This window comes from Thalassobellus sediminis (assembly GCF_044386045.1).
Lineage (GTDB): Bacteria > Bacteroidota > Bacteroidia > Flavobacteriales > Flavobacteriaceae > Thalassobellus > Thalassobellus sediminis.
Genome location: NZ_JBISCD010000040.1, coordinates 1,903,156 through 1,960,826, shown reverse-complemented (window position 1 = coordinate 1,960,826; position 57,671 = coordinate 1,903,156). Strand labels below are relative to the sequence as shown.

The following is a 57,671-nucleotide window of genomic DNA, read 5'->3' as shown; positions in this document are numbered from 1 at the left end:
CACCAACCGCTAAAAGCAATAAAAAGAATTTCCAATAACTTAAAGCTCTAAATAAAAACTTGTTTATATCGAAACCACTAGCAGTAGATTCTGAATCTTCAAATTCTTCAATCATAATATAAACTTAAAGATTTTTGGTTAAAAAGTAAGTAGAAACTAATACGGACAATATTGACGCTACAGTCGTTAAATTCTGAAAAGCTGTTTGTCCTGCTCCAATAGCTTTACGCTTTAAAGGCTTTACTAATATAATATCGTTAGGCTGAATAAAATAAAAAGGCGAATTCATGGCAGCAATATCTGTTAAATCTATGTGATGTATTTTTTGTCCATCAGGATACTGTCTAATAATTAAAACATCTGTTCTATCTCCTGTTTGGTTAATGTCACCGGCATTTGCTAAGGCTTCAATAATATTTACACGGTCTTGAAACAAAGTATAAACACCTGTACCCACTTCTCCAATTGTTGTATACCTTAACCCTGCTAATTTTACGGTTACAAAAATCTCTGCAGTTTCTTTAAAATACTGTTCTAATAATTCTTTCTTTACCTTTTCTTCAATTTCATCTATAGTAAACCCTAAAACATTAATTTCTCCTAAAATAGGGAATTTAATATTACCATGTAAATCTATTGTAAAACCATTAAAATACAAAGCTGACTGCCCTTGAGAAGCACTTCCTCCATTACTTTCTACTGGATTAAAAATAGAAGTTAACTCATTATCCAATGCTTTAACATTAATACTTAAAATATCATTTACCTGGACTCTATACGGTTTTGATAATTCTTTTAAAACTAACAAACTATCAGAAACAGTTCCTTTGTCTTGTAAATAAACAACATCTTTATTAGTTATACATGAAGAAAACAGGATACTAATTACCAAGCAAATAACTAAGAAAAACTTTTTTAACATAGAGAGATTTGATTTATCACAAATATAAGTTTTCGTCGTGAACAATAAAACTTATAGCTCTTTTTTTGGTTTTTTATCCGTTATTTGCAAAAAACATATCTCTTGAATTACTTAACAGTAGAAAACATATCAAAATCTTACGGAGAATTAACCCTTTTCGAAAACATTTCATTTAGTGTTCACAAAGACCAAAAAATTGCTTTTGTAGCCAAAAACGGCACTGGAAAAACATCCATTTTAAATATTCTTTCTGGTGATTACGAATCAGATTCTGGTAATGTAACTTACAGAAAAGATATTGTTGTTTCTGTCTTATCACAAGACCCAAAATTTGATAGTAATTTAACTATTGAAGAAACCATTTTTGCTAGCGACAATCCTATTTTAAAGGTTATTTCGAACTACGAAAAAGCACTTTTAAACCCCAATGATTCTGATGCCTATCAACAAGCATTTGAAGCCATGGAACAACATCATGCCTGGGATTTTGAAACACTTTACAAACAAATACTTTTTAAACTAAAACTCGAAGATTTAAATCTAAAAGTAGGCGTGCTTTCGGGCGGACAAAAAAAACGTCTCGCGCTAGCAAACGCATTAATAAACAAACCCGATTTACTAATTCTTGATGAACCAACAAACCATTTAGATTTAGAAATGATTGAATGGCTTGAAACTTTTTTTGCCAAAGAAAACATGACGCTTTTTATGGTAACACACGATCGCTACTTTTTAGAACGTGTTTGCAACGAAATTATAGAATTAGACGAAGGACAACTATACAACTACAAAGGGAACTACTCCTACTACCTCGAAAAACGAGAAGCAAGAATAGAATTAGAAGCAACAGAAGTAGGCAAAGCCAAACAACTTTTCAAGAAAGAGTTAACTTGGATGCGCCGTCAACCAAAAGCTAGAACTACAAAATCTAAATCTAGAATTAATGATTTTGCCGATATAAAACACCGAGCACACCAACGTAGAAACGACCATGAAGTTCAGTTAGAATTAAACATGGAACGCTTAGGTAGCAAAATTTTAGAATTCCATAAAGTATCAAAAGCTTTTAAAGATAAAACGATTCTCGATAATTTTAACTACATGTTTCAAAGAGGAGAACGTGTTGGTATTATTGGAAAAAATGGCACAGGAAAAACCACCTTTTTAAATATATTAACCGAAACCTCTAAGCCCGATTCAGGAAAAGTAATTAAGGGAGATACTGTAAAATATGGTTATTACACTCAAAACGGTATTACTATAAAGCCAGAGCAAAAAGTTATTGATGTTATAAAAGAATTTGGCGATTATATTCCCCTTAAAAAAGGCAAGCAAATTAGTGCGCAACAACTTTTAGAACGCTTTTTATTCAGTAGAAAAAAGCAATACGATTTTGTTGAAAAACTAAGTGGTGGCGAACGTAAACGTTTATATTTATGTACCGTTTTAATTCAGAACCCTAATTTTTTAATTTTAGATGAACCTACAAACGATTTAGATATTGTAACTCTAAATGTACTTGAAAGTTTCCTTTTAGATTTCCCTGGTTGTATTATAGTGGTATCTCACGACAGGTATTTTATGGATAAAGTAGTCGATCATCTATTGGTTTTTAAAGGTAATGGTGTTGTTGAAGATTTCCCTGGAAATTATACAGATTACAGAGTTTATGAAGATAGCCAGCCTGTAATTTCTAATACATCTACTGAAAACAAAAAAGATAAGAATGCTTGGAAAAAGAACAATGAAAACAAATTATCTTACAATGAAGAAAAGGAACTTAAAAATATTGAAAGCAAGCTAAAGTCTTTAACTTTTGATAAAAAAGAATTAGAAAACAAATTCAATAATCCAGATTTATCTCAAGACGACATCAATAAACTATCAGAAGCATTACAAGAAATTATTGATACCATGGATGCTAAAGAAGAACGCTGGTTTGAGTTATCATCTAAACTTGAGGAATGAAACAGTATGCAGTCTCAGTTTACAGTCAAAAAACATTATAAGTTCTAGTGAAATATTTTGTATCAAAAAACAATTTTGTAAAATGTTTTATCAAGCTACCCAATACATAAAGTTTCTTTTAAAATCTACCAATCAACATGGAGTTCACTCTCCTTTTGTTTATGATTTGGTTACTAAATGCTTTTATGATAAATCAAAATACAGTTCATATAAAGACATTCTAAACTACAAAAAAGAGCTTCTACAAAATAGTAGCAAAATAAAAGTAACCGATTTAGGAGCAGGCTCACAAGTCATGAAACAACAAGAGCGTACTGTTTCAACAATTGCAAAAAACGCTGGTACCACTAATAAACGAGCGAAACTTTTATACAGGGTTACTAATTACTTTAAACCAGAAAGCACATTAGAACTAGGAACTTCTTTAGGTATTGCAACACATGCCATAAGTTTAGGCAACACAAAAAACAATATTACAACTATTGAAGGCTGCCCAAATACTTCTAAATTTTCAAAAGAAAGTTTAAAAAAGCTTAAATTAAAAAATGTTAATCTCATTACAGGAGATTTTAATACCGAAATAAAGAAACTTAACTCTAATAAATACGACCTTATTTTCTTTGATGGCAACCATCAAAAAGAAGCAACTTTAAATTATTTCGAAATGCTTTTAGAAACAGCTCACAACGATTCTGTTTTTATTTTTGATGATATTTATTGGAGTAAAGACATGACTGAAGCTTGGGAAAGCATCAAAAAACACCCAAAAGCTACCGTTACCATTGATACTTTTTTCTGGGGATTTGTTTTTTTTAGAAAAGAACAGGTTAAGGAGGATTTTATTATTAGAGTTTAATTGTCATTCCAGCAAAGGCAGGAATCTGTTCATGTTTTCTATTATAAATTTCTGTTTCTGTAAGAATAACAAAAGCAATCTGAAATTGAGTGCAAAAACTTTTAATTTTCAACTTATAACTTTTAACTTCGTAACATGAAAATCTATACCAAAACAGGAGATAAAGGTACCACCGCATTATTTGGTGGCACACGGGTACCAAAGCATCATATTCGTATTGATAGTTATGGAACCGTTGATGAGCTAAACTCTCATTTAGGCTTAATTCGCGATCAAGATATCAATCCTCATTACAAAGACCTATTAATTCATATTCAAGACAGATTGTTTACTGTTGGCGCTATTCTGGCAACAGACCCTGAAAAAGCGATTTTAAAAAATGGAAAAGCACGTTTAAACATTCCTACTATTTCTAATGAAAACATAAAACGCTTAGAAGAAGAAATGGATACTATGAACGAAGCATTACCGCCTATGACTCATTTTGTGCTACCTGGAGGGCATCAAACGGTGTCATTCTGTCATATAGCACGTTGTGTATGCCGTAGAGCTGAACGTTTAACGTCTGCGCTTAGCGAGATTGAAACAATAGACCCGAATACTTTAAAGTATTTAAACCGTCTTTCTGACTACCTTTTTGTATTGGCACGAAAGTTGTCTTATGATTTACAAGCAAATGAAATTAAGTGGATTCCGGAGAAAGGATAAACTATTAAACTTTGACTTATAAATTGAACTCGTTTTGCGTTAGGGATTGCAACGGCATCCTTTTTAAAACTTGAATGAAACAAAAAATTGTAACTACTACTGATTTTGGCAGATTGCCATATCCTTCGTCATAACAATAACGTTTTAAAAAGATATAGTGGAAAGCCCGACCCGATAGGGAAACGCCCAAATAAATTAAGTTCTAAATTATTAACAAAGCAACTATAAATTTCAACTGTTTAGATAACAAAAGAGTACGTTCTTAAAATTAATGATTAAATAATTCATTTTTTTCTTGTGTGTTTAAACTAAAAATTTATTTTTGCAAAAAATTAAACACAAAGAAATGTATTGGACATTAGAATTAGCATCTTATTTAAGTGATGCACCTTGGCCGGCAACTAAAGACGAATTGATAGATTACGCAATTAGAACTGGCGCACCGTTAGAAGTGGTTGAAAATTTACAATCAATTGAAGATGAAGGTGATTCTTATGACTCTATTGAAGAAATCTGGTCTGATTATCCGACCGATGAGGATTATCTATGGAATGAAGATGAATATTAGTAAAGCATAAAGAATAGTTAAAAAGTCTCGAATTGAGGCTTTTTTTTTGTCCTAATCTTTAAACAAATGTATCTTTGGATGCATTGAAAAACAAAAAATTAAAACGAACACAACTAGGCTAACCCCTAGCTTAATATAAATATAAACACACATGAGTTTTTTAAATTCTGTCCTTAAAGTATTTGTTGGCGATAAATCGAAGCAAGATGTTAAAGCCATCACACCAATTGTTGAAAAAATAAAGGCTTTAGAGTCTTCCGTTAGCAGTTTATCTCACGACGAACTTAGAGCAAAAACAACCGAATTTAAAGCAACTATTGCAGAAGCTATTAAGCCTATAAACGACGAGATAGAAAGCCTTCTTAATGAAGCTGAAAACACAGAAGACATTGACAAACGTGAGGATATCTATGAAGCTGTTGACAAGCTTAAAGACGATGCTTATAATAAAACGGAAGACGTTTTAAACACTATTTTACCAGAAGCTTTTGCTGTTATTAAAGAAACAGCTAAACGTTTTACAAACAATACCTCTATTACGGTTACAGCAAATAATTACGACAGAGAATTATCTGGAGATAAAGATTATGTAACACTTGATGGCGATAATGCTACTTGGGCAAACTCTTGGGATGCTGCTGGAAAGCCTATTACTTGGGATATGGTACATTACGATGTACAGCTTATTGGTGGTATTGCCATGCATCAAGGTAAAATTGCCGAAATGCAAACGGGTGAAGGTAAAACATTAGTGGCTACATTACCTATGTATTTAAATGCATTATCTGGAAAAGGTGTACATTTAGTTACTGTGAATGATTACTTAGCAAAGCGTGATAGCGCGTGGATGGCTCCTCTTTTTCAATTTCATGGTTTAACTATAGATTGTATAGATTACCACAAACCTAATTCGCCTGAACGTATTGCGGCTTACAATGCCGATATTACTTACGGAACCAATAATGAGTTTGGTTTTGATTACTTACGTGATAACATGTCACATACTCCTGAAGAATTAGTACAACGTCCACATCATTTTGCCATTGTAGATGAGGTCGATTCTGTATTAGTTGATGATGCGCGTACGCCGTTAATTATTTCAGGTCCAATTCCTCGTGGCGAACACCATGAGTTTACAGAATTAAAACCTAAGGTAGACGATATTGTATCGGTACAACGAAAATATTTAACAGGTGTTTTAGCCGAGGCTAAAAAGCTTATTGCTGCTGGCGATACTAAAGAAGGTGGTTTTCAACTACTACGTGTGTACCGTGGTATTCCTAAAAACAAAGCCTTAATTAAGTTTTTAAGTGAAGAAGGCATCAAACAACTACTTCAAAAAACGGAGAACTTTTACATGCAAGACAACAACCGCGAAATGCCAAAGGTTGATGCAGAATTGTACTATGTAATTGAAGAAAAAAACAATCAAGTTGAATTAACCGATAAAGGGGTTGAATACATCTCTGGAAAGGACAACCCAGATTTTTTCATCTTACCAGAAATAGGCATTGAAGTTGCTAAAATTGAAGAGCAAGGGCTTTCTTCTGAAGATGAAGCGAACCTTAAAGAAGAATTATTTAAAGAGTTTGGTGTAAAATCTGAACGTATTCATACGCTTAATCAACTTTTAAAAGCATACGCTTTATTTGAAAAAGACACCCAATATGTGGTGATGGAAAATAAAGTAATGATTGTTGATGAGCAAACCGGTCGTATTATGGATGGTCGTCGTTATTCTGACGGATTACACCAAGCGATTGAAGCTAAAGAAAATGTAAAAATTGAAGATGCTACGCAAACTTTTGCAACGGTAACACTTCAAAATTACTTTAGAATGTACCGTAAACTATCTGGTATGACAGGTACTGCAGTTACAGAAGCTGGAGAATTCTGGGAAATCTACAAATTAGATGTTGTTGAAATTCCAACCAACCGCCCAATTGCTAGAGACGATAAAGAAGATTTAGTTTATAAAACAAAGCGTGAAAAGTACAACGCGGTTATTGATGATGTTACCAAACTATCGCAAGCGGGTCGCCCTGTTTTAATTGGGACAACATCGGTAGAAATAAGTGAATTACTTGGTAAAATGCTTAGCATTCGAAAAATACCACACAATGTATTAAATGCGAAGCAACATAAAAAAGAAGCCGAAATTGTAGATCAAGCAGGTAAATCTGGACAAGTTACTATTGCAACCAACATGGCAGGTCGTGGTACCGATATTAAATTAAGCGACGAAGTTAAGGCTGCTGGTGGTTTAGCCATTGTAGGTACGGAGCGTCATGATTCGCGTCGAGTAGACAGACAGTTACGTGGTCGTGCTGGTCGTCAAGGAGATCCAGGAAGTTCTCAATTTTACGTATCGTTAGAAGATAACCTGATGCGTTTATTTGGTAGCGAGCGTATTGCGAAAATGATGGATAAAATGGGACTTAAAGAAGGTGAGGTTATCCAACATTCAATGATTTCAAAATCTATTGAGCGTGCACAGAAAAAAGTAGAAGAGAATAACTTTGGTGTTCGTAAGCGTTTATTAGAATATGATGATGTTATGAATGCACAACGTGAGGTAGTTTACAAACGTCGTCGTCATGCATTACATGGTGAGCGTTTACGTGTAGATTTAGCGAATATGATTTTTGATACATCAGAAGGTATTGCTGAAACTAACAAAGGCGCTAACGATTATAAAAACTTTGAGTTTGAATTAATTCGTTATTTCTCAATGAGTTCACCAGTGTCAGAAGCTGAATTTGGTAAACTTTCTGCACAAGATATTACATCAAAAATATACAAAGGTGCTTTCGAGCATTATAGAGCAAAAATGGAACGCAATGCCGAAATTGCATTCCCTGTTATTAAAAATGTATACGAAACACAACGCGATAAGTTTAAACGCATTGTAGTACCTTTTACAGACGGTATTAAATCATTAAATGTGGTTACCGATCTTGAAAAAGCATACGAAACAAACGGTAAACAATTAATTACCGATTTCGAAAAAAATATTACACTTGCTATTATTGATGATGCTTGGAAAACCCATTTACGTAAAATGGACGAGTTGAAACAATCGGTACAATTGGCAGTACACGAACAAAAAGATCCTTTACTTATTTATAAGTTTGAAGCTTTCGAATTGTTTAAAGCTATGATAGACCAAGTAAATAAAGATGTTATTTCATTCTTATTTAAAGGTGAGTTACCGCAAGAAACGCAAAGTACCATACAAGAAGCTAAAGTACGTAAGCAAGAAAAACTGAATGTACAAAAAGACGAAATCCCTAATTTAGACGAACGCTCTGCACAAAATAGAGCAGCTGGAAACACGCAACGTCAACAAGAAGTAGTTGAAACTATTGTACGCGATAAACCAAAAATTGGTCGTAACGATCGTGTTACAATCAAACATGTTATGAATGGTGAAAACAAAACGGTTAAATACAAACAAGCAGAACCTTTAATCGCCAAAGGCGAATGGGTTTTGGTTGAAGAGTAACCTGGATTCCTGAGTATTCCGATATTTTATCGGGAGGAATCTTATAATACATTTTTAAAAACCTGATATAAACTATCAGGTTTTTTTGTGCCTAAAAAAAACTCAAACTTGACTTGGTCAGAAAAAATAGCTAAATTCGTTTAACGGATGCTATAAAACATTAAAACGATTTCATATAAACATAGTTGTATTTATTTATAAAACCAGTAAATTATGCCAACCAAAGGACAGATATTAGTAGATAAGTTTACAGGAGATACTTTCGAATTTATTGAAACTTCAGAAGATACAAATGGAGAAAGAGTTACAATAAAAGTGACTCTTTTTAGTAAAGGCCAAACAGTAGACGACCATATTCACATTCTGCAAGATGAATCATTTAAAGCGCTATCAGGTACAATGACCTATTTTATCGATGGAAAAGAATATCAACTAAACAAAGGAGAAGAAGTTACTTTACCTAAGAACAAAGCTCATAACCATTATAATACAAATGATCAACCGGCTGAATATATTCAGACGATCACACCAGGTATTGACATTGATTTGTTTATCGAGAATCTAATTGGCATGACAAATGATGGAAAGGTTAAAAATGGGAAATTTCCTTTTTTACAAGCAATGGTTACTGGAAAGTATTTAGAAAGCCCTTCTAGATTGGCATCAATTCCAATGGGTCTACAGAATTTTTTGATAAATACTTTAGGTCCATTAGCTAGGTTGTTCGGATATAGAGCGATATATAAAAAATACGTTGGTATTGAAAAATAACAAAATACAACAAAGCACAAAAAAATTATACCTAAATTTAATTATAAATCAAATGGGTTATGCATAATTAGTCACCCTGATTTTCCTGCGAAAAATACTCAGGTACAAATCGGCACTATTATTATAAATAAAGGTTAAACGAATCTTCATCACCTAACTTAAAAAACTAATTAAAAATAAATGCTTCTAATCAAATTTACGCTTTAACCTCTGGCAAAGAAACACCTTTTATAAGAATAACAATTCCCATAGCAAGTAACCAAACAACTTTTACATGGAATATAGGTTTGTAAATTTCGTAATTATCTGGAATAGCAAGAATAATCATCATAGCTACGAATCCTAATAGCGCAGTAAACCAACCTAACCATTTGCTAACTATATGCCATTTAACAAAAGCAAATCCTAATAACACTAAACCTACACCAGAAAAAATACGCCCAAAACGGATAAAGCAAGTTACATACTGATTAGTAAATAAAATATTATCTACAAACTCTTTAATTTCTGCAGTAGTTTTACCTGCTGTTTGCCCAACACCCCAAGCGCCATAATTATAAAAATACGCCGATGCAATTGCTAAGGTAAAAGTACCTACAACAAGCATTCCTGCACCTGGTAATATAACAACACGATAAGGTTTTCGGGCTGTAATGGATACTAATGCGAATGTTGCAATGGCCATCGTAACCCAACCAAAAATATGAATTCTATACATCCAAATCCAATACCAAACATCTTTACCAATAGCTGCAAAATCTGAAGCTACAATATACTCTCCAATATGATGTGGCGATAATGCCCATCCTAACCACAATAAGGCAGCTGCAAAAATAAAAGCCCAACCTGTAAACTTGGTTTCGAAATCTTTCTTAATGAATTCCATAATTAATTATTTTTAAGTTAGTTACAATTAGCAAGATATAAGGATTCGTTTTTTTTTCATGTAATAATTGTTACATAAAAAGAAATTAGAATTTGTAAATTGTACTACTTGTTATATAACTTATAATTTTAAACGGCTTGAAAAGAAGAGAATTTGTTAAAAGGGCAACACTAAGTTCATTTGCTACACTTATAGGCTCAGAACTTGTTTTTGGTTCAAAAATCCTTGATGGTTATACCCCTTTGGCATTACAAGACCCTGATCCTTTTAAAATGTTTAATAAACATCCAGACATGATTGTTCTAAACGACAAACCATGGAATATTGAAGCGCAAGCACATTTATTAGATGATAAAATCACACCTAATTCATGCATGTTTATTAGAAATAATGGGCTAGTTCCTGAGGCTATTGATGCTAAGTCATGGAAACTTACTATTGACGGTGAATCTGTTACTAAGATAACAGAATACACTCTTTCAGATTTAAAATCAAAATTCAAACACTACACGTATCAGTTAGCAATAGAATGTGGTGGTAATGGACGTAGCGAATTTAATCCGCCTGCAAAAGGAAACCAATGGACCGTTGGAGCAGTACATTGTGCTTCATGGACAGGTGTTCGATTACGCGATGTATTGGAAGATGCAGGTATGAAAAGTGATGCTGTTTATATTGGCTATCATGCTATAGATAAACATTTGAGTATGGATCCTAATAAAGAACCCATTTCTAGAGGCTGCCCTATGCAAAAAGCATTGCAAGATGAAACTATTTTAGCTTTTAAAATGAATGGAGAAGATATTCCTTTAGTACATGGTTATCCCTTACGCTTGGTTGCAGGTGGATGGCCTGCTTCTGTTTCTGGTAAATGGATTAATCGCATTAGTATTCGAAATAAAGTTCATGATGGTACAAAAATGATAGGAACAGCGTATAGAGTACCTTGTGAACCAGTTGCTCCTGGTGAAAAAGTAAAAGATGAAGATATGTGCATTATTGAGTCGATGCCAGTGAAATCATTAATTACCTATCCTAAAACGGGCGCTATTATTAATAAAGGGAAATCCTTAAATATTAGAGGGCATGCTTGGGCAGGCGAACTTGAAGTTTCTAAAATGGAATATTCTATAGATTATGGATCTACTTGGACAACATGCCCAGTTGAAAAGCCAGCTAACCGTTTAGCATGGCAACATTTTTCGGCTAAAGTAAGTTTTCCTAAAGTAGGTTATTATGAAGTTTGGGCTAGAGCAACAGATAGTAACAACGTTGCTCAACCTATGTTATTACCTGGATGGAATCCGAAAGGATATTTAAATAATGCGTGTCATAGAATTGCTGTAAAAGTTAAGTAATGACTAACGAAAAAGTATTCAAAGCCTTAATTCAAAAAGTGTATCGGTTATTGATACTTCTTTTAACGTTATTTGTAATAACAGGCGGAGGCTTACTTTATTATATGTCTAACCCATCGTTCTTTGATTTTAAATCGGAACCTGAAACTATAGTTGCAGTACCAATTGAAATTGACGAAGATCGTATTGAAAACGGTATTCATGTAAGAACAGGTTTGGTAGATGCAGATGGGTTAATGCTAGTTGTAAATAATTGCACTAATTGTCATTCGGCAAAATTGGTAACACAAAATAGAATGACAGCAGAAGGATGGAATACAACCATTAAATGGATGCAGGAAACACAAAACCTTTGGAATTTAGGAAGAAACCAAGACGTTATCGTTAATTATTTAGTAACCAATTACCCTCCAAAATCAATTGGCAGACGAGCGGTTTTAACAGATATAGACTGGTACGAATTAAACAATAAATAAAATTATATAATATTAAAATACAATTAAAATGGAAAAATATTTAGATGCATTTATTAATGCTTTTCAAGGAACTTTAAATTGGACATGGAAATCGATAATTTTTGAAGTGCCATGGACTTCAAACTATTTTTGGGGACTTATAGCCATTTCCCTATTTGTTTGGGTATTAGAAATTGCTTTTCCGTGGAGAAAAGAGCAATCTATTCTTAGACGCGATTTTTGGCTAGATGCGTTTTACATGTTCTTTAATTTCTTCATCTTTTCAATTGTAATTAGTGGTGTTTATAAGGTTTTAGGACTCGCTTTTGGAGAAATAAACATCACAGCTAAAAGCCTTGCTTTATTTGATATTTCTGAATGGGCACCTTGGTTACAATTATTTGTGTTTTTCATTATACTTGACTTTGTGCAATGGTTTACGCATGTATTATTACATAAATACCCTTTCCTATGGAAATTTCACAAAGTGCATCATAGTGTGAAAGAAATGGGGTTCGCAGCGCATCTAAGATACCACTGGATGGAAAACATTTTTTACAAACCACTAAAAACGTTTGGAGTTATGATTATTGGTGGTTTTGAACCTAATCAAGCTTTTATTATTCATTTCATTACCATAGCCATTGGTCATTTTAACCATTCAAACATTAAAATTACTTGGGGACCGTTAAAATATATTTTCAACAACCCAGTCATGCATTTATATCATCATGCTTATCTATTACCTAAAGGAAAATATGGTGTAAATTATGGCATAAGTTTAAGTCTTTGGGATTATATTTTTAAAACAAATTATATACCCGAAGATAGCGGCACTATAGAAATAGGGTTTAAAGGTGATGATAAATTTCCAACAGATTTTATTGGTCAGAATACCTACGGCTTTAAAAAAGGACAGCGGTAATAGCAATAGAAAACTTTAAGATTTTCTATTGAGCTACCTATAGAGCTGATTACTGCCTGCGCAGGAATAACAAGATTAGTTTACAACCTCGCCATAAAGGTCAAAGTCTTCTGCTTCAATAACTTTTATAGTCGCAAATTCACCTGTTTTTAAATAGGTTTTAGAAGCATCAATAAGCACTTCGTTATCTACATCTGGAGAATCGAATTCAGTACGACCTACAAAATAGTTCCCTTCTTTTCTGTCGATAACGACTTTAAAGGTTTCTCCTATTTTTTGCTGATTCAATTCCCAAGAAATTTGTGATTGAATTTCCATGATTTGATTAGCTCTGTCCATTTTCACTTCTTCTGGCACATCATCTTCTAAATTATAAGCATGGGTGTTTTCTTCATGAGAATACGTAAAACATCCTAAACGTTCAAAACGCATCTCTGTAACCCATTGCTTTAATTCTTGAAAATTCTCTTCTGTTTCTCCTGGATAACCTACAATTAGTGTGGTTCTAATAGTCATATTAGGAACCGATTCTCTAAACTGATGGATAAGCTTTGTCGTTTTCTCTTTATTCGTACCACGACGCATACTCTTTAAAACAGCATCAGAAATATGTTGTAACGGAATATCTAAATAGTTACAAATTTTAGGTTCGCGATTCATAACATCTAACACATCCAAAGGAAATCCTGTTGGGAACGCATAATGCAAACGAATCCACTCGATACCTTCTACTTTTACTAAAGCTTCTAGTAATTCGGCTAGATTACGTTTTTTATATAAATCGAGACCATAATAAGTTAAATCTTGAGCAATTAAAATAAGCTCTTTAACGCCATTGGCTGCTAATTTCTCAGCTTCTATAACTAAGTTCTCTATAGGTGTGCTTTTGTGTTTTCCTCTCATGATAGGAATAGCACAAAACGAACAAGGTCTATCACAACCTTCAGCAATTTTTAAATAGGCATAATTTTTTGGTGTGGTTGTTAAACGCTCACCTATTAACTCATGCTTATAATCGGCACCTAAAGCTTTTAATAAACCTGGTAACTCTGTAGTACCAAAATACTCATCTACATTTGGTATTTCTTTTACTAAATCTGGTTTATAACGCTCGCTTAAACAACCGGTAACAAAAACCTTGTCAACATCGCCATCTTGTTTTTTCTGAACATATTCTAAAATGGTATTAACGCTCTCTTCTTTAGCGTTATTAATAAACCCACAGGTATTAATAACCACAATATTGCCTTCGTCTTCATGAACCACATCTTTTCCGCTGGCTTTTAACTGCCCCATTAACACTTCGCTATCGTAAACATTTTTACTACAACCAAGGGTTACTACATTAATCTTGTTTTTCTTAAGAGTTTTTGTGCGCATACTTTCTATAAATCAGGGCGCAAAGATACATAATGATTGTGAACTAATGAATGTGATTAACGATTAACAAATAGGTTCTTAAATTATTAACTAAACCTTTTTTATATTTGAGAGTCCAAGATTGCAAAAACCTACATTATGAAACATTCATAACTAAATTTTCGATACCCAAGAAAATGATTAAATGAATGCTACATGTGTCCGGTAAAAAACAATAATTATAAACACATGAAACCACTTTATTTTTCAATATTAGCCATCTTTTTTGTTTTAGGTTGTTCTTCTGATAATAATGATGAACTAGAAATTCCTGTTACAGATGCATTATATTTCCCTCCTATTAATTCTGATACTTGGGAAACAAAATCTATAACAGATTTGGGCTGGAATGAAAATGCAAAACAACCTCTTTTAGATTATTTAGAAGAAAAAAACACCAAGAGCTTTATCATTTTACATGAAGGCAAAATTGTTTTAGAAAGCTATTTAAATGGTCATGATAAATCAAAATCTTGGTATTGGGCTAGCGCAGGAAAAACACTAACATCCACCGTTTCTGGAATAGCACAAGATGCAGGCATCATAAATATAAACAATAAAGTATCTGATTATTTAGGCACAGGTTGGACTAGTGCTCCAATAGCTAAAGAAAATCTAATTACTTGTAAAAACCTATTGTCTATGGATTCTGGACTAGATGATAGTTTAGGCGATGATGTATCTCCCAACGGATTACAATATGTAGCAGATGCAGGGACTAGATGGGCTTACCATAATGTATATGTAAAAATGCAAGATGTAATTGCTGCGGCTAGCAATCAAACATGGAACACCTATTTCAACACTAATTTAAAAGATAAAATTGGCATGTCTGGACTATGGTCTCAGTTAAACAACTTAAATGTTTATTGGAGTAATACACGTAGTATGGCACGTTTTGGCTTATTAATTTCTGCTAAAGGAAAATGGGAAGACAATCAAATTATTTCTGAAAGTTTTTTAAATGAAGCAACTAACACTTCTCAAAACATTAATCAATCGTATGGCTATTTATGGTGGTTAAACGGAAAGTCGAGTTATCATTTACCACAAAGTCAATTAGAATTTAATGTCGAACTCATACCAAACGCTCCTGATGACATGTATGCTGCTTTGGGTAAAAACGATCAAAAAATTTATATAGTGCCCAGTAAAAAATTAGTTGTTATTAGAATGGGAGAAGCTGCTGATGGCGACAATTTTGCTCTATCCAATTTTGATAATGATTTATGGGAAAAGATAAATGCTTTGGTTGATTAACATCAGGTTCCTACCTTCGAATATTACTTAAAAAACGAATCTACAAACTCAAATTTATTGAACACTTGTAAATCTTCAATGCCTTCACCTACTCCAATATATTTTACAGGAATTTTAAATTGATCTGAAATACCAATCACTACACCACCTTTTGCTGTTCCATCTAGCTTTGTAACAGCTAATGATGTCACTTCTGTAGCCGCTGTAAACTGCTTAGCTTGCTCAAAAGCATTTTGACCTGTTGAGCCATCTAAAACCAATAACACATCGTGTGGCGCATCGCCAACTACTTTTTGCATAACACGTTTAACTTTAGTTAACTCGTTCATTAAGTTTATCTTATTGTGTAAACGGCCAGCTGTATCTATAATAATAACATCGGCATCTTGATTTACTCCAGATTGTAGTGCATCAAAAGCTACAGAAGCCGGATCGCTTCCCATATCTTGTCTTACCATTGGTACATCTACGCGATCTGCCCAAACTTGTAATTGATCTATAGCTGCTGCTCTAAAAGTATCGGCTGCACCAAGTACTACTTTTAATCCTTGTTTTTTAAACTGATAAGCTAATTTTCCTATAGTGGTTGTTTTTCCAACACCATTTACACCTACTACCATTAATACATACGGCGTTTTAGATCCGTCTGCTTGTTTTGGTAAACTAGGAATGGTGTATTCTGTTTCTTCACCAGTATTGGTTTCACTCAACAAGCCAGCTATTTCTTCTCGAAGAATTTTATTTAATTCATCAGTACCCAAATATTTGTCTTTTGATACGCGTTCTTCTATACGCTCAATAACTTTAAGTGTTGTGTTTACACCAACATCACTAGATACTAGCACTTCTTCTAAGCTATCTAAAACATCATCGTCTACTTTAGATTTTCCTGCTACTGCTTTACTTAATTTACCGAAGAAGCTAGATTTAGTTTTTTCTAAACCTTTATCTAATGTTTCTTTTTTTTCTGAAGAAAATATTTTTTTAAAAAAACTCATTCTTAATTATAGATTGATTGTTATATGTAATCTAATTCTGCGTTAGGGATTGATGCGATATCTTTTTTTGTCTTTCTCAAAAAAGATTTAGCGGAAAGCCCGACCCTTGCGGTAACGCCTATATTATTATTGTCAATTTCCTTACCATATTTACAATACTGCTAATATGTCAGAGAAAACCATTCAAATATAAATATAAAAAAGCAGCTTTCTATACAGAAAGCTGCTTTTGAGTATCTTATAAAAACAAGTATTTACTTTTTAGCTATAAAGTCGTTTACTTGGTCTGGACTCATTATAGATTCAACAAACATGTAAGCTCCTGTTTTTGGAGACTTTACCATTTTTATTGCTTTTGTTAATCTTTTAGATCCTGTTTGTAATGATGCTACTGATTTCTTTGCCATGATCTATAATTATTTAATTTCTTTATGAACTGTCATACGTTTAAGAATTGGATTAAATTTTTTAATCTCCATTCTATCTGGCGTATTCTTTTTGTTTTTAGTAGTAATGTATCTTGAAGTTCCTGGTTGTCCAGACTCTTTATGCTCAGTACATTCTAATATTACTTGTATTCTGTTTCCTCTCTTTGCCATTTCTTTACTTATTTAAATGCAGATATTATTTTAAAAATCCTTTAGATTTTGCATCTTTAATCGCTGCAGAAATACCTATTTTGTTGATTGTTTTTAAAGCAGATGTAGAAACCTTTAAAGTTATCCAGCTGTCTTCTTCTGGAATATAAAAACGTTTCTTAACTAAATTCGCATTGAACTTGCGTTTAGTTCTGTTTAATGCATGAGACACGTTGTTTCCAACCATTGCCTTCTTTCCTGTAAGTTCACAAACTCTTGACATTATTTATAACTTTAAATTCTTGTTGCTTAAAATCGAGGTGCAAATATATAAAATCTTTATGTTCTGACAATCTAATTTTTGTCAATTTTTAAAAATTTCTTTTAATAACATTTCAAAGGCTTTATTTGCCCCTTTATTTATCACTTTTGTTCGATGATTACCAAGCATAAATTTTTCTGAATAAACACCTGCTTTTGTTGCAATTGCTATAAAAACTATACCAACTTCTTCGTCAGATTCTCCTTTTGTAGGTCCTGCATTTCCGGTAGTAGCAATTGCATAATCTGTTTTAAATAATTGCAAAACATGCTGCGCCATAGCCTCTGCAACTTCACCACTAACAACAGAATGTTCGCTAATAGCATCTTTTGAAACTCCTAAAACGTCAATTTTCGAATCGGTTGCATAACTCACTACGCTTCCTTTAAAATATGCAGATGCTCCAGAATTTGTTGTAAATCGTTCTGCTATTTTACCTCCTGTGCAGCTTTCTGCTGTTGCAACAGTTTTACCTATTTTAGTTAAATGTTTACCTATAATTGCTTCAATAGATCCATCTTCATCTTCAAATCCTAGAAATTCATCTTTAATAAAAGGAATAACTGCGTCTATTTCTTTTTGAACATCATCTTTAATTTTATGCTCATCGAAACCCTTTGCAGATAAACGCAGTCTCATATTACCTAAACTAGGTAAATAAGCTAGTTTTATATGCTTTGGTAAAGCATCTTCCCAATCCTCTATTCTTGCAGCTAAAGTGCTCTCTCCTAACCCATGAATTAATAGTGTTCTGTGTAATATATATGGACAACGAAATTTGTCAGTTAATTTAGGAATTACAGCATCATCAATTAACCCCTTCATTTCAAAAGGCACTCCGGGAAGTGAAATAAAAACAGTATCATTCTTTTCTAACCACATACCAGGAGCAGTACCTAGTTTATTCATTAAAACCTTAGATTTAGAGGGCACTAACGCTTGATCTTTATTTACTTGTAACAAGGTTTGTCGCACATATTGTTTCCAAATACTTTCTATATTATCTAATACAGAAGCATCTAAAACTAGAGTGTCATTAAAATATTCAGCTATTGTTTTTTTGGTAATATCGTCTTTGGTAGGACCTAATCCTCCTGTAATTATAATAACATCAACTCGACTTTCTGCATCTTTAAATGCATTTAATATATGTTGTTTATCGTCTTGTATAGATGTTATTTGATAAACCGAAATTCCTATTTTATTTAATTGCTTAGCTATATACGAAGAATTCGTATCAATAACCTGACCAATAAGAAGTTCGTCCCCTATGGTAATTATCTCTGCTAGCATTATAAATTAAAATCTGATCTCATTTCGGCTACTGCCATATCTACTTTAGATATAAAAACTTCTAATTGTTCTGTGATATCTATATCTGTTTTTGTAAACTTTCCCCAATCTTGAATTTCTATTAAAATATCAAGCACGCCTAATTCAAATAAATCGACAGTTGGCTTCATTTTATGAGCCGCTTGATATGCTTCTTGATAGTTCACATCAGCAACTGCTTTTTTCAATCGTTCTGCATCTTCTGGCACTTCTTCTAAAAACGCCTCAGCTAAAGTGGCAATAAAATCTTCATCGTTATCAGCTAATTCGCGTACTCTAAATAATTTGTAATGTTGTTCCATTTATTTTACTGTTATTGAAAACATTTCTTTGTCTTCTATAAATCCTTTTAGTTTATCATTTGCAATTACTCTCCCAACTCCTGCGGGTGTGCCTGTAAATATAATATCTCCAATCTTTAAAGTGAAATATTTTGATACATATTCTATTAATTCATCAATTTTCCATAACATATGGCTTGTATTTCCTTTTTGAACAAAAATATCGTTCTTTTTTAAAGAAAACTCAATAGCATCAATACCATCTATCTCACTAACTGGCAACCAATTACCAATTACAGCAGCCCCATCAAAAGATTTTGCTTTCTCCCATGGTAATCCTTTTGCTTTTAACTCACTTTGTAAATCGCGCGCCGTAAAGTCTATCCCTAAACCAATTTCATTATAATATTTATGAGCAAATTTTCTATCAATATGCTTCCCTACTCTATTTATTTTAACCAAAACCTCAACTTCATAATGCACATCATCAGAAAAATCTGGAATAAAAAAAGGCTGTTTTTTTAAAAGAATTGCTGTGTCTGGTTTTAAGAATACAACCGGATCATCTGGTTTTTCGTTTTCTAATTCTTTTATATGTTCTGCGTAATTTCTACCAATACAAATAAGTTTCATCTCTTGTAAATTTTAATTTGGGCGCTACCTTTATCCTGAATTTAGTTCAGGAACAGGTCAGGCTTTTCGTTACAAGTCCTCGCTCCCAAAAATGGTCACTGTGGGATTTCCTCTGCAATCCCTAACGCAAGTTCTAGTATGCAGTATTCTAACTTCGTGCTTCCGTCTTAATTTCTAACCCAATTTATTATTAAAGCTTCTCAGTTTAATAGCTGTAAGCACTTTTTTAGTATATAATGGAAAATCGGCATTTAATAACCACCCAAAATAACCAGGTTCTTTATCTAAAACTTCAGTTACTAATTTGCCTTTATGTTTTCCAAAAGAAAAACACTCTTCTCCATTTTTATTATAGGCTATAAAACCTGCGAAATCAGCAAATTGTTTTCTAGAGCTAAATTCAGCCAAAAACTTCGTGTCATTTTCTAAATCGTCGTACTTTTCTATTTGAGCTTTTAAAACCTCGTAAGTTGCATTCGTATCAGCTTCGGCTCCATGAGCGCCCTCTAATTCTTTATCGCAATAAAACCTATATGCAGCACTTAAAGTGCGCTGTTCCATTTTATGAAAAATTGTTTGTACATCTACAGCTAAACGATTTTTCATATCAAAATCTATATCTGCTCTCAGCATTTCTTCTGCTAAAAGCGGAATGTCAAATCTATTAGAATTAAAACCTCCTAAATCGGAATCTTTAATCATATTATATATATCTTTTGCAAGCGCTTTAAAAGTTGGCTCTTCAGCTACTTTTTCATTAGTAATACCATGAATTTCAACAACTTCTTTCGGGATTTCCATTTCCGGATTAACCAACCACGTTTTACTCTCTTTATTTCCATTTGGAAACACTTTGAGTATTGATATTTCAACGATTCTATCTTTTGAGATATTAATTCCTGTTGTTTCTAAATCGAAAAAACAAATAGGCTTGGTAAGATTTAACTGCATTTATATTCTTTTAAGAAGTGTAAAGATACTAAATTACTAAGGTGTAGAAAGCAAAAAACCAACCGTTTTATAGATTGGATTTTTATATATTTAATTAAAAAATTATATCTCTCTATTAATGTCCCAAGCTTCTAAATAATCTTTTACAGCTTTAACAAACATACCGCCTAACGCACCATTAACTACACGATGATCGTAAGAGTGTGATAAAAACATTTTATAGCGAATACCTATAAAATCGCCATCTGGTGTTTCAATAACTGCTGGCACTTTTCTAATAGCTCCTAAAGCTAAAATACCAACCTGTGGCTGATTAATAATTGGAGTCCCCATGATACTACCAAATGTTCCTACATTAGTAACAGTGTATGTGCCTCCTTGAACTTCATCAGGCTTTAATTGATTTAAACGTGCACGATTTGCTAAATCATTTACTTGCTTCGTCATACCAACCAAATTAAGCTGATCAGCATTTTTTATTACAGGCACAATTAAATTACCATCTGGTAAAGCTGCTGCCATACCTAAATTAATATTTTTCTTTTTAACAATAGTATCCCCTTGAAGCGAAATATTCATCATAGGATAATCGCGAAGCGCTTTAGCAATAGCTTCCATAAAAATTGGCGTGAAGGTTAAATTTTCACCTTCTCGCTTCATAAAAACATCTTTATTCTTCTTTCTCCAATTCCAAACGTTAGTAACATCGGCTTCAATAAAGCTTTGTACGTGAGCAGATGTTTGAACAGATTCAACCATATGATGTGCAACAAGTTTGCCCATTCTGGTCATTTCTATAATTTCATCTTCACCACTACTAACTACTACTGGTTTAGAAACCTCTTTTGGCTTTTCTACAACAGTTTTTTGAATTGCTTCTGGAGTTTCTACTTTTTGGATAACAGGCTTTTGATTCCCTCTATTTTTAATATAAGATAAAATATCATTTTTAGTAACACGTCCTTCTTTTCCTGTTCCTTTTATAGCATCCAATTCTTGTTGAGAAACACCTTCTTGTTTTGCTATGTTTTTTACTAAAGGAGAGTAAAAACGATTTTCACTAGAAACTACAGGAGCTAATGTTTCTTTTGCAATATTTATTGTTTGCTCTACAACTTCTACAACCGCTTTATGTACTTTTTCTTCTTCAACTACATTTTGAATATCAGAAACCTCATCAACGCCTTCTGTTTCAATAATAGCTAAAACCTGTCCTACTTGTACAACATCATCAATATTAAAAAACTTTTCTACTAAAACACCGTCAACTTCACTAGGAACCTCACTATCAACCTTATCCGTAGCTATTTCTAAAACAGCTTCATCTAATTCTATAGTATCTCCTATTTCTTTTAACCAAGATGTAATAGTTGCTTCTGCAACACTTTCACCCATTTTTGGTAATTTAAGCTCAAATTTTGCCATATAGATAAGGTAATCTTTGTTTTTTAATTTTATTTTGCAAAATTAACAAAAAAACATTGCTATCAATGTGTTTTATCTATGAAAACTCTTTTATTTCCCCTTTTCCAAATCCGTTATCACTACCTATAATAAAATTAGATCCATTAGGTAATATCTTATATGTTAATCCTTCATCTACATTATGCTTGCTTATCACATTAATTATCTCTCTATAAGTTAACACGTTAGCATCAAATATAATTTCAGAATTTGGCTTAACATATTTTATATCGGATTTTAAAATCAGTTTTTTAGAGAGGAAAGATTCTAATTTTTTATTTTCTTTATTAGAAATAAAAACATATTCGGAAATATTTTTAGTCTTAGCTTTTTTTATGTGTCTAAAAGTATGAGCTAACTCGATACCTAACCAAACAAACATATCAAATAGTATGTTTTTTTTAAAATGCTTCTTATAGAATATTTTCATAGCACCAAAAAAGCGACGTGCATAATAACGATCCTTTAATGTGCTTTCTCCTTTAAAATGAATAATCTTAGACTCACCAAAGTAATAGTTCTTATAACCTGTTTTTAAAACCTTAAAAGACAAGTCTATATCCTCCCCATACATAAAATAATCCTCGTCAAAACCTCCAACCTGATCGTAAACTTCCTTTTCAAGGAACATAAATGCACCTACCAAAATATCTACTGCTCCATTTTCGTTTTTAGATACATGATTTGCATAATACTTATTAGAAAAACCTAATATTTTTTTGAATGCGACATTTACTGTGGGTATGTTTCGTTTACTTTCTGGCAAAAACAAACCGCCTCCGTTTATCAACTTACAACCTATGACACCTAAATTATCTTTACTTTCTGAAAACTTCAATAATGCATCAAAAGTATCTTCTGCAACGACTGTATCCGGATTCAGAATACACAAATACTCTCCTTTTGCTTGTAAAACACCAATATTGTTCCCTTTTGAAAAACCTAAATTCTCTTTATTTTCAATAAGATTAACTTCTGGAAACAACTTTTTAACCATCTCACAACTAAAATCTTTAGAATTATTATCTACAACAATAATTTCTGCATCAATGTTTGAAATAGCTTTTTCAACACTTTTTAAACAAAGTTCTAAAAAGTGACAAACGTTATAATTTAAAATAATGACAGAGAGTTTCAAGAATACTAATATAATTTAGTTGGTGGTTTTGTGGTAGCTAAACGCTTTTTAAAATTAAATATTATATTCCTTCTAAAGTTTTAATGAAGATTCGAACGGAATTCTATTTAATATACTTCTTCCTAAAGTTATTTCATCGGCATATTCTAACTCATCGCCAACCGAGATCCCTCTAGCAATTGTTGATGTAAAAACTTTATAATCTTGAATTTGTTTATAAATATAAAAGTTTGTAGTATCTCCTTCCATAGTAGAACTTAATGCAAAAACCAACTCTTTAATTTTACCATCTCTAACTTTATTTATCAAAGATTCTATATTTAAATCATGAGGCCCTATACCATCCATAGGCGAAATTTTACCTCCTAATACATGATACAAACCTTTAAATGAACTTGTGTTTTCTATAGCCATTACGTCTCTAACATCTTCTACCACACAAATAATGTCTTCTTTTCTATTTGGGCTAGAACAAATTTCACAAAGCTCGGTATCGCTAATATTATGGCAAGATTTACAAAATTTCACATCATTACGCATTGTTTGCAGTGCTTCAGCCAAAGCAAGTGTTTGCTCTTTGGGTTGCCTAAGCATATGCAACACCAAACGCAATGCCGTACGTTTACCAATACCTGGTAATTGAGACATTTCGTTTACGGCACGCTCTAGTAATTTTGACGAAAATTCCATGGGTGCGAAATTAATATTTAGACTTGAATTTAACTAATTTAACAAACTCTTTTAAATAACAGCTCATGCGTTTGGATTTTGAAATTTAATATTTGTAATTTGAAAACTTGAAAAAATTGGTTTTATGACTGCAACACAAATTCTATTATTAATAGCGGCCTATTTTGTCGTTTTAATTTTAATATCCTATTTCACAGGAAAAGAAGATTCTAACGACGCTTTTTTTAAAGCAAACAAATCGGCACCATGGTATTTAGTTGCTTTTGGAATGATAGGCGCTTCATTATCTGGAGTTACATTTATATCGATTCCTGGCTGGGTAGAAGCATCACAATTTAGTTATATGCAAGTTGTATTTGGGTATTTAGCAGGGTATTTTGTTATCGCCTACGTATTACTCCCTATTTACTACAAACTTAATGTAACATCAATTTATCAATATTTAGAGCAACGCTTTGGTGTTGTGAGTTATAAAACTGGTGCTTTTTTCTTCTTTATATCTAGAGTTTTAGGCGCTTCGTTTAGGCTTTACTTGGTAGCCATTGTTTTGCAAAAATTTGTATTTGAAGCTTTTCATTTTCCATTTTGGGCAACAGTAACTATTTCTATTTTATTGATTTGGCTATACACTTATAAAGGAGGTATTAAAACCATTATATGGACCGATACGCTTCAAACCCTATTTATGTTAGTAGCTGTAATTATTGCCATCTTTTTAATTACAGACAAATTAGGTTGGAGTTTTTCTGAATTTTTAGCTTCAGATGAATTAAGCAAATACAATAAAACCTTTTTTACAGATTCTCTTTTAGCAAAAAATCACCTTATAAAATCATTTTTAGGAGGTATGTTTATTGCGATCTGTATGACTGGTTTAGACCAAGATATGATGCAAAAAAACCTTACATGTAAAACGCTTAAAGATGCCCAAAAGAACATGATATCTTTTAGCTTGGTTTTGGTTGTTGTAAATTTTATTTTCTTACTTCTAGGCGCACTTCTTTTTATTTATGCAAACCGCTTTAACATAGCTACACCATTACTTGATGGTAAAATAAAAACTGATTTATTATTTCCAGAAATAGCTCTTAATGGAGGTTTAAGTATTTCTTTAGCAGTCGTGTTTTTACTCGGGTTAATTGCTGCAGCTTACAGTAGTGCTGACAGTGCACTAACATCATTAACTACTTCTTTTTGCATCGACTTTTTAGGTATTGAAAAAATTGATAAATCAAAACAAAAAGGTTTACGAAAACGTGTTCATATTTTAATGAGTCTAATTCTCATAGTTGTTATTGTTGCCTTTAAATATATTTTAGACAGTAATGTTATTGATAATCTTTTAAAAGTTGCAGGTTATACCTATGGACCAATACTAGGTTTATTTGCGTTTGGAATATTTACAAAATTCAAAATTACTGACAAATATGCTTGGCTTATTACACTTATATCTGTAATATTTTCTTATATAATTGGAAAAATACCAGCAGAACAAATTGGAGGTTACGTTATTGGATACGAACTTTTAATTATTAATGGCCTAATAACATTTCTAGGCTTAATACTGATTCGTACCAAGTAAAACTAAAGTACAAGCAGCTTCAAAAACAATATTGTTTTCTTTTAAAATATTATAAAACTCAGGGTTTTCAGTTCCTGGGTTAAAAATAACACGCTTAGGTTTTAATGATACCACATAGTCATAATAATCTACTTGCCGCTTTGCATTAAGATACAAAGTAACAGTATCTATATTTTTATAAGGCACTAATTCAGTATCAATAGTTACACCTTCAACAGTCCCTTTTTTCATTCCAAAAGCAACAACATCAAAATTATTAGCAACTAATCTTTGTACTGCATAATTAGAATATCTATTGCTTTTTAATGATACTCCAAGCACCAATGTTTTTTTATTCATATGTATCCATTACTCACTATTAACTCGTAAAACAATATTAATCAATGTATTACAAACTCGTGATTTATTTTCAAACCCTTTATGATGTTAAAAAAATGTTAATATAAAAATTTAAAGTAACAGAATCAAATATTAAACGTCTATCCTATAATTAATCATCAATCAAAAAATAATCAATCAAAATGAAACAATTTATTATTATGTGTTGCATATTATTTGCAATATCTACAAATGCACACACAGATCCCGAAACAAATGCTGACAAAACTGGTTCTATTACAGGTAAAGTATTAGACGCTACATTAAAACAACCCTTACCTTATGTAAACGTTATTATTAAAAACACTACCGGAAACATTCTTACTGGTGGCATTACTTTAGAAGATGGTACTTTTGAAATTGAAAAAATAGCTGAAGGAAATATAACTTTAAGCATTCAATACATTGGATACAAATCTGTTGACAAGAATATTACAATAGGCAAAGGTAATTATAAAGTAAGCCTTGGTAATATTTATCTAGAAGAAGAAGCTGAAGGTTTAGATGCCGTTACTGTAATTGCCGAAACCTCAACAATTCAACAAAAAGTAGACAGAAAAGTTATTACTATTGGTAAAGACTTGGCGGCTACAGGTACAGCCTCAGAATTAATGATTGGCATACCATCTGTTAGTGTTGATGCCCAAACTGGAGATATAAGCTTACGCGGAAACCAAAATGTTCGTGTTATGGTAGATGGTAAATTATCAAACATTCCTACTGCACAATTATTAAAACAAATTCCATCTACAGCTATAAAATCTATAGAATTAATTACAAATCCTTCTGCAAAATACAACCCAGAAGGTATGAGTGGCCTTATTAATATTGTACTTCACAAAAACACCATGGTTGGTTTTAATGGAACGGTTAATATTAGTTTAACTCATGAAATAGAAGCCAAATTCAATAGTTCTTTAGATATGAATTATCGTAATGGGAAATTTAATTTTTATGGAAGTTATAGTAATAACATTTCTAAAAACAGAAATCATGGAAATATTTTTAGATCTGAAAATAACTCGGAGCAATTTTTAAAATTTTTAGATAAAAGAAATTCTAATCTATATAAAATTGGTGTAGACTATTATTTAAATGATAAAAACACCATTTCAGTTTTCACGACTCAAAATAATTCTGAAAATGGCACAACTGGTGTCACAGATGTTTTCTTTTATAACAATTTGTCTCTTAACCAAAATCAAATCTTTGCTGCAAAAAGCAAGAATAACTCATCTCAATATAATTTTGATTATAAGCATGATTTTACAAAAGATGGTCATAACATAGAATTAGAAGTAGATTATAATGTTTTTGAAGATGACAGACCTGTTGATTTTACATATAAATTTAAACCTGAAGATAATTATAAAGATTTTAATAATACCGACAGAAAAAGCACCACTGTAAACTTAGATTATGTTAACCCATTATCTGAAAATACAAAACTAGAATTAGGCTTACAAGCACGTTTATTTAATTCAGACATACTCTATTCATCTACTGGAGAAACCTTAAATAGTGAAGGTGTTTTAAGACCAACACCAAATACTAATTTTGATTACACTCGAGACATTTATTCTGCATACGCAACATATAGTAAAAAATTTGACAAATGGACCACACAAATAGGTGTGCGTGCTGAAAATGTGAAAGAAGATGCTTTTGCTTTATCATCTGAAGCGTCAAGTACTGAAAGTTTTAAAAATGATTACTTTGAAGTATATCCATCGGCATTTATAACATATTCTGCTTCAGATAAAAATTCTTATCAATTAAGTTATAGTCGTCGTGTAGATCGCCCTGGTATTGGTCAAGTAAATCCTATTAAAGAATGGAGTACGCCTTTAATTTCTCAATACGGCAACATCAATTTAACACCTCAATTCACCAATTCTATTGAAGTAAATTATACACGAACGCTTAATAATAGAAAAGGAACAGTAACTGGCGGTGTGTTCTACAGAATAATAAACGATGATATTAATAGAGCGCTTTTTATTGATAGAAGCGATGTTAATTCTGGTCGCATTATTTTAACAAATGACAATTTTGGCAATACTGATGCATATGGTTTTGAATTATCTTCAAATTACAGACCAACTAAATGGTGGAGTATCAACTCTAGTTTCGATTTGTTCTCTCAAGTTAGCAAAGGTATTGCTGAAAACTTAACAGCCCCTATTGAAACAGCAACCATAAACGATATTGAGACTAAAGTTACTGAAATAGATAATGTTGCATGGAATTTTAGAATGTTTAATAACTTTAAATTAAACAAAACGGTTTCCCTTACTGCATTTGGTTTTTATAGAGGAAAAAATAAATCCTTACAATTAGATAGAGAGCCTATGTACTTCGTTAATTTAGGAGCTAGAGTTGGATTTGCTCAAGGGAGAGGCACATTTAGCTTTAACTATAATGATATTTTTAACACTATGGAATTCGCATTTAACGGCTCCAAACCATTCCCTCAAACAGGTGCTTTTAATTGGGAAAGCAACACTTGGAATGTTGGTTTAAATTACAGATTTGGTGGCGGAAAATACAGTGCTAAAAAACGTAAAAAACGAGATAATAACACAAAATCTGGAGGCGGATTTATGTAAATCAGATTTTAATAACCAACATAATAGTTGATGGTTAGTGTTTATGTTTGGTTATTGAATAAGAAAACCCAAAGTTTTTGACTTTGGGTTTTTGCTTTTATATCAGTAAAACCACTAAAGCACCCAGTGTATTAAACTGAATAACAAATGTTTAATTTCAAACAATTGAATTAACAAAAAGAAAATGGCTATCTTGCGAATAACTTCCATAACAAATTTTATCTTTATTTGAATTAGTCACTCTAACAAAAGTTAATTTTACTATGGCAAGTTAAGTGATCCTTATAGAAAAAAATTAAAAGCAACATAACCCATGATTTAAAAACCATGGGTTTCTTTTTTACTATATTTTTTTACACATAACACAATAATTAATAATTTTGCACGTTATATATAAGTATACTATCTACAAAAACGATATAATTATTTAAGAGTTAGTCACCTTCAAAGTTTAAATTCGTAAAATATGGTATGTATTATTTAAAAGAACTCGGGATATTATATTTCGAGTTCTTTGCTTTTACAATGTTAAAATAAGTTAAACATTAAAATCTATGCAATATTAAACAGATTTACACGTAATATACTAAGATTCATTGCGCTAGTAATAGTGTTATTTGAAGGGTTGGTTAATAGCTAGAAAAACCAGAAACTTTAAAGTTTCTGGTTTTTTGTTTGTTAACTCGTTAAAAAATATATTTTACCTTAATTTAAGCCTATCACTTTAGCTGATAATGCGTTAGGGATTACAGTGAAAATCCTTTTACTTTTCGCAAAAGATTGTAGCGGAAAGCCCGACCATTATACTGAACTAAATTCAGGATAAAGGTAACGCCAAAAAAAATTAAGTTTCTATGCCCACTTAATTATTGCACTAGCCCAAGTAAAACCACTACCAAAAGCAGCTAACACTACGTTATCGCCTTCTTTTATTTTACCTTCCTCCCAAGCTTCGGTTAAAGCAATTATTACAGATGCCGCAGTTGTATTACCATACTTCATAATATTATTAAACACCTGATTGTCTTGCAATCCGAATTTTTTCTGAATAAATTGAGCGATACGCAAGTTGGCCTGATGCGGAATTAACATATCAATATCCTCTTTTTGTAAACCATTTTTCATTAGACCTTCCATAATCACTTCACTAAAACGCACCACCGCATGTTTAAACACAAAGGTTCCATCCATATATGGGAAGTATGACAAATCTTCTTCTTCAGACTCCATAATTTCGGGTACCCAATGCGCAATGCTAGGCGATTCAACAATTAATTTATCGGCATATTTACCTTCACTATGCAAATGCGTAGATAAAATACCTTTTGTATTATCTTCTTCTCTAGAAAGCACACAAGCCCCTGCTCCATCACCAAAAATAACGGTTACTCCACGTCCGCGAGTTGATTTATCCAATCCATTGCTATGATATTCTGCTCCTATAACCAAAATATTTTTATACATCCCCGTTTTTATAAACTGGTCTGCTACAGAAATGGCGTATACAAAACCCGAACACTGGTTTCTAACATCTAGAGCTCCAACGGTTTTCATGTCTAACAAATCCTGAATTTGCACACCACAACCAGGGAAATAATAATCAGGACTTAAGGTTGCAAATACAATAAAATCAATATCATCTTTAGTTAATCCTGAACGCTCAATGGCAATTCTAGCAGCCTTTGCTCCCATAGTAGCTGACGTATCATCAGTACCTTCTTTAATCCATCTACGTTCTTTTATTCCTGTACGTTCTTGAATCCATGTATCATTGGTATCCATCATTTTAGACAAATCGTCATTAGTCACCACATTCTCTGGAACGTATTTACCTAAACCTATTATTTTTGAATTATACATATCACTTCCTTTATTTAATAACAAAATACAAAATTAAAAGTTGAATTCCCAAAATCTTTGAATCAATTCAATTTAAAAGCGTGTCAGTTTGTCACATTTTACGAATTGGCATTTTTGTTGCCTTTCAATGTATAAGTAAATGAAAACTAAAAATTAATCAGATTCCTGCTTTCGCAGGAATGACAAATAAATTATTTATTATGGCAAAAGGAAGTATTAATGTATCGGTAGAAAATATTTTTCCGCTCATTAAAAAATTCTTGTATAGCGATCACGAAATATTTTTACGTGAACTTATTAGTAACGGTACAGATGCAACTTTAAAATTAAAACATCTTACTAGTATTGGAGAATCTAAAGCAGAATACGGTACTCCACAAATTGAGGTTAAAATTGATAAAGAAGGCAAAAAACTTCATATTATCGATCAAGGTTTAGGAATGACTGCAGACGAGGTTGAAAAATACATTAACCAAGTGGCGTTTTCTGGAGCTGAAGAGTTTTTAGATAAATATAAAGATTCTGCTAAAGATTCAGGTATTATTGGTCACTTTGGTTTAGGTTTCTATTCTGCATTTATGGTGGCGGAAAAAGTAGAACTTATCACCAAATCTCATAAAGACGAACCTGCAGCACATTGGACGTGCGACGGATCGCCAGAATTTACATTAGACGCTTCAGACAAAGCAGATAGAGGAACAGAAATTATTCTTCATATTGCTGAAGATTCAACTGAATTTTTAGAAGAATCTCGTATTGCTGAGTTACTTTCTAAGTATAACAAGTTTATGCCTGTGCCAATTAAATTTGGAACAAAAGAAGTAAACGATCCAGATTTTACACCTGCAACAACGACAGATAAAGACGGTAAAGAAACAACAGAACCACATAAACAAATTACGGTTGATAACATCATCAATAATCCGAATCCAGCTTGGACAAAACAACCAGCTGATTTAAAAGATGAAGATTATAGTGGTTTTTACCGTGAATTGTACCCAATGCAATTTGAGGAGCCTTTATTCAATATCCATTTAAATGTAGATTATCCTTTTAACCTTACAGGTATTTTATATTTCCCTAAAATGGGTCAGGATATGAACATGCAAAAGGATAAAATTCAACTGTATCAAAACCAAGTGTATGTAACTGACAATGTTGAAGGTATTGTTCCAGAATTTTTAACTATGCTTCGTGGTGTTATTGATTCGCCAGACATTCCGTTAAACGTTTCTCGTTCTTATTTACAAGCAGATGGTGCAGTAAAAAAGATTTCATCTTATATTACTCGTAAAGTTGCCGATAAATTAAAATCGTTATTCAATGCAAATCGTGAAGATTTTGAAGCTAAATGGAACGATATTAAAATCGTTATTGAATACGGGATGCTTTCTGAAGAAAAATTCTTTGATAAAGCTGATGCCTTTGCATTATACCCAACAGTTGATGACACATACTTTACTTATGAAGAATTATTCAATAAAATAAAAGCAAACCAAACAGATAAAGATGGTAAGCTTGTTATTTTATATGCTTCAAACAAAGATGAACAACACAGTTATATTGAAACGGCTAAAGCAAAAGGTTACGAGGTTTTATTATTAGATTCTCCTATTGTTTCTCACTTAATTCAGAAATTAGAAAGCTCTAAAGAAAACATTACGTTTGCACGTGTAGATGGCGATCATATCAATAATTTAATTAAGAAAGACGAAACAACCATTTCTAAATTAGATGAAGATCAAACTAAAGCTTTAGACGAATTATTGAAAGAAGTTATTCCTTCTGAAAAATTCACGGTACAATTAGAAGCTATGGATAGTAACGAATCGCCTTTTACAATTACACAACCAGAATTTATGCGTCGTATGAAAGAAATGCAAGCAACTGGTGGTGGCGGTATGAATATGTTTGGTAATATGCCAGAAATGTTCAACCTAGTAGTAAACACAAACTCTACGTTAGTGAGCGATATTTTAGCTACAGAAGCTAAGGAAGACAAAGAGCGTATAATTACTCAAAGTTTAGATTTAGCTCGTTTATCTCAAGGCTTATTAAAAGGTGAAGAATTAACAAACTTCATTAAACGTAGCTACGAAATGATTAAATAAGTTGACACGCTGAAATATTTCAGCATCCTTTATATATCAAAAACCACTTTGTAAAAACAAGGTGGTTTTTTTGTTTTAATTCCAACATGATTTTGGTAATAAATCGATAACATCGTTAAACGAAAAAGAAAAAAATTCTTCAATCGCTATTCACAAATCCGTTTAGACTACAACAACCATAGATTTAGATACACGACTCCTTTTGTTTTTAAAGACATTTGTATAAACAAAAAAAGACAGTACAATGAATACAAACAAAATTGCATTAGTTACAGGAGGAAGTCGAGGATTAGGTAAAGACATGGCCATTAAACTCGCAAAAAAAGGAATCGATGTTATCATCACTTACCTTTCTAACGAACAATTAGCAAATGAAGTCGTTGAAACGATACAAGAAAGCGGACAAAAAGCCAAAGCGCTTCAATTAGACGTTAGTAACACAAAAGGATTCGAAGCCTTTTTCAATCGCTTATCATCCTATCTTAACAACGAATACGGGAATCCAAATTTCGATTTTTTAATAAACAATGCAGGTACAGGAATTAACCAATCTATTGCAGACACCTCAGAAGAACAATTTGATTCCATGCTAAACATTCATTTTAAAGGTGTGTATTTCCTAACTCAAAAAGCGTTGCCGTTTATAAATAATCATGGTCGTATAATAAACGTATCATCCGGTTTAACGCGGTTTTCTTTCCCTGGCATGTCTACATATGCTTGTATGAAAGGTGCTATTGAAATATTTTCTCGATATTTGGCTAAAGAATTAGGATCTAGAAAAATCACATCTAATGTCGTTGCTCCTGGTGCTATTGCTACAGATTTTGGTGGCGGTATGAATAGAGACAACCAAGAAAAAAGACAAGTAATTTCTAACATAACAGCTTTAGGAGACGTAGGAGAAGCCGAAGATGTTGGTGGTGTGGTCGCTTTTCTTTGCACAGAAGAAGCACGTTGGGTAAACGGACAGCGCATTGAAATTTCTGGCGGTATGCTATTATAATAACAAATGAAAACCATGAAAAATAAGATTCGTAATATTGAAACTATTAGTGATTTTCATAAAGTACGGGGGCTATCCAGTCCCCTACACCCTTTGGTTAGTTTGGTGAATTATGGAAACACCAAAATAATCCCCGAATACTTGAACGAGCAATGGCATTTCAACTTTTACTCTATTGGAGTTAAACGAAATGTTGGCACCCTTAGATACGGTCAAAAAAAATATGATTATGATGAAGGACTTATGTCTTTCATTGCTCCTGGACAATTAGTAAGTATTGAACCTAATACAAAGGCCAATTTGAAACCTTCTGGCTGGATACTTCTTATTCACCCCGATTTTATATGGAATACCTCGCTTGCAAAAAACTTAAAACACTATGATTTCTTTGATTATGCCATAAACGAATCCTTATTCATGTCTAAAGCAGAAGAAGATGTTATTGAAGGTATTTTGCAAAATATTAAACAGGAAATTGAAAACAACATTGATAATTTTAGTCAGAATATAATCATTGCTCAAATTGAATTATTACTTAATTATGCAGAACGTTTTTATCAACGTCAATTTATTACCAGAAAAAAGAACAACCACGAAATTTTAGATCAACTCGAAAATACTTTAAACACCTATTTCAATAAAAACAACTTAATAGAAACCGGTTTACCATCGGTTCAGCAAGTTGCCGACACCTTAAATTTATCGCCTAATTATTTAAGCGGTTTACTTAAAAACTTAACCGGACAAAATACCCAACAACACATTCACGAAAAGCTCATTGAAAAAGCAAAAGAAAAACTATCTACCACCAATTTATCGGTAAGTGAAATTGCTTTCGAATTGGGTTTTGAACACTCACAATCATTTAGTAAATTATTTAAGTCGAAAACAAATACATCGCCATCAAAATTTCGAGCTTCTTTTAATTAATGAATCATAAAACAACAGCAAACACCATAAGATTAGCATAGGACTTCATCTTTTCAACTATCTTTGTACTCTATACAGCATTAATAATTTTGAAGAAAGACCTTTTACTCATAACACCACCGTTTACACAATTAAATACACCGTATCCGGGAACCACCTATTTAAAAGGTTTTTTAAACACCAAAAATATTGAATCGTTTCAAATGGATTTGGGTATTGAGGTAATTCTCAATTTATTTTCAAAAGAAACATTTTCAGCGCTTTTCGATTTAGCTTTCGATACCAATCAAATTAAAACAGAGAACGCACAAAGAATCTACACTTTAAAAGACAGTTACTTACAACCTTTAGATGATATCATAGCCTTTTTACAAGGTAAAAAATCAAGCTTCGCCAGACAGATTTGTTCCGATAATTTTCTACCGCAAGCCTCTCGTTTTGAACAATTAGACGATTTAGATTGGGCATTTGGTTCTATGGGTTTACAAGACAAGGCGAAACACTTGGCAACCTTATATCTTGAAGATTTATCCGATTTTATTATTGAATGTATCGACTCTAATTTTGGCTTTAGCCGCTATGCAGAACGTTTAGGTATGAGTGCCAATTCTTTTGATGAGTTATATGCGAATCTTCAAGAAGAGACGACCTATATAGACAACATAACCTTAAATATTTTAGACGACACACTAAAAACAGTACAACCAAAACTCGTTTGTTTTTCGGTACCGTTTCCTGGTAATTTATATAGCGCCTTTCGATGTGCACAACATATTAAAACCAACTACCCAAACATAAAAATTGCTATGGGTGGCGGGTTCCCGAATACGGAATTACGCTCTATTTCTGATGTGCGTGTTTTTGAGTTTTTCGATTTTATAACACTTGATGATGGCGAATTACCTATTGAATTACTGTACAACCATGTTTGTCACATTGAGGAGACTCGAAGTGAGTCTAGTCAATTCAAACGCACCTTTCTTATAGAAAACGGTAAAGTCGCTTATAAAAACAACAGCACAAAACCAGATTACAAACAAGCAAATGTTGGCACACCCGATTATTCCGATTTACTTTTAGTCCAATACATTTCGGTTATAGAAATTGCAAACCCCATGCACAGCCTTTGGAGTGATGGTAGATGGAACAAACTCACCATGGCACACGGTTGCTATTGGGGAAAATGTACCTTTTGCGATATTTCTTTAGACTACATAAAAATTTACGAGCCCATTGCTGCCAAACTCTTGGTAGACCGTATGGAGCAACTTATTCAACAAACCCAAGAAACCGGATTTCATTTTGTAGACGAAGCGGCGCCGCCTTCGTTAATGAAAGCACTGGCGCTTGAAATTATAAAACGAAAACTCACCGTAACCTGGTGGACGAACATTCGGTTTGAAAAAAACTTCACCCAAGATTTATGCTTACTACTAAAAGCATCGGGTTGTATTGCGGTTTCTGGCGGATTGGAAGTGGCTTCTGACCGCTTATTAAAGTTGATAGATAAAGGTGTTACCGTAGAGCAAGTGGCACAAGTAACTCGTAATTTTACCGAAGCCAATATTATGGTACACGCCTATTTAATGTATGGCTACCCAACACAAACGGTTAAAGAAACCATTGATAGTTTAGAAATGGTACGTCAGCTTTTTGAAGTGGGTGTTTTACAATCGGGGTTTTGGCATCAGTTTGCATTAACAGCGCACAGCCCTATTGGGTTAAAACCTGAAGATTACAATATCATACCGAATTACAAAGACATTAAATTCGCGAATAACGATATCGATTTTACAGACACCACAGGAATCGATCACAATAAATTTAGTTTTGGGTTAAAAAAATCACTTTTTAATTATATGCACGGTATTGGTTTCGATTTACCTCTACAAGATTGGTTCGATTTTAAAATTCCAGATACCAGTATTCATCAAGATTTTATTTATGATAGCCTAGAAACACCTGTTTCTTTTAAGATAAAACCAAACGCTAAAATAGTTTGGTTAGGTAACATGCCTTTAGTGAGCGAGTTTTCTAAAAAAAAGAAACAACTTTTAGAATTGACATTTCATAATACAAGTAATTCCTTTAGCATTTTAACCGATAAAGACAAAGGTAACTGGTTTTTAGACCATTTAGAAACATCGTTAAGTCCGTATAACGATACGCTCCAATCGTTTTCACTATTAAAAACAGATTTTGAAACACAGTTTAATGATTTTGAATTGTTTTGGTTTTCTAAACCTATGCTTGTTTTGAGGGAGAATGGGTTGTTGGTTTTGTAAGAAAAATTGATTTTGTAAAAATTTTCGACTATCTTCGTTTGACTTTAGACATGAAATATTTATGCTGAATCTGTTTCAATATTAAAACGATTTCATATCAATACCTTAAGCTATAATTATAAACGACATATTCTTAAATAAAAAAACAAATGAAGACATTATCTAAATTAAAACACATAATTATTTTAGCAATTATAACCCTAAGCTTTATTTCTTGCACCAAGCAAGAAGGTGGTTGCGAAACAGAAACAGTTTGTTTTGGGGATGGAAATTGTATTGAAAAACCCATACCTGGAACATGCTTCTAAGAAATCATAACTTAGTAAATGTTAGCTATTGGTATGCTAATTTCGTATAAATACAATTTAGATTTATTAAGACCAACCAAATAAAAACTACAAAAATCTTATCGATTTATCCAAAATGTTTTTTAATAATCATGATAACAACAATATTATTTAATAATGAAATATATTATGATTACACTAATTTTATTAAACAGACTAAACTCCAAAATGATTTTTGATTTTAACAAAGAAGCAGACATTAAAAATTGGAATGTTGTAGATGATGTTGTTATGGGAGGCTTATCGTCAAGTGAATTTAAACTGAACGCTGATGGTTTTGGTGTATTTAAAGGACAGGTTTCTTTAGAGAACAATGGTGGTTTCTCATCAGTTCAATATCAGTTTAAAAAAACTGAAGTAACAAAATACAGGTCTATGAAAATTAGACTGAAAGGTGATGGCAAGAATTATCAGTTTAGAATTAAGGATAAGACAAGTAACTATTATTCTTATATCACCACATTTTCAACTATCAATGAGTGGCAAACAGTAGAAATTGCTTTGAAAGATATGTATCCTTCATTTAGAGGAAGACGTCTTAATACACCTAATTTTTCACATGATTTTATTGAGCAAATTGTGTTTTTAATTGGTAATAAAAAAAATGAAAATTTTAAACTTATAATTGATAAAATTGAATTGATTTAAATACACACTATGTCATTCCGAGGCAAAAGGAATCGCATTAGTTGTCCATGTTATGTGATTTCTCCTTTTAGTCGAAATGACAAATACCTCGAAAATGTTCGCTACTGGAATTCGTTACAAACTAGCGCTAGCCTTAAAAACAAATAAACCTTAAATGATTAAAACAAAAACAGAAATACTATTTTTGTCTTAACAGAAAACTTAACATAAAAAATATAATGATTAACTCTACAAAAACATTAATTCAGTCTCTTTTAGTTTTAATAGTATTGACTTTATTTTCATGCTCTAATCATGAAAAGAAATCAGAAAAATTAAACACAAAAAAACCATACAAAATTTTAATTGAAGCTGAAGATATGATGTTATCTGAGGCTAAAATATATAGTGAAGCAGGAACAAGAGGAGATAAGGTAATAAAACTTTTATCGGAAGCGGCTATGGCTACCACCGAAATTACATTACCAAAGGGAAAATATGTAATGAATGCTTTTATGAAAACACAGGATGAAATGTCTGATGGTTTTTTCCTTATTGCTGATGGTAAAATAAAAAGAACCAACAATTACCGTTTCAACCAATGGTTGCATGGTATGAAATTTATAGTTTTTGACAGTGATGGCGTGAACCCAATAAAAATACAAATTGCTTCTTCATATGAGGGACAAATTTCAAAAGAATTTGGAATGTTTATTGACTACCTAGAAATTATAGATTTCTATAATTCGGCTGAAGCATTAGAACTTTGGATAAAGTAAAACCTTAAAAAAAATTCACTTTTTTCTGTAACTATATAGCAAACAAACCAATCTATATTTAGCTATAAAACGACCTCAGCAGATGATTGCGTTAACGATTGAACGGCCTGTTTGAGCTCCCCGACTTTTTCGGGAGGGAGCGAGTAGTGAAAGCGTGTTAAAACGCACAAAAAACAAAATATAGTTTATCTTTGCGTCACATAAATAATACATGGGTTTTACATTACTTTCATCACCATTACAAGGCTTTACAGATTTTAGGTTTCGTAATGCGTTCCATCATTATTTTGGGGGTATTGATACGTTTTATTCGCCCTATATTAGGCTTAATGGCAAGTTTAAAATTAAAGCGTCGTATGAAAACGATTTACTACCAGAAAACAATACCACATTAGAGGTTATTCCGCAAATTATTACCAACGATGCTGAGGAGTTTTTGTTTGTTGCTAAGTATGTGCAAAGCTTGGGTTATAAAGAATTAAATTGGAATTTAGGTTGCCCATATCCTATGGTTGCTAAGTCTGGCATGGGTTCGGGATTGATTTGTAATCCTGAAAAAATTAATACTATATTAGATCGCGCTCACAAGGAAACCGATATTTTGGTATCTATGAAAATGCGTATGGGTTATGAGAATGCTGAAGAAATATTAGAGGTCTTCCCTATTTTAGATGCATATCCGTTAAAAAACATTGCTATTCATGCCCGAATAGGAAAGCAATTGTACAAAGGCCCTGTAGATCTGGATGCTTTTGAGCGTTGTATTACCAGCACGAAACACAAATTATATTATAACGGAGACATTACAAGTGTAGAGGCTTTTAAAAGCATGCAGGCACGTTTCCCGAGTTTGGATCATTTTATGATTGGTCGCGGATTAATTGCCGACCCATTTCTACCTCAAATGATAAAAAACGACACGACAGAATACCCGAAAAACCGTTGGGATATTTTTGAGGAATTCCACAACACTATTTACACCCAATACGATGATTATCTTTCTGGACCAACACCTATTAAAATGAAAATGTTGGGCTTTTGGGAATTCTTTTCACAATCGTGTTCTAATCCTCAAAAGACTTATAAAGCTATAAAAAAGGCAACAAATCCGTTTAAATACAAACAGGCTGTTAGTACTATTCTGAATAATGAACGGAAATTAAATAACATGAGTTCAAAGTAAAAACAATTTACCTCTTTGAGCACATTCGAAAGACTCAACCTGATATCTAAATAAACCTTTCTTTATTAAAGATTAAAAAAATTTCAAACTAAAAAACACCCCTGACATATTTCGTCACAAAGGCGAATAAATTTGCATTCAAGTTTAACAATTAAATCAATTTAAAAAATGAAAAATGCAATCAACTGGTTTGAAATTCCAGTAAAAAATTACGAAAGAGCAAAAGGTTTTTACAACACCTTATTAAACATTGAAATTGCCGATCATCATATGCCAGATCAAAACATAAAATACGGCATGTTTCCTTATGATAATGACAGCAATGGTGTTGGTGGTGGACTTATTGAAGCCGAAGGTCAAACCCCTACAACCGATGGACCTACTCTGTATTTAAACGGTGGCGAAGATTTAAGCGTATCGTTAAGCAAAGTTGAAGCTGCTGGCGGTAAAATACTAATGCCAAAAACTGATATTGGAGAAAATGGTTTTATGGCCCAATTCACAGATACCGAAGGCAATAGAATAGCACTTCATTCTTGGATGTAATATAAAATACTATTAATCAAAAAAACGAATAGATAGCGAATTCAATGCGGTTCGCTATCTTTGTTTATATGTCGCAATTATCGAGACTCATATCTATACTTACCCTGTTAAAATCGAAACGACTTTTAACAGCTACAGAGCTTTCTGAAAAGTTTGACGTAAGTATCAGAACGATATATAGAGACATTAGAAAACTAGAAGAAGCAGGCGTACCCGTTACCACTATTGAAGGCAGAGGATATTCGCTTATGGAAGGTTACCAAGTAGCTCCTGTTCAGTTTACCGAAAAACAGGCTAATGCATTAATTACTGCTCAACATTTAGTTAATCAAACCAATGATGCCTCATTTGTTGAAGATTTCAAGGAGGCTTTAACTAAAATAAAGTCGGTTTTTAGAACGTCTATTCAAGAGAAAAGTGAATTACTAGATAGCAAAATTCACGTATTCAATAATAATTATGAAAATATTTCTAGCAATGCGCTTTCTGAAATTCAGTTAGCTATTACAAACTTCAATTATATAGAAATTAATTATCGTAAAGCAGACGCCCCAAATATTTCCTTTAGAAAAATAGAACCCTATGCCTTCTACTCTACCAATTACAAATGGATTCTTATGGCTTGGTGCCATTTACGAAACGAGTATCGCGCTTTTAGAATTGACAGAATACAGCATTATAAAATTTTACCAGACACATTTGAAGACAGAAAATTTAATCTTCAAACCTATTTTCAATCCTGTCCTTATGATGGTAAATAATATTATATTTGCTAGAAAAAAACTTATGAAAAACATTTTAATCGTATTTGCTCTAATTTTAGTTACAGCTTGTAGTAAAGATAATGACATTCCTGAACCTATAGATTACACCGTCCAAAACGACGAAGACATTCAAGCTTATATAACTGCTAATAATTTAACTGCGGAAAAAAGCAGTACTGGATTATATTATGTTATTGATGAACAAGGATCTGGTGATCAACCAACATTTACAGATAACGTAACTGTAGCCTATAAAGGTTATTTTCTTGATGGAACTGTTTTTGATCAAAGTAATGAAGCAGGTATTTCATTTAATTTACAAGGTGTTATTTCTGGTTGGACCGAAGGTATTACCTATTTTAATGAAGGTGGTAGTGGTATTCTTTTAGTTCCTGCTCATTTAGGATATGGAAGCTATAACTATAATGGCATTCCTGGAGGCTCAGTTCTTATTTTTGAAGTTAATTTAGTTTCTGTTAATTAAAAAATAAATTTATAACTTATATACAAAACCACTTTGTGAAAACAGGGTGGTTTTTTGTTGCTATTCATTTTAAAATGGAAACATTGAACAAAAACTTTACGAAAAACTAGTTAATTATAGCATCTAGCCTTCTGTTTTAAATAGTAGAATTCTGTTGTAATATGAAGAGCTTCCTATTGATTTTAGATAAATTTAAATCACGTGTCTTTAATTAAAGAACATCTCTTTTTAAATTAAAAACATACAACCTAATAAACCGAAGAGTTATAGCGTACATTCACTAAAAATGAATATGTCTATAGAGCGCAGGGTGAAATTGGTTGAAGAGCTATTTAACAAGTTAGATTTAGAAATTTCAGAATTTCAAAATAACTCTCAATTACACTGCTTAACAGGTTGTGGCAACTGCTGTACCAACCCAACTATGGAAGCCTCGCCTTTAGAATTCTTACCATGGGCTTTTTATTTGTTTTTAAATGAACAAGCAGAAGACACGCTTAGAATACTAAACGCCAAAAAGTGAACCTATTTGCCATATTTACAGTCCGCTTAACTTAGTTGATAGTACTATGGGACGCTGTAACAATTACAAATACCGCGGACTTATATGTAGGCTTTTTGGCTATGCAGCTACTAACGACAAATATGGAAAACAACGTTTAGTAACCTGTAAAATCATTAAAGAAAACCAACCAAATTTATACCAAGACACCGAGGAAGCAATTAACAACGGGTTATATGTTCCTATGTTTACCAATTATTATATGCAATTATCTCAAATAGATTTTAATATGGGCAATGTTATCACACCTATAAATAAAGCATTAAAACTAGCAATTGAAGAAGTATTACAATATTACGCTTACAGACCGTTTCCAGGTGATTTAGAGAACATTGCTTAACTAAATCGTCCCATCAATAGAAATATTTTGTAACCTAAATGTTTGATTTGTCGTCCAACGAGCAAATAATATTTAGACATTACAAAAAATGAAAAAAGCAATTTATTTAAAGTACTTATTAATAGTAATTACTGTTTTATCTTTTAGTTCTCAACCTATAATCCATGCACAAACTTTAGAACATAAAATTGATAGTTTATTACAGAAAAAATATCCACCAAATACTCCTGGAGCAACCTTTTTAATTTCTAAAAAAGGAAACATCATTTATAAAAAAGCATTCGGTCTTTCAAATCTAGAATTGAATCTTCCAATGCATACAGAAAATGTCTTCGAAATAGGTTCTATGACAAAACAATTTACTGCAATATCAATTCTAATACTAGTAGAAAAAGGGAAACTTAATTTGAATGATGAAATAACAAAGTTTATTCCTGACTACCCTACAAATGGACACAAAATAACAGTACACCACTTATTAACTCATACTTCTGGAATAAAAAATTTCACAAGTACCAAGGGGTTAAATGCAATTTCAAAACAAGATTTAAAACCTTTAGAGTTAATAGACTTTTTTAAAAACGAACCTATTGATTTTATTCCGGGAGAAAAATTTAAATATAATAATTCAGGGTATATTATATTAGGTTATATCATTGAAAAAATTACAGGACACAGTTATAGTGATTTTATTGAGGAACAAATCTTTAAAAAATCAGGAATGACCTCTTCACAATATGCTAGTCATAGGAATGTAATTCAAAATAGAGCTTCAGGGTACCATAATAAAGGTGGCTATATTAATAATAGACAAATTAGTTATACTTTACCTTATGCCTCTGGTTCATTGATGTCTACGGTCAATGATATGTTTAAATGGCAAGAAGCATTAAAAAACAACCTTTTAATTAATAAAGAAACAACTAAAAAAGTATTTACGAATTATACATTGAATAATGGAGAATATATTAACTATGGTTATGGTTGGCATATTAAATCTATAAACAATAATAGAATTTTTGAACACGGTGGTTCTATTTTCGGATTCAAAGCCATGGGTGTTTATTTACCCGATTTAGACATTTATGTAATTGGATTAAATAATTGTGACTGCAACTCTCCAACCAAGATTACAAGAAAAATAGCCGAATTAGCTACGGAATATTAAAAAATAACGCCATGTAAAACTCGTTATACAAATGGTGAATGCTACGGCATTTTTCTCTGGTTAGTTTTCTTTTACTAAATTACATACTTAAACAAAAACATTAAACAAACCTTTGAAAATAACCTCTACCAACATAGCAAAACCAACCACTATTATTTGGAATAGAAAAGAAGTAACCACAGGTATTTACAAAACACCAACCACAGAACCTATATTTCTAGGAAAGAGCGATGTTGAAAACGATGAAGTTTCAGATAGAAAACATCATGGTGGTGAGTTTAAAGCCTGTTATTTGTTTTCAGAAAACCAATATAATTATTGGAAAAACTTGTATCCTAATTTAGATTGGAATTGGGGCATGTTTGGAGAAAACCTAACTATTGATTTGTTAGATGAAACGAAACTATATATTGGTGATATTTATAAAGTTGGTGATGCTTTAGTACAAGTTACACAACCTCGTGAACCTTGCTTTAAATTTGGCGTGAAGTTTGGGAATCAACAAGCTATTAAACAATTTATTGAACATGGTTTTTCGGGAACTTACGTTCGAGTTTTAGAAGAAGGTTTTGTAAAATCCGGCGACACCTTTAAACTCGTTAAACAAGCAAAAAACAGTATTACCACGTTTCAGTTTTTTAACTTACTCTTTTCAAAAGAAAAAAGTTCTGAATTAATTCTTTCAATTTTAAACAATGACGCATTACCACAAAGTAAAAGAGATAAATTAAAGTCTTATATAAAGTAGCTTGGGTTTGTTATATCTTTGCTGCAAATACCTTATAAATGTCATTTAAAGACTTACAATTAAACAGACCTATTTTAAGAGCCATTGCTGAAGCTGGATATGATAACCCAACATTGGTTCAAGAAAAAACAATTCCTTCGGTATTACATAAAAAAGATGTGATTGTTTCTGCCCAAACAGGCACAGGAAAAACAGCTGCTTTTGCACTTCCTATTTTGCAGTTATTGTTCGACAAACAAGACGCGTCTAAAAAAGGAAAAAAAATAAAAGCTTTAATTGTTAGTCCTACGCGCGAGTTAGCGGTTCAAATAAACGAGAATTTTATAAAATATAGCACCTATACAAATTTAAGAACTACAGTTGTTTTTGGTGGAACTGCTATAGAACCTCAAATAGATGTTTTAAAAAAAGGCGTTGATATTTTAATTGCAACCCCTGGTCGTTTGCTTGATTTACATAAGCAAGACATTATAAACCTCGATTATATTGAAACCTTGGTTTTAGATGAAGCCGATTTAATGTTAGACATGGGCTTTATAGACGATGTTAAAAAAATTGAGCGTTTATGCACCAACGAGAAGCAAATTTTATTGTTTTCGGCAACCATTCCTTTTAAAGTAGAACAATTAGCAAATACTATTTTAAACGATCCAGAACGTGTTGAAGTCGCACAAAATTCTTCTACAGCAAAAAACATTAATCAGGTATTGTATTATGTACCTAAACAGAACAAAATCGAATTATGTTTACACCTACTTCGAAATACGATAAAAGGTAGCATCCTTATTTTTAGACGCACTAAATATGGTGTTGAAAAACTAGAACAAACACTTATAAAAAACGGTTATAAAGTTGAAAGTTTACATGGAGATAAAAGTCAAAATTTAAGGCAAGAAGCTTTAAAGAATTTCAAAGTTAAAAATGTAAATATCTTAATAGCTACAGATGTTGCTGCACGTGGTATTGATATAAACGAATTAGATGCTGTTGTTAATTTCGATTTACCAAACGTACCAGAAACCTATGTACACAGAATAGGTAGAACAGGTCGTGCTGGAAGCTACGGTAATTCTTATTCTTTCTGTTCTGCAGATGAAAAAGCATATGTTACAAGCATACAACAACTCATCCAAATTCAATTAGATGTTATTGAAGATCATCCGTATCCTTTAGATCCAAAAGCTAAAAAGGAAATTCATAAAACACCTGGAAAAAGCAAACACAGAAAAGGACGTAAAAGCGAAGCCTCTAAAAAGAAAAAGAAACGTTGGTACTAGTTTAGATTAATAGAAAGTTAGGCTATTTAGCCTTTACATGCTTTATGATTCATAACGTTTATCAAAATAATTTTTAAGTAATGGTATTTGTATACAAAGCATCACTCCAAAAAGAACAATAGCGTACATAAATGTTTTAGGCATTCTATAACTTGTTAATGTATTTGTGATTTTATTATTAGAAAATATACTAAAGTCTATAGAACTAAAGATGCTTGATGATTCAGTTTCTACTCCAAGCATCAAATATAATGTAAGGGCTAAAATTAAAGCTATAATAAAACTCCAACCTGTTTTTGAAATTAAAGGTTTATATACTGTAGCACTGCTATTTAAAGCTTCAACTTGAGACATAACAGATGTAGTAAAATCAAAAGACGTACTTTCTAACCCCGTATCCTTCATTACTTTTTTAGTCAAATTTTCTAAATGCTTATCTGCCTCTTTCATAATATTCAATTATTTCTGGTTCTAATCGTTGTTTTAAAATAGACGCTAACTTTTTTCTACTTCTAAACAATTTCACTTTAATATTATTAGATGTAAGCCCCATAGTTATAGAAATCTCTTCTAACGATTGGTCTTCAAAATAATATAAAGTTAGTAAAAAACTATCATCACTTGGCAATAAAGCGATACAATCCTGAATAGCTTGCTCCCTCTCCTTATGCTCCAAATTATCTAAAGCATTATCGATAGTTTTTAATTGATGCTCAGTAAACTCATCAATAGCAACATCATTTAAATACTTTTTATTTTTTTTAATTCTATCTAAACTCGTTCGATAGGCAATTTTATAAACCCATGTTGAAAATTTAGAATCGCCTTTAAACTTATTTAATGATTTATATACCTTAATAAAAGTATCTTGAGATACTTCTTCTGCTTCCTCCCTATTCTTCAACATTCTTAAGGTTAACGTAAACACCAAGTCCTTATAACGTTCTACCAATACATTAAATGCATTAGTGTCTCCATTAATAATTAAGTTGATATAATGTTGGTCGTTAGTGGTCATTTTAAAAGTAAGACGTCTTTATTATATTTAAGGTTACATTAATATTGAAAAAAAATAATTAAAAAAAGTGTAACCAAAATAAAGAACCTATCGTCATAAGCTATGAACACATTAAAAATAATCAATTAAAACAAATAATTATGGGATCAGAATTAATTATCATACCAATAATATTTGGTGCAATTTTCGGAGTATTTTACTTACACTTCTCTACAAGAAATAAAGAACGACTAGCACTAATTGAAAAAGGTGCCGATGCTAGCATTTTTATAAAGGGAAAAACACATGCAGCTCCCATTTGGAAAGTATTTATTTTAAACCTGGCACTTTTGCTAATGAGTATAGGTGTTGGAATATTTATTGCTTCTATCCTTGATTATTTAGGTATTCAAGAAGATATCGCATACTCAGGATCTATTTTCTTAATGGCAGGTGTTGGCTTATTTATTGGTTTTCATATGACTAAAAACTTAGATAAAGAATAATTTCACCAATTAAAAAACAACAAAACCTGTTTTCTAATGGAGAACAGGTTTTGCTATTTTACAGGAAAGTCAAAATAAGTATTAGGAAAAGGCTCTCCATTTAAAGTAAAATGCCACCATTCTTTTAGGTAATTTCTAAAACCATATTTCAACATGATTTTTTGTAACAATTGCCTATTCGCCTTCTGATCATCTGTAATGTTATCATAATTAACCCAAGATGCTTCTCCAAAAAAATCATAAGCACTACCCATATCTATCTGTTCTCCTGTATTACCATCTACAATAGTTAAATCTACTGTACTACCTTTACTATGACCAGATCTACTAGCTATGTATTCTTCTTTAAAAAGATTCTCCTTTGCAACATCTGGATAAAAAAGAGACTTATTAATAGTATCATTTAAATCTTTTGCCCAACGTATAAAATGATTAACAGCTTGTTGCGGTCTATAACCATCATAAACTTTTAAACATAAATTATTATCCTGTAACTCTTCATGTACTTGCTTTAAAGCCATAGCCGTTTGCTTGGTTAAGATGAGTTTATTAGATTGATAACCCTCAATAACCTTACCTACAAAGTTATTTGATGTATTATACCTTAGTTCTACTTTCAAATCTGGTATAATATCCTCTACATAAACAAACCCATCAGGCAGTTGTCCAAACGAAACAAAGCAATAAAAAAACAATAAAGATGTAAAAAAGTAGCGCATAATGCTTATTAGTTTGTAAGCTAATTTAAATAAAATAGTTTTACGCAAAAATAAAGCATAAAAAAACCGAGTTCCCTCAAACTCGGTTTTCTTTCAATTTGCTTTTTTTTATTATGATTGTAGATTTAGGGTCTCTATACCAACAACATAATGCAAATATTAATTAATTAATCCATTGAACTAAAAAGTATGTTATTTAGCACACTCCAAATATATAACTTCCAAATCTTTTAAAACGATTAAAAACACTAAAAATCGATGAAATGCATGTTTTTTTAACATTTATCGATTAAAAACATCGTTTATCGACGATTTACAATATTGGAGTCAAATTGTTAGATAATAATTTTTATTTTATTTGACGCTTTAATAGTAAATTAAAATTACTGATTTTCAAGTTTTTAACAAAAAATCATACCTAAAATCGGGGAATGAACGATGAAATTGTATTTCTTAACGAAAAAAAACAACTTTTAAGTAGTCACTTTATAGTTTTACAAATAATAACCCCAATCAGTTTAAAATGAAAAAACACCTACTATTACTCAGTTTTCTTGCTATATCGTATTTAAGTAATGCACAATTATATACTTTTGGAGTTAAAGCTGGATTAAATCAAAGCAAAATTGGCTCATTGTATCAACGTCCGTATAGAGGAGAGCCAGGAATAAATCACCAAGCTAATAAAAATATTAGTCCGCAATTCGGAGCTTTCTTCAATGTGAAATTTGGAAAATTCTTTGTTCAACCTGAGCTAAACTATGTTAAATTAAAAAATAATTATGATTTACCTTTAAAAAAGTCCTATTGGAATACTTCAAAATTTGAAATCCCTGTAATTTTAGGTTTTGAGATATTCAAACCATTATCACTCTATTTTGGTCCAAATTTCAATTTCTATAATGAAACAACACTAGATGGTGTTCAAATAACCTCATTTAGTGATGGCGGCCCAGATTTAGAAAAGAATAATTTAAGTTTAAATTTTGGGATCAGAGCAGATTTTGGAAGGTTTGGATTAGACTTAAGATATGAATCAGGACAAAAAGCAACACAAGAGGAACTCTTAGACATTATATATTCTGAATATGGCACAAATTTAGCAGATTTAAAATCATATACACCTAGTATAGTAAGTCTAAGCTTATATATAAATCTTATAAGTACAGATGGAAGAAATATTAACACCTTTTTTTCTGATTTATTTAAGAATGACGACTGTTGGTGCTCGAAACAATAAATCCATATAACATATAATAAATCGTACAAAAATCATTTTATTACGATTGTTTTTAATTATTAAACTAGATTTTTTGTTTATAATATAGGATTCTTAATTAAACCGACAACTAATTAGCAATTAAAACAAATTTCTTTGAGTTATACAAATCTTTCTAAACTAAAACCAAAGTACTTGATGTTTTATATTAAGTAATCAAGTAAATCTTTACCACTAAAATTATTAATAGTGTTATAATTAGATTTGTAATTCAAATACAAAAAAAGACTGCCTTTTCAAACAGTCTTTTTTACTAACTAACCAACCAAAAATATGGATTACAATTCTTAAATTTAAAGTAACCACACAATAAACTTTTTTGTAGAATGTAACTAATATTACTATATCAATATTTGTGCCAAAACGAAATTTAATCTAGTTATGTGAGTTATTTAACAATAAATAATTAAATTATTTGCGACTAGTATTTAAAATATAAATGTGAGATATTTGCCTTAATTAAAACAAAAGATAGAAATGAAAAACGCTGTATTATTATTTATTGCTTGTATACTTATTTCATGTGGGGAGAAACAACATGACTTGACAGTAAAGGGACAAATAAAAGGATTAAAAAAAGGTACTATTTATTTAAAAAAAGTAAATGATTCAACATTAACAAATGTTGACTCATTAGCAATTAATGGTCATTCTGAATTTGAATTACATAGTGATTTAGAATCTCCTGAAGTATTCTTTTTATATCTTGATAAAAATAGCTCTGAAGACGATAGAATACGTTTTTTTGCAGATAAAGGTGTTACAGAAATAAACACAACATTAAAAAACTTTGCCTATGATGCTGAAATTAATGGATCTACCCAACAAAAAACACTTGAAGATTACGAAAAAATGATGTCTAGATTTAAAGAACAAAATCTAGAGTTAATTATTGCAAATTTTGAAGCTCAAAAAGAAAATAATAAATCTAAAATTGACAGCTTACAAAACATACAAAATAGCATGCAAAAAAGACAATATTTATTTACTGTGAATTTTGCTTTAAACCATAAAGACAGTGAAGTTGCTCCTTATTTGGCTCTAACTGAAATATATAATGCTAACATTAGTTTATTAGACACTATTAATACTTCTCTATCACAGAAAGTAAAAAACTCTATATACGGAAAGGAATTACAAGTTTTTATTGACGAAATAAAAGCATCTGAAAAATAATATTATTTTAATAAAAACATTCATCAAGTAAAAAGACCTTATTAAAAGATCTTTTTTTGCTCTATTATTAAGTAAAATAAACTGTTTGAATAATATTTTAAATTAAATTACTGAAACAGAATAATTTGCATAAAAAAGCCTCACAAAAGTGAGGTTTTTTTGAGCCGATGGAGGGACTCGAACCCACGACCTGCTGATTACAAATCAGCTGCTCTAGCCAGCTGAGCTACATCGGCGTTTTAACGGGTGCAAATATAATATCTAAAATGATATTAGCAAGCTTTCCGTTAAAAAATTATTATAGTTTATTGATTTTTTCTATTAACGCTGTTCCTTTAGCTTCTAACTCTTGATTAATAGCTTTAAAGTGCGCCTTTGCATTATCGTTTTTAGCATTTACTTTTGCAATTAGTTCATCAAAAGTAGCAATTGCTTCATCAATAATTGCCTCACTCTTTTTAGTATCTTTATCTGTATTTGCATATTCCCAAATATAAACTGCTTCTATAATATCTCCTAAAACATAATTGATATCTTTCTTTAGATCTCTAACATTTGCCATTTTTTACTGTTTTTAAATTTTCACAAAAGTACTTAATTAAATTATATGTTCTCTATTATAAAGAGAATTAAAACAAGTTTTGAATTATACATAAACTTCTAACAAAGTTGCTTTTTCTGAATATATATTGAAATCCTTAATAGCAGCCGGAAGCAAAATAGTTTCTCCGTTATTTATAGTTTCTGTAAATCCGTTAGCTGAAATTTCTACACTGCCTTCAACACAAATATATATAATAAAAGAATCGTGTGTATTTTCTTTTTTCAGTGTTTTAGATACTTGTAAATAATTAGTTGTAAAATAAGGACAACTCACCATTTCATTAGATTGGTTTTTAGTTTTATCATAAGCAACTCTAAAGTTATCTGGCATATCAAAATCGAAAGCATCAATAGCTAAATCGTTATGTAATTCACGCTCATTACCATTATCATCTACTCTATCCCAATCATAAACCCTATATGTTATATCGCTTGTCTGTTGTATTTCGGCAACCATAACACCTGCTCCAATGGCATGTACTCGTCCTACTTCAATAAAATATGTATCTCCTGTTTTTACTTCATCAAAGTTTAAAATTTGAGTAAGTGATTTTTCTTCAAGATGTTTTAAATATAAATCTGGAGTCATCTCTTGATTAAAACCAACTATCAAATTAGCGCCTTCATCTGCTTGTAATGTATACCACATTTCTGTTTTGCCAAATGAATTATGTCTTTTTGCAGCTAATTCATCATTAGGATGCAATTGGATAGATAAATCTTCTTTAGCATCTATAAACTTAATTAGAAGCGGAAATTTATTTTTGAATATTCTATAATTTTGAAGTCCAATTAATTCGGCTCCGAAATTTTTTAAAAGTTGTTTTAAAGATTGCCCTTTTAAACTTCCGTTAGAAACTATAGAGGTATCACCTTCAACATCACTAATTTCCCAACTTTCACCAATATTAGGTAAATCGCTATTTTTATTAAGTAATGTTTTTAATTTTTGACCTCCCCAAATTTTATCTTTTAAAATGGGAGTAAATTTAATTGGGTACAATGTATTTGACATATTATTTTCCTGAATAGGTTACATAATTACGAGGTGTCTCGTAAAGGGTTATTTCTAATTCTAAATGAGTTGCTAACTTAGATTTAAGTTTATTATATATTACAACTGCTATATTTTCTGCTGTTGGGTTTAACTCTTTAAATTCGGCTAATTCAACGTTTAAATTTTTATGATCGAAAGCTTCTTCAATTTCTTCTTTAATAATATTTTTTAAAACTTTCATATCAATTACATAGCCTGTTTCTTGGTCAATTTCACCAGTAACACTTACTATTAATTCGTAATTATGCCCATGATAATTGGGGTTATTACACAACCCAAAGATTTCTTCGTTCTTTTCAAAACTCCAATCTTTTCTATACAACCTATGGGCTGCATTAAAATGTGCTTTTCTACTAACAGTTACTATCATTTTGAAATATTTATATGTTCGTAGAATTTATCGAAAATAATTTTAAACCACTCAGTATATATTTCTGGATGATTTAAAATATCATTTTTTACAGCTTCAATTGACATCCATTTCCAACTAGCAACTTCATCTGTATTTATAACCGGATCATTATTATAATTCCCTAATAATACATGATCAAATTCATGCTCAGTTAAGCCATTATCAAAAGGTGCTTTATAAATAAATGATATTGATTCTTTTAAATCTACCACAAACCCCATTTCTTCTTGTAAACGACGTTTTCCTGCTTCAATGTTGCTCTCCCCATCTCTTTGATGACTGCAACAAGTATTTGTCCATAACAGCGGAGAATGATATTTATGTGATGCCCTTTGTTGAAGCATAAGTTCATTCTTATCATTAAAAACAAAAACAGAAAAAGCACGATGTAACAATGCTTTTTCATGAGCCTCCATCTTTGGCATTAAGCCAATTTGCTGATTTTTTTCGTTAACTAAAATTACTTTTTCTTCTTTCATAGCATAGCAAAAATACCAAGTATATTTTTAAAAATCATATTTCTATTCATAAATTTAAAATGGATATAGTAGGTTATCAATATTGAACTTATAAATATTATCTTTGCAACCCATTTGCACAAATATTTATGAGTTTTTTAAAAGAAATACAACGCAGACGTACCTTTGGTATTATATCGCATCCCGATGCAGGTAAAACAACTTTAACCGAAAAACTATTACTATTTGGAGGCGCCATACAAGAAGCTGGTGCTGTAAAAAGTAATAAGATAAAAAAGGGAGCTACCAGTGACTTTATGGAAATTGAACGTCAGCGTGGAATTTCGGTAGCTACTTCTGTTTTAGCATTTGAATATAACGGCATTAAAATTAATATTCTTGATACGCCTGGACATAAAGATTTTGCTGAAGATACTTTTAGAACACTTACTGCTGTTGACAGTGTTATTGTAGTTATTGACGTTGCAAAAGGTGTCGAGGAACAAACGGAAAAATTAGTTGAAGTTTGCCGTATGCGAAATATTCCTATGATAGTATTCATTAATAAAATGGATAGAGAAGGTAAAGATGCCTTTGATTTATTAGATGAAGTAGAACAAAAATTAGGCTTAAAAGTAACACCTTTAAGTTTCCCTATTGGAATGGGGTACGATTTTAAAGGTATTTATAATATTTGGGAAAAAAATGTGAATCTATTTAGTGGAGATAGTAGAAAAGATATAGAAGAAACTATTGAGATTTCAGATTTATCATCTCCAGAACTGGATACATTAATTGGTAATGAAGCTGCAAATATCTTAAGAGAAGAAATAGAACTTGTTGATGGCATTTACCCTCAATTTGATAAAGAAGCTTATTTAAACGGAAATTTACAACCTGTATTTTTTGGTTCAGCTTTAAACAATTTTGGAGTTAGGGAACTATTAGATTGTTTTGTTGATATTGCCCCCAAGCCAAGACCAAAACAAAGTGAAGAACGTTTAGTACAACCTGATGAATCTAAATTTAGTGGATTTGTATTTAAGATTCATGCCAATATGGATCCTAACCATAGAAACCGATTAGCTTTTGTTAAAATTGTTTCTGGTGAATTTAAACGCAATGCTCCTTATTTGCATGTAAGAAATAATAAAAAAGTAAAATTTTCTAGTCCGAATGCCTTTTTTGCTGAAAAGAAAGAGATTGTAGACATCTCCTACCCTGGTGATATTGTTGGTTTACAAGATACAGGAACTTTTAAAATTGGAGATACCTTGACAGAAGGAGAGGTATTAAATTACAAAGGTGTTCCTAGTTTCTCTCCAGAGCATTTTAGATATATTAATAATGCAGATCCTTTAAAATCTAAACAACTTTTTAAAGGGATTGACCAATTAATGGATGAAGGCGTTGCGCAATTATTTACATTAGAGCTTAACGGCAGAAAGGTTATTGGAACCGTTGGTGCACTTCAATATGAAGTTATTCAATACCGATTAGAACATGAATATGGCGCTAAGTGTACGTATGAAAATTTAAATGTGTTTAAAGCCTGTTGGGTAGATCCTGAAGATCCTAAAAATGACGAATACAAAGAATTTGTACGAGTAAAACAACGTTTTTTAGCTAAGGATAAACAAAACCAGTTAGTATTTTTAGCAGACTCTTCGTTCTCATTACAAATGACACAACAAAAATATCCGAGTATAAAATTCCATTATGTTTCGGAATTTGATTAATGAAGCTTAATTTATAAAAAAAGCCTTTGAAATTAATTTCAAAGGCTTTTTTTATGCTTGACCAGTTGGTCCAAAATTTAATGGAATTGGTGGTTGCTCATAATCTTTTATCTCACCATGAGCATTTTCAAATCTATTAACATTATCTGACAAAGCCTTTAACAAGCGTTTAGCATGCTGAGGCGTTAATATAATTCTAGATTTCACTTTACTTTTAGGAACTCCAGGCATTATGTTGACGAAATCTACTACAAACTCTGAAACAGAATGATTAATAATTGCTAGATTAGAGTAAGTCCCTTCTGCTACTTTTTCATCTAACTCAATATTTATTTGTCCTTGTTTTTGGTTTTCTTTTTGGTCTGCCATAATTTATCTTTTTAAATATAAAAGCCTTCAAGTTAATAAACATGAAGGCTTTTGTTTTAAAGATTCCCGCCTTCGCGGGAATACTTAATATTAATTATAATTTAATTCTTGCTTAACTTGCATCATTTCGTCAAACTCTTCTTTAGAGCCAACAATAATGTCTTTATAAGTTCGCATACCTGTACCTGCTGGAATTCTGTGACCAACAATTACATTTTCTTTCAAGCCTTCTAAAGAATCAACTTTACCTGCTACAGCTGCTTCATTAAGAACTTTAGTTGTCTCTTGGAATGATGCCGCAGAAATAAACGATTTTGTTTGAAGCGATGCTCTTGTAATACCTTGTAATATTGGCGTAGCAGTTGCTGGTTGTGCATCTCTAGCTACTACAAGTTGCTTATCTTCTCTTCTTAAAAGTGAATTTTCATCACGTAATTCTCGAGGAGAGATAATTTGACCTGCTTTAATATTTGCAGAATCACCAGAATCTTCAACAACTTTCATTCCGAAAATAGCATCATTTTCTAGTATGAAATCTGCTTTATGAGCTAATTGATCTTCTAAGAAAATAGTATCACCAGAATCAATAATACGTACTTTACGCATCATCTGTCTAACAACAACTTCAAAGTGCTTATCATTAATTTTCACACCCTGTAAACGGTATACTTCTTGTACTTCATTTACTAAGTATTGTTGTACTGCTGAAGGCCCTTTAATGTTTAAGATATCGTTTGGTGTAATAGAACCATCTGATAAAGGCATACCAGCTTTTACGAAATCATTTTCTTGTACAAGAATTTGACTTGATAACTTCACTAAGTATTTCTTAATATCTCCTGTTTTAGACTCTATAATAATCTCACGGTTACCTCTCTTGATTTTTCCAAAAGAAACAACACCATCAATAGCACTAACAACTGCTGGGTTTGAAGGATTACGAGCTTCGAATAATTCGGTAACACGAGGTAAACCACCTGTAATATCACCTGCTTTAGAAGACTTACGAGGTATTTTTACTAAAACTTTACCGATACTAACTTTCTCTCCATCATCAATCATTATGTGAGCTCCAACTGGTAAGTTGTATGAACGAATTGTTTCTCCTTTACCATCTTCAATATGAAGAGTTGGTATTAACTTTTTGTTTCTAGATTCAGAAATAACCTTTTCTTGGAAACCAGTTTGTTCGTCAATCTCAACTTGGTATGTTATACCTTGCTCGATGTTTTCATATTTTACTTTACCAGCAAATTCTGAAATAATAACACCGTTATATGGATCCCAAGAACAAACAACATCTCCTTTAACCAAATTATCACCGTTCTTAATAAGAATCGTTGATCCGTAAGGAATGTTATTAGTACTTAATGTAATACCTGTTTTCTTATCTATCAATTTAAGCTCAGATGTTCTAGAAATAACGATATCAACCTCATTACCTTCTCCATCTTCACCTTTAACTGTTTTTAAATCTTCAATTTCAGCTTTACCATCAAACTTAACAGCTAAATTATTTTCTTCTGAAATGTTACCTGCAATACCACCTACGTGGAAAGTACGAAGTGTTAACTGTGTTCCTGGTTCTCCAATAGATTGCGCAGCAACAACACCTACAGCTTCACCTCGTTGTACCATTTTATCGGTAGCAAGGTTACGTCCGTAACATTTAGCACAAATACCTTTTAAAGCTTCACAAGTTAATGCAGAACGTACTTCTAAACTATCTATTGGTGATGCTTCAATAGCTTTTGCTGTATCGTCTTCTATTAACTGACCAGCTGAAACTAACAACTCATCTGTTAATGGATCATATACATCATTTAAAGATACACGACCAACAATTCTTTCTTCAAGTGTTTCAACAACTTCATCGTTTTTCTTTAATGGCTCTACTTCTACACCTCTTAAAGTTCCACAATCTTCAGTATTAATAATAACATCTTGAGAAACATCTACTAAACGACGTGTTAAGTAACCTGCATCGGCAGTTTTAAGAGCCGTATCTGCAAGACCTTTACGCGCACCGTGTGTAGAAATAAAGTATTCTAAAATTGAAAGACCTTCTTTAAAGTTAGAAAGAATTGGATTTTCAATAATTGATCCTCCACCTGCAGTAGATTTTTTAGGTTTTGCCATTAATCCACGCATACCTGTAAGCTGACGAATCTGTTCTTTAGATCCACGAGCTCCAGAATCAAGCATCATAAACACCGAGTTAAATCCTTGTTGATCTTCACGAATACGTTTCATTGACAATTCAGTCAATTCAGCATTTGTAGAAGTCCAAATATCAATAACTTGGTTATAACGTTCGTTGTTGGTAATAAGTCCCATGTTATAGTTACCCATAATACCATCAACTAATCCATTGGCTTTATCAATCATTCCTTGCTTTTCTGGTGGAATGATAATATCTCCTAAACTGAATGATAATCCACCTTGGAATGCAAATTTAAATCCTAATGTTCTAATGGCATCAAGGAAATCTGCTGTTTCAGGAACAGATGTTACTTTTAGAATATTACCAATAATATCTCTTAAAGATTTTTTAGTAAGTACTTGATTGATATATCCAGCTGCTTGAGGTACGTGTTGATTAAATAACACTCTACCAACAGTAGTTTCAACAATCATTCTGTCTAACTTCCCTTCTTCATTAATATCAATAGTTCTTACTTTAATACCAGCATTTAAGTCAACTTTCTTCTCATTAAAAGCTATTTCAACTTCTTCAGGAGAATAAAAAGTTAAACCCTCTCCTAAAATTGGCACTTCTGGA

The 57,671-nt window shown here is 31.7% G+C and carries 58 protein-coding genes and 1 tRNA gene (2 of these 59 only partly in view); 32 read left to right on the top strand and 27 right to left on the bottom strand.

The genetic code is table 11. The annotated features are described in order from the left end of the window. Together ACH5TW_RS15160 and ACH5TW_RS15155 are read right to left on the bottom strand one after the other, a co-directional pair. Positions 1-115 carry the 5' end (the start) of a polysaccharide biosynthesis tyrosine autokinase gene (locus ACH5TW_RS15160; protein ID WP_439337343.1) on the bottom strand. It extends 2,348 nt beyond the left edge of the window, so only the first 115 of its 2,463 coding nucleotides appear in the window; the start codon lies at positions 113-115; the stop codon falls past the left edge of the window. Positions 116-124: 9 nt separating this feature from the next. Continuing rightward, on the bottom strand, positions 125-922 hold the full coding sequence (locus tag ACH5TW_RS15155) for a polysaccharide biosynthesis/export family protein (protein ID WP_439337342.1): 798 nt from the start codon (positions 920-922) through the stop codon (positions 125-127). A gap of 102 nt (positions 923-1,024) precedes the next feature. On the opposite strand from ACH5TW_RS15155, the gene ACH5TW_RS15150 reads away from it, so the two are divergent. From ACH5TW_RS15150 to ACH5TW_RS15125, 6 genes are all read left to right on the top strand, one after another. Continuing rightward, positions 1,025-2,890: an ABC-F family ATP-binding cassette domain-containing protein gene (locus ACH5TW_RS15150; RefSeq protein ID WP_439337341.1), complete on the top strand. Its 1,866-nt coding sequence runs from the start codon at positions 1,025-1,027 to the stop codon at positions 2,888-2,890. An 82-nt stretch (positions 2,891-2,972) separates the two neighbouring features. Further along, positions 2,973-3,746, top strand: a complete 774-nt coding sequence (locus tag ACH5TW_RS15145) for an O-methyltransferase (RefSeq protein ID WP_439337340.1) — start codon at positions 2,973-2,975, stop codon at positions 3,744-3,746. 135 nt (positions 3,747-3,881) lie between these two features. Further along, on the top strand, positions 3,882-4,454 hold the full coding sequence (locus ACH5TW_RS15140) for a cob(I)yrinic acid a,c-diamide adenosyltransferase (RefSeq protein ID WP_439337339.1): 573 nt from the start codon (positions 3,882-3,884) through the stop codon (positions 4,452-4,454). 346 nt (positions 4,455-4,800) lie between these two features. Then, the gene (locus ACH5TW_RS15135; RefSeq protein WP_019387375.1) at positions 4,801-5,022 is read left to right on the top strand and encodes a DUF2795 domain-containing protein; all 222 of its coding nucleotides are present in this window, start codon (positions 4,801-4,803) and stop codon (positions 5,020-5,022) included. Between the two features lie 151 nt (positions 5,023-5,173). Then, positions 5,174-8,527, top strand: a complete 3,354-nt coding sequence (gene secA, locus ACH5TW_RS15130) for a preprotein translocase subunit SecA (protein ID WP_439337338.1) — start codon at positions 5,174-5,176, stop codon at positions 8,525-8,527. Between the two features lie 213 nt (positions 8,528-8,740). Further along, on the top strand, positions 8,741-9,298 hold the full coding sequence (locus ACH5TW_RS15125; protein ID WP_439337337.1) for a cupin domain-containing protein: 558 nt from the start codon (positions 8,741-8,743) through the stop codon (positions 9,296-9,298). A gap of 196 nt (positions 9,299-9,494) precedes the next feature. On the opposite strand, the gene ACH5TW_RS15120 is transcribed toward ACH5TW_RS15125, so the two are convergent. Beyond that, a complete protein-coding gene (locus ACH5TW_RS15120; protein ID WP_439337336.1) occupies positions 9,495-10,184 on the bottom strand; it encodes a hypothetical protein in 690 nt (229 codons plus the stop codon). A gap of 137 nt (positions 10,185-10,321) precedes the next feature. On the opposite strand from ACH5TW_RS15120, the gene ACH5TW_RS15115 reads away from it, so the two are divergent. Genes ACH5TW_RS15115 through ACH5TW_RS15105 form a run of 3 tightly spaced genes read left to right on the top strand, consistent with a single transcriptional unit; the run spans position 10,322 to position 12,922 of the window. Continuing rightward, a complete protein-coding gene (locus ACH5TW_RS15115; RefSeq protein ID WP_439337335.1) occupies positions 10,322-11,542 on the top strand; it encodes a sulfite oxidase in 1,221 nt (406 codons plus the stop codon). Beyond that, positions 11,542-12,018, top strand: coding sequence for a monoheme cytochrome C (locus ACH5TW_RS15110; protein ID WP_439337334.1), 477 nt, complete (start codon positions 11,542-11,544; stop codon positions 12,016-12,018). The genes ACH5TW_RS15115 and ACH5TW_RS15110 overlap by 1 nt, the downstream gene beginning before the upstream one ends. Before the next feature lie 28 nt (positions 12,019-12,046). Then, the gene (locus ACH5TW_RS15105; protein WP_439337333.1) at positions 12,047-12,922 is read left to right on the top strand and encodes a sterol desaturase family protein; all 876 of its coding nucleotides are present in this window, start codon (positions 12,047-12,049) and stop codon (positions 12,920-12,922) included. 75 nt (positions 12,923-12,997) lie between these two features. Here ACH5TW_RS15105 and rimO read toward each other — a convergent pair whose 3' ends face one another. Continuing rightward, positions 12,998-14,302, bottom strand: coding sequence for a 30S ribosomal protein S12 methylthiotransferase RimO (rimO, locus tag ACH5TW_RS15100; RefSeq protein ID WP_439337332.1), 1,305 nt, complete (start codon positions 14,300-14,302; stop codon positions 12,998-13,000). Positions 14,303-14,530: 228 nt separating this feature from the next. Here rimO and ACH5TW_RS15095 point away from each other — a divergent pair, with 228 nt between their 5' ends. After that, positions 14,531-15,601 carry a serine hydrolase domain-containing protein gene (locus ACH5TW_RS15095; protein ID WP_439337331.1) on the top strand — a complete coding sequence of 357 codons (1,071 nt, stop codon included), beginning with the start codon at positions 14,531-14,533 and terminating at the stop codon, positions 15,599-15,601. 23 nt (positions 15,602-15,624) lie between these two features. Here the strand turns inward: ACH5TW_RS15095 and ftsY are convergent, their stop codons facing one another. The 11 genes from ftsY to recR all read right to left on the bottom strand — a co-directional run bounded on the left by ftsY (position 15,625) and on the right by recR (position 23,988). Next, positions 15,625-16,599, bottom strand: a complete 975-nt coding sequence (gene ftsY / locus ACH5TW_RS15090) for a signal recognition particle-docking protein FtsY (protein WP_439337330.1) — start codon at positions 16,597-16,599, stop codon at positions 15,625-15,627. 254 nt (positions 16,600-16,853) lie between these two features. Then, complete coding sequence (locus ACH5TW_RS15085; RefSeq protein ID WP_439337329.1) at positions 16,854-17,006, bottom strand: DUF4295 domain-containing protein; 153 nt, start codon at positions 17,004-17,006, stop codon at positions 16,854-16,856. Between the two features lie 9 nt (positions 17,007-17,015). After that, positions 17,016-17,198, bottom strand: a complete 183-nt coding sequence (gene rpmG, locus ACH5TW_RS15080; RefSeq protein ID WP_033959164.1) for a 50S ribosomal protein L33 — start codon at positions 17,196-17,198, stop codon at positions 17,016-17,018. 25 nt (positions 17,199-17,223) lie between these two features. Then, complete coding sequence (rpmB, locus tag ACH5TW_RS15075) at positions 17,224-17,460, bottom strand: 50S ribosomal protein L28 (protein WP_069829467.1); 237 nt, start codon at positions 17,458-17,460, stop codon at positions 17,224-17,226. Between the two features lie 81 nt (positions 17,461-17,541). Further along, on the bottom strand, positions 17,542-18,792 hold the full coding sequence (locus ACH5TW_RS15070) for a competence/damage-inducible protein A (protein WP_439337328.1): 1,251 nt from the start codon (positions 18,790-18,792) through the stop codon (positions 17,542-17,544). Further along, positions 18,792-19,133: an Hpt domain-containing protein gene (locus ACH5TW_RS15065; RefSeq protein ID WP_439337327.1), complete on the bottom strand. Its 342-nt coding sequence runs from the start codon at positions 19,131-19,133 to the stop codon at positions 18,792-18,794. Before ACH5TW_RS15065 ends, ACH5TW_RS15070 begins: the two co-directional genes overlap by 1 nt. Beyond that, complete coding sequence (locus ACH5TW_RS15060; RefSeq protein ID WP_439337326.1) at positions 19,134-19,745, bottom strand: fumarylacetoacetate hydrolase family protein; 612 nt, start codon at positions 19,743-19,745, stop codon at positions 19,134-19,136. Positions 19,746-19,919: 174 nt separating this feature from the next. Beyond that, entirely contained in the window at positions 19,920-20,696 is a 777-nt protein-coding gene (locus ACH5TW_RS15055; protein ID WP_439337325.1) for a 3'-5' exonuclease, read from the bottom strand. 102 nt (positions 20,697-20,798) lie between these two features. Next, a complete protein-coding gene (locus ACH5TW_RS15050) occupies positions 20,799-22,121 on the bottom strand; it encodes a dihydrolipoamide acetyltransferase family protein (protein ID WP_439337324.1) in 1,323 nt (440 codons plus the stop codon). A gap of 76 nt (positions 22,122-22,197) precedes the next feature. Continuing rightward, positions 22,198-23,298, bottom strand: a complete 1,101-nt coding sequence (locus ACH5TW_RS15045) for a glycosyltransferase family 2 protein (protein ID WP_439337323.1) — start codon at positions 23,296-23,298, stop codon at positions 22,198-22,200. 72 nt (positions 23,299-23,370) lie between these two features. Further along, a complete protein-coding gene (recR, locus tag ACH5TW_RS15040; RefSeq protein ID WP_439337322.1) occupies positions 23,371-23,988 on the bottom strand; it encodes a recombination mediator RecR in 618 nt (205 codons plus the stop codon). Between the two features lie 124 nt (positions 23,989-24,112). On the opposite strand from recR, the gene ACH5TW_RS15035 reads away from it, so the two are divergent. Continuing rightward, entirely contained in the window at positions 24,113-25,570 is a 1,458-nt protein-coding gene (locus ACH5TW_RS15035; RefSeq protein ID WP_439337321.1) for a sodium:solute symporter, read from the top strand. Here ACH5TW_RS15035 and ACH5TW_RS15030 read toward each other — a convergent pair. Then, positions 25,547-25,909, bottom strand: coding sequence for a CoA-binding protein (locus tag ACH5TW_RS15030; RefSeq protein WP_439337320.1), 363 nt, complete (start codon positions 25,907-25,909; stop codon positions 25,547-25,549). The genes ACH5TW_RS15035 and ACH5TW_RS15030 overlap by 24 nt on opposite strands. 182 nt (positions 25,910-26,091) lie before the next feature. On the opposite strand from ACH5TW_RS15030, the gene ACH5TW_RS15025 reads away from it, so the two are divergent. Beyond that, positions 26,092-28,557, top strand: a complete 2,466-nt coding sequence (locus ACH5TW_RS15025; RefSeq protein ID WP_439337319.1) for a TonB-dependent receptor — start codon at positions 26,092-26,094, stop codon at positions 28,555-28,557. An 852-nt stretch (positions 28,558-29,409) separates the two neighbouring features. Here the strand turns inward: ACH5TW_RS15025 and ACH5TW_RS15020 are convergent. Then, positions 29,410-30,417: a 3-oxoacyl-ACP synthase III family protein gene (locus tag ACH5TW_RS15020; protein WP_439337318.1), complete on the bottom strand. Its 1,008-nt coding sequence runs from the start codon at positions 30,415-30,417 to the stop codon at positions 29,410-29,412. A 200-nt stretch (positions 30,418-30,617) separates the two neighbouring features. Between ACH5TW_RS15020 and htpG the strand changes: the two genes are divergently transcribed. The 16 genes from htpG (at position 30,618) to ACH5TW_RS14940 (ending at position 45,574) form a co-directional block, all read left to right on the top strand. Then, on the top strand, positions 30,618-32,528 hold the full coding sequence (gene htpG / locus ACH5TW_RS15015; RefSeq protein WP_439337317.1) for a molecular chaperone HtpG: 1,911 nt from the start codon (positions 30,618-30,620) through the stop codon (positions 32,526-32,528). Between the two features lie 244 nt (positions 32,529-32,772). Then, positions 32,773-33,534 carry an SDR family NAD(P)-dependent oxidoreductase gene (locus ACH5TW_RS15010; RefSeq protein WP_439337316.1) on the top strand — a complete coding sequence of 254 codons (762 nt, stop codon included), beginning with the start codon at positions 32,773-32,775 and terminating at the stop codon, positions 33,532-33,534. Positions 33,535-33,549: 15 nt separating this feature from the next. Then, complete coding sequence (locus tag ACH5TW_RS15005) at positions 33,550-34,464, top strand: helix-turn-helix domain-containing protein (protein WP_439337315.1); 915 nt, start codon at positions 33,550-33,552, stop codon at positions 34,462-34,464. 89 nt (positions 34,465-34,553) lie between these two features. Beyond that, positions 34,554-36,749, top strand: coding sequence for a B12-binding domain-containing radical SAM protein (locus ACH5TW_RS15000; protein WP_439337314.1), 2,196 nt, complete (start codon positions 34,554-34,556; stop codon positions 36,747-36,749). Positions 36,750-36,898: 149 nt separating this feature from the next. Continuing rightward, a complete protein-coding gene (locus ACH5TW_RS14995; RefSeq protein ID WP_439337313.1) occupies positions 36,899-37,057 on the top strand; it encodes a hypothetical protein in 159 nt (52 codons plus the stop codon). Positions 37,058-37,225: 168 nt separating this feature from the next. Beyond that, the gene (locus ACH5TW_RS14990; RefSeq protein ID WP_439337312.1) at positions 37,226-37,744 is read left to right on the top strand and encodes a CIA30 family protein; all 519 of its coding nucleotides are present in this window, start codon (positions 37,226-37,228) and stop codon (positions 37,742-37,744) included. Positions 37,745-37,962: 218 nt separating this feature from the next. Then, entirely contained in the window at positions 37,963-38,502 is a 540-nt protein-coding gene (locus tag ACH5TW_RS14985; protein WP_439337311.1) for a hypothetical protein, read from the top strand. 211 nt (positions 38,503-38,713) lie between these two features. After that, positions 38,714-39,685, top strand: a complete 972-nt coding sequence (locus tag ACH5TW_RS14980; RefSeq protein WP_439337310.1) for a tRNA dihydrouridine synthase — start codon at positions 38,714-38,716, stop codon at positions 39,683-39,685. Positions 39,686-39,853: 168 nt separating this feature from the next. After that, positions 39,854-40,231, top strand: a complete 378-nt coding sequence (locus tag ACH5TW_RS14975; protein WP_439337309.1) for a VOC family protein — start codon at positions 39,854-39,856, stop codon at positions 40,229-40,231. Positions 40,232-40,299: 68 nt separating this feature from the next. After that, the gene (locus ACH5TW_RS14970; protein ID WP_439337308.1) at positions 40,300-40,992 is read left to right on the top strand and encodes a helix-turn-helix transcriptional regulator; all 693 of its coding nucleotides are present in this window, start codon (positions 40,300-40,302) and stop codon (positions 40,990-40,992) included. Between the two features lie 25 nt (positions 40,993-41,017). After that, the gene (locus ACH5TW_RS14965; protein ID WP_439337307.1) at positions 41,018-41,479 is read left to right on the top strand and encodes an FKBP-type peptidyl-prolyl cis-trans isomerase; all 462 of its coding nucleotides are present in this window, start codon (positions 41,018-41,020) and stop codon (positions 41,477-41,479) included. Between the two features lie 292 nt (positions 41,480-41,771). Next, positions 41,772-42,002 (top strand): hypothetical protein, encoded by a 231-nt coding sequence (locus tag ACH5TW_RS14960; protein WP_439337306.1) that lies wholly within the window; start codon positions 41,772-41,774, stop codon positions 42,000-42,002. Positions 42,003-42,048: 46 nt separating this feature from the next. Further along, complete coding sequence (locus ACH5TW_RS14955; protein ID WP_439337305.1) at positions 42,049-42,381, top strand: hypothetical protein; 333 nt, start codon at positions 42,049-42,051, stop codon at positions 42,379-42,381. 88 nt (positions 42,382-42,469) lie between these two features. Continuing rightward, positions 42,470-43,549, top strand: coding sequence for a serine hydrolase domain-containing protein (locus ACH5TW_RS14950; protein ID WP_439337304.1), 1,080 nt, complete (start codon positions 42,470-42,472; stop codon positions 43,547-43,549). Between the two features lie 112 nt (positions 43,550-43,661). Next, positions 43,662-44,297, top strand: coding sequence for an MOSC domain-containing protein (locus ACH5TW_RS14945; RefSeq protein WP_439337303.1), 636 nt, complete (start codon positions 43,662-43,664; stop codon positions 44,295-44,297). Between the two features lie 38 nt (positions 44,298-44,335). Then, entirely contained in the window at positions 44,336-45,574 is a 1,239-nt protein-coding gene (locus ACH5TW_RS14940; RefSeq protein WP_439337302.1) for a DEAD/DEAH box helicase, read from the top strand. Positions 45,575-45,616: 42 nt separating this feature from the next. Here the strand turns inward: ACH5TW_RS14940 and ACH5TW_RS14935 are convergent, their stop codons facing one another. After that, positions 45,617-46,024: a hypothetical protein gene (locus tag ACH5TW_RS14935; protein ID WP_439337301.1), complete on the bottom strand. Its 408-nt coding sequence runs from the start codon at positions 46,022-46,024 to the stop codon at positions 45,617-45,619. Next, on the bottom strand, positions 46,008-46,592 hold the full coding sequence (locus ACH5TW_RS14930; protein ID WP_439337300.1) for an RNA polymerase sigma factor: 585 nt from the start codon (positions 46,590-46,592) through the stop codon (positions 46,008-46,010). The genes ACH5TW_RS14935 and ACH5TW_RS14930 overlap by 17 nt, the downstream gene beginning before the upstream one ends. 140 nt (positions 46,593-46,732) lie before the next feature. Here ACH5TW_RS14930 and ACH5TW_RS14925 point away from each other — a divergent pair, with 140 nt between their 5' ends. Continuing rightward, a complete protein-coding gene (locus ACH5TW_RS14925) occupies positions 46,733-47,077 on the top strand; it encodes a DUF6249 domain-containing protein (RefSeq protein WP_439337299.1) in 345 nt (114 codons plus the stop codon). A 53-nt stretch (positions 47,078-47,130) separates the two neighbouring features. Here the strand turns inward: ACH5TW_RS14925 and ACH5TW_RS14920 are convergent, their stop codons facing one another. After that, positions 47,131-47,796 (bottom strand): M15 family metallopeptidase, encoded by a 666-nt coding sequence (locus ACH5TW_RS14920; protein WP_439337298.1) that lies wholly within the window; start codon positions 47,794-47,796, stop codon positions 47,131-47,133. Positions 47,797-48,319: 523 nt separating this feature from the next. On the opposite strand from ACH5TW_RS14920, the gene ACH5TW_RS14915 reads away from it, so the two are divergent. Next, positions 48,320-49,036: a porin family protein gene (locus tag ACH5TW_RS14915; protein WP_439337297.1), complete on the top strand. Its 717-nt coding sequence runs from the start codon at positions 48,320-48,322 to the stop codon at positions 49,034-49,036. A gap of 516 nt (positions 49,037-49,552) precedes the next feature. Beyond that, on the top strand, positions 49,553-50,251 hold the full coding sequence (locus ACH5TW_RS14910) for a DUF4369 domain-containing protein (protein WP_439337296.1): 699 nt from the start codon (positions 49,553-49,555) through the stop codon (positions 50,249-50,251). A gap of 162 nt (positions 50,252-50,413) precedes the next feature. Here ACH5TW_RS14910 and ACH5TW_RS14905 read toward each other — a convergent pair. The 5 genes from ACH5TW_RS14905 to idi form a co-directional block, all read right to left on the bottom strand. Continuing rightward, positions 50,414-50,487: transfer RNA gene (locus ACH5TW_RS14905), tRNA-Thr, on the bottom strand. Between the two features lie 62 nt (positions 50,488-50,549). Continuing rightward, entirely contained in the window at positions 50,550-50,813 is a 264-nt protein-coding gene (locus ACH5TW_RS14900) for a hypothetical protein (protein ID WP_439337295.1), read from the bottom strand. A gap of 84 nt (positions 50,814-50,897) precedes the next feature. After that, positions 50,898-51,869, bottom strand: a complete 972-nt coding sequence (locus ACH5TW_RS14895) for a type I phosphomannose isomerase catalytic subunit (protein ID WP_439337294.1) — start codon at positions 51,867-51,869, stop codon at positions 50,898-50,900. Between the two features lies 1 nt (position 51,870). Beyond that, positions 51,871-52,281, bottom strand: coding sequence for a 6-pyruvoyl trahydropterin synthase family protein (locus tag ACH5TW_RS14890; protein WP_439337293.1), 411 nt, complete (start codon positions 52,279-52,281; stop codon positions 51,871-51,873). Further along, positions 52,278-52,802, bottom strand: coding sequence for an isopentenyl-diphosphate Delta-isomerase (gene idi / locus ACH5TW_RS14885; RefSeq protein WP_439337292.1), 525 nt, complete (start codon positions 52,800-52,802; stop codon positions 52,278-52,280). The genes ACH5TW_RS14890 and idi overlap by 4 nt, the downstream gene beginning before the upstream one ends. A 128-nt stretch (positions 52,803-52,930) precedes the next feature. Here idi and ACH5TW_RS14880 point away from each other — a divergent pair, with 128 nt between their 5' ends. Next, a complete protein-coding gene (locus ACH5TW_RS14880; RefSeq protein WP_439337291.1) occupies positions 52,931-54,520 on the top strand; it encodes a peptide chain release factor 3 in 1,590 nt (529 codons plus the stop codon). Positions 54,521-54,571: 51 nt separating this feature from the next. On the opposite strand, the gene ACH5TW_RS14875 is transcribed toward ACH5TW_RS14880, so the two are convergent. Beyond that, positions 54,572-54,889 carry a DUF3467 domain-containing protein gene (locus ACH5TW_RS14875; protein ID WP_439337290.1) on the bottom strand — a complete coding sequence of 106 codons (318 nt, stop codon included), beginning with the start codon at positions 54,887-54,889 and terminating at the stop codon, positions 54,572-54,574. Positions 54,890-54,979: 90 nt separating this feature from the next. Further along, positions 54,980-57,671, bottom strand: the 3' portion of a protein-coding gene (gene rpoC / locus ACH5TW_RS14870) for a DNA-directed RNA polymerase subunit beta' (protein ID WP_439337289.1). Its footprint extends 1,610 nt past the window's final position; only the last 2,692 of its 4,302 coding nucleotides appear in the window; the start codon falls outside the window, past its right edge; it ends in the stop codon at positions 54,980-54,982.

Excerpts from the sequence above, each read along its gene's own strand:
- ACH5TW_RS15155 (WP_439337342.1), bottom strand. The coding sequence starts at position 922 with ATGTTAAAAAAGTTTTTCTTAGTTATTTGCTTGGTAATTAGTATCCTG.
- ACH5TW_RS15145 (WP_439337340.1), top strand. The coding sequence starts at position 2,973 with ATGTTTTATCAAGCTACCCAATACATAAAGTTTCTTTTAAAATCTACC.
- ACH5TW_RS15140 (WP_439337339.1), top strand. The coding sequence starts at position 3,882 with ATGAAAATCTATACCAAAACAGGAGATAAAGGTACCACCGCATTATTT.
- ACH5TW_RS15135 (WP_019387375.1), top strand. The coding sequence starts at position 4,801 with ATGTATTGGACATTAGAATTAGCATCTTATTTAAGTGATGCACCTTGG.
- secA (WP_439337338.1), top strand. The coding sequence starts at position 5,174 with ATGAGTTTTTTAAATTCTGTCCTTAAAGTATTTGTTGGCGATAAATCG.
- ACH5TW_RS15125 (WP_439337337.1), top strand. The coding sequence starts at position 8,741 with ATGCCAACCAAAGGACAGATATTAGTAGATAAGTTTACAGGAGATACT.
- ACH5TW_RS15120 (WP_439337336.1), bottom strand. The coding sequence starts at position 10,184 with ATGGAATTCATTAAGAAAGATTTCGAAACCAAGTTTACAGGTTGGGCT.
- ACH5TW_RS15110 (WP_439337334.1), top strand. The coding sequence starts at position 11,542 with ATGACTAACGAAAAAGTATTCAAAGCCTTAATTCAAAAAGTGTATCGG.
- ACH5TW_RS15105 (WP_439337333.1), top strand. The coding sequence starts at position 12,047 with ATGGAAAAATATTTAGATGCATTTATTAATGCTTTTCAAGGAACTTTA.
- rimO (WP_439337332.1), bottom strand. The coding sequence starts at position 14,302 with ATGCGCACAAAAACTCTTAAGAAAAACAAGATTAATGTAGTAACCCTT.
- ACH5TW_RS15095 (WP_439337331.1), top strand. The coding sequence starts at position 14,531 with ATGAAACCACTTTATTTTTCAATATTAGCCATCTTTTTTGTTTTAGGT.
- ftsY (WP_439337330.1), bottom strand. The coding sequence starts at position 16,599 with ATGAGTTTTTTTAAAAAAATATTTTCTTCAGAAAAAAAAGAAACATTA.
- ACH5TW_RS15085 (WP_439337329.1), bottom strand. The coding sequence starts at position 17,006 with ATGGCAAAGAAATCAGTAGCATCATTACAAACAGGATCTAAAAGATTA.
- rpmG (WP_033959164.1), bottom strand. The coding sequence starts at position 17,198 with ATGGCAAAGAGAGGAAACAGAATACAAGTAATATTAGAATGTACTGAG.
- rpmB (WP_069829467.1), bottom strand. The coding sequence starts at position 17,460 with ATGTCAAGAGTTTGTGAACTTACAGGAAAGAAGGCAATGGTTGGAAAC.
- ACH5TW_RS15070 (WP_439337328.1), bottom strand. The coding sequence starts at position 18,792 with ATGCTAGCAGAGATAATTACCATAGGGGACGAACTTCTTATTGGTCAG.
- ACH5TW_RS15065 (WP_439337327.1), bottom strand. The coding sequence starts at position 19,133 with ATGGAACAACATTACAAATTATTTAGAGTACGCGAATTAGCTGATAAC.
- ACH5TW_RS15060 (WP_439337326.1), bottom strand. The coding sequence starts at position 19,745 with ATGAAACTTATTTGTATTGGTAGAAATTACGCAGAACATATAAAAGAA.
- ACH5TW_RS15055 (WP_439337325.1), bottom strand. The coding sequence starts at position 20,696 with ATGCAGTTAAATCTTACCAAGCCTATTTGTTTTTTCGATTTAGAAACA.
- ACH5TW_RS15050 (WP_439337324.1), bottom strand. The coding sequence starts at position 22,121 with ATGGCAAAATTTGAGCTTAAATTACCAAAAATGGGTGAAAGTGTTGCA.
- recR (WP_439337322.1), bottom strand. The coding sequence starts at position 23,988 with ATGGAATTTTCGTCAAAATTACTAGAGCGTGCCGTAAACGAAATGTCT.
- ACH5TW_RS15035 (WP_439337321.1), top strand. The coding sequence starts at position 24,113 with ATGACTGCAACACAAATTCTATTATTAATAGCGGCCTATTTTGTCGTT.
- ACH5TW_RS15030 (WP_439337320.1), bottom strand. The coding sequence starts at position 25,909 with ATGAATAAAAAAACATTGGTGCTTGGAGTATCATTAAAAAGCAATAGA.
- ACH5TW_RS15025 (WP_439337319.1), top strand. The coding sequence starts at position 26,092 with ATGAAACAATTTATTATTATGTGTTGCATATTATTTGCAATATCTACA.
- ACH5TW_RS15020 (WP_439337318.1), bottom strand. The coding sequence starts at position 30,417 with ATGTATAATTCAAAAATAATAGGTTTAGGTAAATACGTTCCAGAGAAT.
- htpG (WP_439337317.1), top strand. The coding sequence starts at position 30,618 with ATGGCAAAAGGAAGTATTAATGTATCGGTAGAAAATATTTTTCCGCTC.
- ACH5TW_RS15010 (WP_439337316.1), top strand. The coding sequence starts at position 32,773 with ATGAATACAAACAAAATTGCATTAGTTACAGGAGGAAGTCGAGGATTA.
- ACH5TW_RS15005 (WP_439337315.1), top strand. The coding sequence starts at position 33,550 with ATGAAAAATAAGATTCGTAATATTGAAACTATTAGTGATTTTCATAAA.
- ACH5TW_RS14995 (WP_439337313.1), top strand. The coding sequence starts at position 36,899 with ATGAAGACATTATCTAAATTAAAACACATAATTATTTTAGCAATTATA.
- ACH5TW_RS14990 (WP_439337312.1), top strand. The coding sequence starts at position 37,226 with ATGATTACACTAATTTTATTAAACAGACTAAACTCCAAAATGATTTTT.
- ACH5TW_RS14985 (WP_439337311.1), top strand. The coding sequence starts at position 37,963 with ATGATTAACTCTACAAAAACATTAATTCAGTCTCTTTTAGTTTTAATA.
- ACH5TW_RS14980 (WP_439337310.1), top strand. The coding sequence starts at position 38,714 with ATGGGTTTTACATTACTTTCATCACCATTACAAGGCTTTACAGATTTT.
- ACH5TW_RS14975 (WP_439337309.1), top strand. The coding sequence starts at position 39,854 with ATGAAAAATGCAATCAACTGGTTTGAAATTCCAGTAAAAAATTACGAA.
- ACH5TW_RS14970 (WP_439337308.1), top strand. The coding sequence starts at position 40,300 with ATGTCGCAATTATCGAGACTCATATCTATACTTACCCTGTTAAAATCG.
- ACH5TW_RS14965 (WP_439337307.1), top strand. The coding sequence starts at position 41,018 with ATGAAAAACATTTTAATCGTATTTGCTCTAATTTTAGTTACAGCTTGT.
- ACH5TW_RS14960 (WP_439337306.1), top strand. The coding sequence starts at position 41,772 with ATGTCTATAGAGCGCAGGGTGAAATTGGTTGAAGAGCTATTTAACAAG.
- ACH5TW_RS14955 (WP_439337305.1), top strand. The coding sequence starts at position 42,049 with ATGGGACGCTGTAACAATTACAAATACCGCGGACTTATATGTAGGCTT.
- ACH5TW_RS14950 (WP_439337304.1), top strand. The coding sequence starts at position 42,470 with ATGAAAAAAGCAATTTATTTAAAGTACTTATTAATAGTAATTACTGTT.
- ACH5TW_RS14940 (WP_439337302.1), top strand. The coding sequence starts at position 44,336 with ATGTCATTTAAAGACTTACAATTAAACAGACCTATTTTAAGAGCCATT.
- ACH5TW_RS14935 (WP_439337301.1), bottom strand. The coding sequence starts at position 46,024 with ATGAAAGAGGCAGATAAGCATTTAGAAAATTTGACTAAAAAAGTAATG.
- ACH5TW_RS14930 (WP_439337300.1), bottom strand. The coding sequence starts at position 46,592 with ATGACCACTAACGACCAACATTATATCAACTTAATTATTAATGGAGAC.
- ACH5TW_RS14925 (WP_439337299.1), top strand. The coding sequence starts at position 46,733 with ATGGGATCAGAATTAATTATCATACCAATAATATTTGGTGCAATTTTC.
- ACH5TW_RS14920 (WP_439337298.1), bottom strand. The coding sequence starts at position 47,796 with ATGCGCTACTTTTTTACATCTTTATTGTTTTTTTATTGCTTTGTTTCG.
- ACH5TW_RS14915 (WP_439337297.1), top strand. The coding sequence starts at position 48,320 with ATGAAAAAACACCTACTATTACTCAGTTTTCTTGCTATATCGTATTTA.
- ACH5TW_RS14910 (WP_439337296.1), top strand. The coding sequence starts at position 49,553 with ATGAAAAACGCTGTATTATTATTTATTGCTTGTATACTTATTTCATGT.
- ACH5TW_RS14900 (WP_439337295.1), bottom strand. The coding sequence starts at position 50,813 with ATGGCAAATGTTAGAGATCTAAAGAAAGATATCAATTATGTTTTAGGA.
- ACH5TW_RS14895 (WP_439337294.1), bottom strand. The coding sequence starts at position 51,869 with ATGTCAAATACATTGTACCCAATTAAATTTACTCCCATTTTAAAAGAT.
- ACH5TW_RS14890 (WP_439337293.1), bottom strand. The coding sequence starts at position 52,281 with ATGATAGTAACTGTTAGTAGAAAAGCACATTTTAATGCAGCCCATAGG.
- idi (WP_439337292.1), bottom strand. The coding sequence starts at position 52,802 with ATGAAAGAAGAAAAAGTAATTTTAGTTAACGAAAAAAATCAGCAAATT.
- ACH5TW_RS14880 (WP_439337291.1), top strand. The coding sequence starts at position 52,931 with ATGAGTTTTTTAAAAGAAATACAACGCAGACGTACCTTTGGTATTATA.
- ACH5TW_RS14875 (WP_439337290.1), bottom strand. The coding sequence starts at position 54,889 with ATGGCAGACCAAAAAGAAAACCAAAAACAAGGACAAATAAATATTGAG.